This is a genomic window from Salmonella sp. GDC200615 (assembly GCF_050574145.1).
GTDB classification, from domain to species: Bacteria; Pseudomonadota; Gammaproteobacteria; order Enterobacterales; family Enterobacteriaceae; genus Salmonella; species Salmonella enterica.
Window position 1 is genome coordinate 57,672 of record NZ_CP192247.1, and the last position, 57,671, is coordinate 115,342.

Annotated in this window: 49 protein-coding genes, 1 tRNA gene and 5 pseudogenes (2 of these 55 cut by a window edge); 29 read left to right on the forward strand and 26 right to left on the reverse strand. The window is 52.0% G+C overall.

From position 1 onward, the window contains the following. A protein-coding gene (locus ACQ29O_RS00290; RefSeq protein ID WP_223557459.1) for a glycoside hydrolase family 1 protein crosses the window boundary here: on the reverse strand, positions 1-1,280 show its 5' portion. It extends 103 nt beyond the left edge of the window; only the first 1,280 of its 1,383 coding nucleotides appear in the window; the start codon lies at positions 1,278-1,280; the stop codon falls past the left edge of the window. A 105-nt stretch (positions 1,281-1,385) separates the two neighbouring features. Next, entirely contained in the window at positions 1,386-1,679 is a 294-nt protein-coding gene (locus ACQ29O_RS00295) for a YicS family protein (protein WP_000824212.1), read from the reverse strand. A 196-nt stretch (positions 1,680-1,875) separates the two neighbouring features. Here ACQ29O_RS00295 and dagR point away from each other — a divergent pair, with 196 nt between their 5' ends. From dagR to ACQ29O_RS00335, 8 genes are all read left to right on the forward strand, one after another. Continuing rightward, positions 1,876-4,674, forward strand: coding sequence for a transcriptional regulator DagR (dagR, locus tag ACQ29O_RS00300; protein ID WP_001252674.1), 2,799 nt, complete (start codon positions 1,876-1,878; stop codon positions 4,672-4,674). A gap of 218 nt (positions 4,675-4,892) precedes the next feature. Further along, positions 4,893-5,318 (forward strand): PTS sugar transporter subunit IIA, encoded by a 426-nt coding sequence (locus ACQ29O_RS00305; protein ID WP_000214106.1) that lies wholly within the window; start codon positions 4,893-4,895, stop codon positions 5,316-5,318. A gap of 10 nt (positions 5,319-5,328) precedes the next feature. Further along, a complete protein-coding gene (locus tag ACQ29O_RS00310; RefSeq protein ID WP_001284295.1) occupies positions 5,329-5,814 on the forward strand; it encodes a PTS system mannose/fructose/N-acetylgalactosamine-transporter subunit IIB in 486 nt (161 codons plus the stop codon). A 145-nt stretch (positions 5,815-5,959) separates the two neighbouring features. Further along, a complete protein-coding gene (locus ACQ29O_RS00315) occupies positions 5,960-6,709 on the forward strand; it encodes a PTS mannose/fructose/sorbose/N-acetylgalactosamine transporter subunit IIC (protein ID WP_000380259.1) in 750 nt (249 codons plus the stop codon). Next, positions 6,706-7,566, forward strand: coding sequence for a PTS system mannose/fructose/sorbose family transporter subunit IID (locus tag ACQ29O_RS00320; protein WP_001575156.1), 861 nt, complete (start codon positions 6,706-6,708; stop codon positions 7,564-7,566). The genes ACQ29O_RS00315 and ACQ29O_RS00320 overlap by 4 nt, the downstream gene beginning before the upstream one ends. A gap of 3 nt (positions 7,567-7,569) precedes the next feature. Next, positions 7,570-8,679: a D-glucosaminate-6-phosphate ammonia lyase gene (dgaE, locus tag ACQ29O_RS00325; protein ID WP_020937245.1), complete on the forward strand. Its 1,110-nt coding sequence runs from the start codon at positions 7,570-7,572 to the stop codon at positions 8,677-8,679. After that, positions 8,666-9,409 carry a 2-dehydro-3-deoxy-phosphogluconate aldolase gene (dagF, locus tag ACQ29O_RS00330; RefSeq protein ID WP_020937246.1) on the forward strand — a complete coding sequence of 248 codons (744 nt, stop codon included), beginning with the start codon at positions 8,666-8,668 and terminating at the stop codon, positions 9,407-9,409. Before dgaE ends, dagF begins: the two co-directional genes overlap by 14 nt. A 235-nt stretch (positions 9,410-9,644) precedes the next feature. Further along, positions 9,645-10,586, forward strand: coding sequence for an Rpn family recombination-promoting nuclease/putative transposase (locus ACQ29O_RS00335; protein WP_000749540.1), 942 nt, complete (start codon positions 9,645-9,647; stop codon positions 10,584-10,586). Between the two features lie 42 nt (positions 10,587-10,628). Here ACQ29O_RS00335 and ACQ29O_RS00340 read toward each other — a convergent pair whose 3' ends face one another. Then, positions 10,629-11,531 carry an EamA family transporter gene (locus ACQ29O_RS00340; protein ID WP_001746816.1) on the reverse strand — a complete coding sequence of 301 codons (903 nt, stop codon included), beginning with the start codon at positions 11,529-11,531 and terminating at the stop codon, positions 10,629-10,631. A 511-nt stretch (positions 11,532-12,042) separates the two neighbouring features. Between ACQ29O_RS00340 and ACQ29O_RS00345 the strand changes: the two genes are divergently transcribed. From ACQ29O_RS00345 to cigR, 5 genes are all read left to right on the forward strand, one after another. Next, positions 12,043-12,738 carry an MgtC family protein gene (locus ACQ29O_RS00345; protein WP_000392700.1) on the forward strand — a complete coding sequence of 232 codons (696 nt, stop codon included), beginning with the start codon at positions 12,043-12,045 and terminating at the stop codon, positions 12,736-12,738. A gap of 219 nt (positions 12,739-12,957) precedes the next feature. Continuing rightward, entirely contained in the window at positions 12,958-15,684 is a 2,727-nt protein-coding gene (gene mgtA / locus ACQ29O_RS00350; protein ID WP_000131304.1) for a magnesium-translocating P-type ATPase, read from the forward strand. Between the two features lie 21 nt (positions 15,685-15,705). After that, on the forward strand, positions 15,706-15,798 hold the full coding sequence (gene mgtR, locus ACQ29O_RS00355) for a protein MgtR (protein WP_001082117.1): 93 nt from the start codon (positions 15,706-15,708) through the stop codon (positions 15,796-15,798). A 12-nt stretch (positions 15,799-15,810) separates the two neighbouring features. Next, positions 15,811-15,897, forward strand: a complete 87-nt coding sequence (gene mgtU, locus ACQ29O_RS00360) for a magnesium transporter protection protein MgtU (protein ID WP_253072980.1) — start codon at positions 15,811-15,813, stop codon at positions 15,895-15,897. 101 nt (positions 15,898-15,998) lie between these two features. Beyond that, complete coding sequence (cigR, locus tag ACQ29O_RS00365; RefSeq protein WP_001065318.1) at positions 15,999-16,436, forward strand: anti-virulence regulatory inner membrane protein CigR; 438 nt, start codon at positions 15,999-16,001, stop codon at positions 16,434-16,436. Between the two features lie 167 nt (positions 16,437-16,603). Here cigR and ACQ29O_RS00370 read toward each other — a convergent pair whose 3' ends face one another. Further along, the gene (locus ACQ29O_RS00370) at positions 16,604-17,284 is read right to left on the reverse strand and encodes an isochorismatase family protein (RefSeq protein WP_000106464.1); all 681 of its coding nucleotides are present in this window, start codon (positions 17,282-17,284) and stop codon (positions 16,604-16,606) included. A gap of 783 nt (positions 17,285-18,067) precedes the next feature. Between ACQ29O_RS00370 and ACQ29O_RS00375 the strand changes: the two genes are divergently transcribed. After that, positions 18,068-18,925, forward strand: coding sequence for a winged helix-turn-helix domain-containing protein (locus tag ACQ29O_RS00375; protein ID WP_001278065.1), 858 nt, complete (start codon positions 18,068-18,070; stop codon positions 18,923-18,925). A gap of 10 nt (positions 18,926-18,935) precedes the next feature. Further along, positions 18,936-19,400 (forward strand): hypothetical protein, encoded by a 465-nt coding sequence (locus tag ACQ29O_RS00380; protein WP_014341232.1) that lies wholly within the window; start codon positions 18,936-18,938, stop codon positions 19,398-19,400. Between the two features lie 94 nt (positions 19,401-19,494). On the opposite strand, the gene misL is transcribed toward ACQ29O_RS00380, so the two are convergent. Continuing rightward, positions 19,495-22,362: an intestinal colonization autotransporter adhesin MisL gene (gene misL / locus ACQ29O_RS00385; RefSeq protein WP_020937247.1), complete on the reverse strand. Its 2,868-nt coding sequence runs from the start codon at positions 22,360-22,362 to the stop codon at positions 19,495-19,497. A 74-nt stretch (positions 22,363-22,436) separates the two neighbouring features. Beyond that, positions 22,437-23,054, reverse strand: coding sequence for a helix-turn-helix transcriptional regulator (locus ACQ29O_RS00390; protein WP_000984806.1), 618 nt, complete (start codon positions 23,052-23,054; stop codon positions 22,437-22,439). 1,013 nt (positions 23,055-24,067) lie between these two features. On the opposite strand from ACQ29O_RS00390, the pseudogene ACQ29O_RS00395 reads away from it, so the two are divergent. Beyond that, positions 24,068-24,199, forward strand: a pseudogene (locus ACQ29O_RS00395) (transposase); the annotation flags it as partial. Positions 24,200-24,352: 153 nt separating this feature from the next. Here ACQ29O_RS00395 and rhuM read toward each other — a convergent pair. The 4 genes and pseudogenes from rhuM to ACQ29O_RS00415 all read right to left on the reverse strand — a co-directional run bounded on the left by rhuM (position 24,353) and on the right by ACQ29O_RS00415 (position 27,369). Next, on the reverse strand, positions 24,353-25,390 hold the full coding sequence (gene rhuM / locus ACQ29O_RS00400; protein ID WP_000774140.1) for a virulence protein RhuM: 1,038 nt from the start codon (positions 25,388-25,390) through the stop codon (positions 24,353-24,355). An 87-nt stretch (positions 25,391-25,477) separates the two neighbouring features. Further along, positions 25,478-25,894, reverse strand: a pseudogene (locus ACQ29O_RS00405) (DUF4942 domain-containing protein); the annotation flags it as partial. 29 nt (positions 25,895-25,923) lie between these two features. After that, positions 25,924-27,109 (reverse strand): annotated as a pseudogene (locus tag ACQ29O_RS00410) (AAA family ATPase). 104 nt (positions 27,110-27,213) lie between these two features. Continuing rightward, positions 27,214-27,369 (reverse strand): TA system toxin CbtA family protein, encoded by a 156-nt coding sequence (locus tag ACQ29O_RS00415; RefSeq protein WP_077904897.1) that lies wholly within the window; start codon positions 27,367-27,369, stop codon positions 27,214-27,216. 417 nt (positions 27,370-27,786) lie between these two features. On the opposite strand from ACQ29O_RS00415, the pseudogene ACQ29O_RS00420 reads away from it, so the two are divergent. Beyond that, positions 27,787-28,132: pseudogene (locus tag ACQ29O_RS00420) on the forward strand (hypothetical protein). A 316-nt stretch (positions 28,133-28,448) separates the two neighbouring features. Here the strand turns inward: ACQ29O_RS00420 and ACQ29O_RS00425 are convergent. Continuing rightward, positions 28,449-28,543: transfer RNA gene (locus ACQ29O_RS00425), tRNA-Sec, on the reverse strand. A 287-nt stretch (positions 28,544-28,830) separates the two neighbouring features. On the opposite strand from ACQ29O_RS00425, the pseudogene ACQ29O_RS00430 reads away from it, so the two are divergent. Together ACQ29O_RS00430 and yicI are read left to right on the forward strand one after the other, a co-directional pair. Continuing rightward, positions 28,831-30,212: pseudogene (locus tag ACQ29O_RS00430) on the forward strand (glycoside-pentoside-hexuronide family transporter). 11 nt (positions 30,213-30,223) lie between these two features. After that, positions 30,224-32,542 carry an alpha-xylosidase gene (gene yicI / locus ACQ29O_RS00435; protein WP_253336149.1) on the forward strand — a complete coding sequence of 773 codons (2,319 nt, stop codon included), beginning with the start codon at positions 30,224-30,226 and terminating at the stop codon, positions 32,540-32,542. Between the two features lie 102 nt (positions 32,543-32,644). Here yicI and ACQ29O_RS00440 read toward each other — a convergent pair whose 3' ends face one another. Beyond that, a complete protein-coding gene (locus ACQ29O_RS00440; protein ID WP_253336151.1) occupies positions 32,645-34,354 on the reverse strand; it encodes an AsmA family protein in 1,710 nt (569 codons plus the stop codon). A 120-nt stretch (positions 34,355-34,474) separates the two neighbouring features. Continuing rightward, the gene (gene xanP, locus ACQ29O_RS00445) at positions 34,475-35,866 is read right to left on the reverse strand and encodes a xanthine/proton symporter XanP (protein ID WP_000115436.1); all 1,392 of its coding nucleotides are present in this window, start codon (positions 35,864-35,866) and stop codon (positions 34,475-34,477) included. 227 nt (positions 35,867-36,093) lie between these two features. Between xanP and gltS the strand changes: the two genes are divergently transcribed. Further along, entirely contained in the window at positions 36,094-37,299 is a 1,206-nt protein-coding gene (gene gltS, locus ACQ29O_RS00450; RefSeq protein WP_000462250.1) for a sodium/glutamate symporter, read from the forward strand. 35 nt (positions 37,300-37,334) lie between these two features. Here the strand turns inward: gltS and recG are convergent, their stop codons facing one another. Genes recG through gmk form a run of 5 tightly spaced genes read right to left on the reverse strand, consistent with a single transcriptional unit; the run spans position 37,335 to position 43,199 of the window. Further along, positions 37,335-39,416, reverse strand: coding sequence for an ATP-dependent DNA helicase RecG (gene recG, locus ACQ29O_RS00455; protein WP_000016747.1), 2,082 nt, complete (start codon positions 39,414-39,416; stop codon positions 37,335-37,337). Positions 39,417-39,421: 5 nt separating this feature from the next. Then, positions 39,422-40,111, reverse strand: coding sequence for a tRNA (guanosine(18)-2'-O)-methyltransferase TrmH (trmH, locus tag ACQ29O_RS00460; RefSeq protein WP_253336152.1), 690 nt, complete (start codon positions 40,109-40,111; stop codon positions 39,422-39,424). 4 nt (positions 40,112-40,115) lie between these two features. After that, the gene (gene spoT / locus ACQ29O_RS00465) at positions 40,116-42,227 is read right to left on the reverse strand and encodes a bifunctional GTP diphosphokinase/guanosine-3',5'-bis pyrophosphate 3'-pyrophosphohydrolase (RefSeq protein WP_000280481.1); all 2,112 of its coding nucleotides are present in this window, start codon (positions 42,225-42,227) and stop codon (positions 40,116-40,118) included. A gap of 18 nt (positions 42,228-42,245) precedes the next feature. After that, positions 42,246-42,521 (reverse strand): DNA-directed RNA polymerase subunit omega, encoded by a 276-nt coding sequence (gene rpoZ / locus ACQ29O_RS00470; protein ID WP_000135058.1) that lies wholly within the window; start codon positions 42,519-42,521, stop codon positions 42,246-42,248. Positions 42,522-42,575: 54 nt separating this feature from the next. Next, positions 42,576-43,199, reverse strand: a complete 624-nt coding sequence (gene gmk, locus ACQ29O_RS00475; protein WP_000046966.1) for a guanylate kinase — start codon at positions 43,197-43,199, stop codon at positions 42,576-42,578. Between the two features lie 256 nt (positions 43,200-43,455). On the opposite strand from gmk, the gene ligB reads away from it, so the two are divergent. Continuing rightward, positions 43,456-45,141, forward strand: a complete 1,686-nt coding sequence (gene ligB / locus ACQ29O_RS00480; protein ID WP_001241848.1) for an NAD-dependent DNA ligase LigB — start codon at positions 43,456-43,458, stop codon at positions 45,139-45,141. On the opposite strand, the gene ACQ29O_RS00485 is transcribed toward ligB, so the two are convergent. Beyond that, a complete protein-coding gene (locus ACQ29O_RS00485) occupies positions 45,138-45,755 on the reverse strand; it encodes a trimeric intracellular cation channel family protein (RefSeq protein WP_020937248.1) in 618 nt (205 codons plus the stop codon). The genes ligB and ACQ29O_RS00485 overlap by 4 nt on opposite strands. Before the next feature lie 250 nt (positions 45,756-46,005). After that, complete coding sequence (locus tag ACQ29O_RS00490; RefSeq protein ID WP_001082966.1) at positions 46,006-46,887, reverse strand: HARLDQ motif MBL-fold protein; 882 nt, start codon at positions 46,885-46,887, stop codon at positions 46,006-46,008. Between the two features lie 73 nt (positions 46,888-46,960). Here ACQ29O_RS00490 and ACQ29O_RS00495 point away from each other — a divergent pair, with 73 nt between their 5' ends. Next, complete coding sequence (locus tag ACQ29O_RS00495) at positions 46,961-47,863, forward strand: LysR family transcriptional regulator (protein ID WP_001050866.1); 903 nt, start codon at positions 46,961-46,963, stop codon at positions 47,861-47,863. A 49-nt stretch (positions 47,864-47,912) separates the two neighbouring features. On the opposite strand, the gene ACQ29O_RS00500 is transcribed toward ACQ29O_RS00495, so the two are convergent. After that, positions 47,913-48,776, reverse strand: coding sequence for a YicC/YloC family endoribonuclease (locus ACQ29O_RS00500; protein ID WP_000621352.1), 864 nt, complete (start codon positions 48,774-48,776; stop codon positions 47,913-47,915). A 125-nt stretch (positions 48,777-48,901) separates the two neighbouring features. On the opposite strand from ACQ29O_RS00500, the gene rph reads away from it, so the two are divergent. Together rph and pyrE are read left to right on the forward strand one after the other, a co-directional pair. Then, on the forward strand, positions 48,902-49,618 hold the full coding sequence (rph, locus tag ACQ29O_RS00505; RefSeq protein ID WP_001247078.1) for a ribonuclease PH: 717 nt from the start codon (positions 48,902-48,904) through the stop codon (positions 49,616-49,618). A gap of 77 nt (positions 49,619-49,695) precedes the next feature. Then, entirely contained in the window at positions 49,696-50,337 is a 642-nt protein-coding gene (gene pyrE / locus ACQ29O_RS00510) for an orotate phosphoribosyltransferase (RefSeq protein WP_000806167.1), read from the forward strand. Between the two features lie 77 nt (positions 50,338-50,414). Here pyrE and slmA read toward each other — a convergent pair whose 3' ends face one another. The 3 genes from slmA to coaBC form a co-directional block, all read right to left on the reverse strand. Beyond that, a complete protein-coding gene (gene slmA / locus ACQ29O_RS00515; RefSeq protein ID WP_000818607.1) occupies positions 50,415-51,011 on the reverse strand; it encodes a nucleoid occlusion factor SlmA in 597 nt (198 codons plus the stop codon). Positions 51,012-51,118: 107 nt separating this feature from the next. Next, on the reverse strand, positions 51,119-51,577 hold the full coding sequence (gene dut / locus ACQ29O_RS00520) for a dUTP diphosphatase (protein WP_000976078.1): 459 nt from the start codon (positions 51,575-51,577) through the stop codon (positions 51,119-51,121). Further along, entirely contained in the window at positions 51,555-52,775 is a 1,221-nt protein-coding gene (gene coaBC / locus ACQ29O_RS00525) for a bifunctional phosphopantothenoylcysteine decarboxylase/phosphopantothenate--cysteine ligase CoaBC (RefSeq protein ID WP_000050177.1), read from the reverse strand. The genes dut and coaBC overlap by 23 nt, the downstream gene beginning before the upstream one ends. Positions 52,776-52,950: 175 nt before the next feature. Here coaBC and radC point away from each other — a divergent pair, with 175 nt between their 5' ends. The 4 genes from radC (at position 52,951) to mutM (ending at position 55,165) form a co-directional block, all read left to right on the forward strand. Continuing rightward, the gene (gene radC, locus ACQ29O_RS00530) at positions 52,951-53,616 is read left to right on the forward strand and encodes a RadC family protein (RefSeq protein WP_020937249.1); all 666 of its coding nucleotides are present in this window, start codon (positions 52,951-52,953) and stop codon (positions 53,614-53,616) included. Between the two features lie 217 nt (positions 53,617-53,833). Then, positions 53,834-54,070, forward strand: coding sequence for a 50S ribosomal protein L28 (gene rpmB / locus ACQ29O_RS00535; RefSeq protein ID WP_001519051.1), 237 nt, complete (start codon positions 53,834-53,836; stop codon positions 54,068-54,070). Positions 54,071-54,090: 20 nt separating this feature from the next. Beyond that, on the forward strand, positions 54,091-54,258 hold the full coding sequence (gene rpmG, locus ACQ29O_RS00540) for a 50S ribosomal protein L33 (RefSeq protein ID WP_001051798.1): 168 nt from the start codon (positions 54,091-54,093) through the stop codon (positions 54,256-54,258). 97 nt (positions 54,259-54,355) lie between these two features. Beyond that, a complete protein-coding gene (gene mutM / locus ACQ29O_RS00545) occupies positions 54,356-55,165 on the forward strand; it encodes a bifunctional DNA-formamidopyrimidine glycosylase/DNA-(apurinic or apyrimidinic site) lyase (protein WP_001114515.1) in 810 nt (269 codons plus the stop codon). Between the two features lie 27 nt (positions 55,166-55,192). On the opposite strand, the gene coaD is transcribed toward mutM, so the two are convergent. Both coaD and waaA read right to left on the reverse strand, forming a co-directional pair. After that, positions 55,193-55,672 (reverse strand): pantetheine-phosphate adenylyltransferase, encoded by a 480-nt coding sequence (gene coaD / locus ACQ29O_RS00550; protein ID WP_001171884.1) that lies wholly within the window; start codon positions 55,670-55,672, stop codon positions 55,193-55,195. Positions 55,673-55,680: 8 nt separating this feature from the next. Further along, the gene (waaA, locus tag ACQ29O_RS00555) at positions 55,681-56,958 is read right to left on the reverse strand and encodes a lipid IV(A) 3-deoxy-D-manno-octulosonic acid transferase (protein WP_000891587.1); all 1,278 of its coding nucleotides are present in this window, start codon (positions 56,956-56,958) and stop codon (positions 55,681-55,683) included. 408 nt (positions 56,959-57,366) lie between these two features. Between waaA and rfaQ the strand changes: the two genes are divergently transcribed. Further along, positions 57,367-57,671 carry the start of a lipopolysaccharide core heptosyltransferase RfaQ gene (gene rfaQ / locus ACQ29O_RS00560; protein ID WP_001522125.1) on the forward strand. It continues 766 nt past the right edge of the window, so only the first 305 of its 1,071 coding nucleotides appear in the window; it begins with the start codon at positions 57,367-57,369; its stop codon lies beyond the right edge, outside the window.

The following is a 57,671-nucleotide window of genomic DNA, read 5'->3' on the forward strand; positions in this document are numbered from 1 at the left end:
TTTTTATAGCCGTTCAGCCATGACCAGTTATCGATAAAGGTCCACATGTGGTAGCCAAGGAAGTGACAGCCCTCGCTAATGCCTTTATGCAGCCATTTAAGATGCTCAGAAATAAAGTCAATCCGGTAATCATCGTGAATCTGTCCCGCTTGCACAAAACGCTGCTCGTTCTCAACGCCCATCCCGTTTTCGGAGATAAAACAGCGCGGATTGCCGTAATTATCCCGCAGGTTGGTGATGATGTCGTAAATTCCTGGCGCGTAAATTTCCCAGCCGCGGTAAGGGTTCATCTTGCGCCCCGGCATGTCGTAATAGTCAAATAACCATTCCGGCATAAACGGCGCTTGCGGATTCACCGCCGTATCACGGCATTTCACGCGGCGCGGCTGATAATAGTTAATCCCCAGTAAATCGATTTTGCCGTCGGCAATAAGCTGACGGTCGCCTGGCTGACAGGCAGGCAGCTGGTCATAGGTTTTCAGCAGCGCCACCAAGTCCGCCGGGTATTCTCCCTTTAATACCGGGTCAAGAAAACTGCGGTTGAATAACAGATCCGCATGATGCGCGGCTTGCACATCGGCGGGATGCTGCGAGCGTGGGTAGGACGGCGTCAGATTCAGCACTACGCCGATTTCACCGTCGTAGCGCCCGGCGCGCCAGGCGCGCACGGCGGTCGAGTGCGCCAGCACGGTATGGTACGCCACGGTGGCCGCACGTTTAAAATCCACCACATTGGGATAGTGGAAGTCGTACAAATAGCCGCCTTCCACCGGCACAATCGGCTCATTAAAGGTAAACCAGTGCTTCACGCGGTCGCCAAACAAGGTAAAACACGTTTGCGCGTACCGACCAAACGCCTCTACGACGTCGCGATTTTCCCAGCCGCCTTTCTCCTGCATGACCATCGGCATATCAAAATGGAACAGCGTAATAAACGGCGTGATGCCCTGCGCCAGTAGCTCGTCGATGACGTGATTGTAGAAGCTCACCGCTTGTGGATTCACCTCGCCTACGCCGTCTGGAATGAGCCGCGCCCAGCTTAGCGAGGTGCGAAAACTGTTATGTTTTAACTGTTTCAGTAGCGCGATGTCTTGCTTCCAGTGGCGATAGAACGTTGAGGTTTCCGCTGGACCGACGCCCTGGTGAAAACGATCAGGCTGGCGCTCGAACCACACATCCCACGTGGTCTGGCTTTTACCGCCATTCAGACTATCCCCTTCGGTTTGCAACGCTGAGCAGGCGCTGCCCCACCAGAAGTTATCGGGAAAACGGTATCGCATTTTCGTACTCCTTGATCGCGTAAATTCGCTCCAGAATACGCAGTTTTAGCGAACAGAAACCGGTTACAGTCCGTATTTTCGCGACCAAAAAGCGGAAAAGCTGTGCTACATCTCCGGGCATTCCACCTTGCCGAGAGCCTGCCAGTAGTTATGCTGATTGTTGCGCTCTATCGCGATCATCGCCTCCCGAATATGCTGCTGGTTCCCCTCGCTTGCCATGATTTTTTTCTCCCAGGCTTCATCGGTTAGCGCGCCTTTGGGCGTACACATTTTGCGCAAATCCTTTAAAATCGTATTTTTTTCATGCGCCGACTGGAGTGAGCTAAACGGAGAGTCGGCATACGTGACGCCCGGTAGCGCGACAAGCGCGGCAATAAGCAGAAGCGTTTTTCGTTTCATAAACGGTATCCTTATCGGTTTGCACTTTTTCAAGAGTAAGTGTAGACCGTGCGACGTTCACTCATCGGGGCGTGCTATCCGTTGGCGTTGAAGTCAGGCAAAAGTGGGAAGGCGGTTTCTCGCTGCGCCTTCACTTTCTTGCGTGGCAGAATAGTGTATGTTCTGACTACTCTTTTATTTCGTAAGCGGTAGTGTAATGAGACGTATTGAGATCGTACTGGGAGAGCTGGAACGGCTGACGCGCGGGCTATGCCTTGCCGATTTGGCGCAGGAGACGGCGTTTACGGCGGAGGCGATAGGTTTCAATCTTGGGCTGGCGCGTAACTCCGTCAGCAAAGATCTCAATCAGTTATGGAATGACGGCCTGGCAATCAAAAGCCGTGGCCGCCCGGTCTATTTTCTGCATCGCCAGGCGCTGGAAACGTTGCTGGGACGACAGCTGGAAGAGTCTGAACGCGAAGTGCGGTCGGTGGCGGATGTGCTGCCGCATGAAGAGCATTACGCGCCCGACGATCCGTTTACCAGCCTGATTGGTTACGATCGCAGCCTGCGCGATGCGGTAGAAAAAGGCCGTGCGGCGGTGCTCTATCCGCACGGTTTACACGTTCTGCTTACCGGGCCGTCCGGCGTCGGTAAAACCTTTTTTGCGGAACTGATGCACCGTTTCGCCTGTGAACAGGCGAGCGGCGCTATCCCGCCGCTGGTCTACTTTAACTGCGCGGAATACGCCCATAACCCGGAACTGCTCTCCTCGCATCTGTTTGGTCATCGGCAGGGGGCGTTTACCGGCGCGAATGAACATAAAACAGGCCTCGTGGAGCAGGCGGACGGTGGTTATCTGCTGCTGGACGAGGTGCACCGTCTGTCTTATGAAGGGCAGGAAAAGCTGTTCTCTATTCTGGATAAAGGCGAGTACCGTCCGCTCGGCGTGAGCAGCCAGCCGCGATCAATTTCGGTACGCCTGATTTGCGCCACTACCGAACCGGTCGGGTCGGCGCTGTTACGTACTTTCCAGCGGCGTATTCAGGTATGCATTGATTTGCCGGGTATTCGCCAGCGCTCCGTTGAAGAACAGATCGAACTGATCGTGGGGTTCTTACAGCGGGAAAGCCGCAAAATAGAACGCACGGTCAGCATTGATAAACCGTTGTTGCTCTGGTTGCTGAATAAACCCCTGGAAGGCAATATCGGCCAGCTAAAAAGCGATATTCAGTTTCTCTGCGCTCAGGCGTGGGCATCGGGAATGACCGAGCATAACGACACGCTACAACTGGATAAGCGGCTGGCGGAGATGTCGGTTAACCCGACGCCGGAACAGCGTCTATTGGTGGATACTCTGTTTGACGGTAAAGCGCGGCTAAATATAGACGCGCGCACGCTGCCCGCATTGAAGACGTCGCTGGCGACCGGGGCGGAAATTGAAGAGAGCGACCTCTTTTACAGCTTCCTGACGCGCGAATATGTTAATTTGCGCAACAGTAACGTCCCCCCGGCGGAGACGCTGGCGATCCTGAAAAATAAACTCAGCTCGATTTTTGAATACGGTCTCTACAGCCGCGACAGCGTGGCGCATCCGCCGCGCTATGGCGACCAGATTGAAGAGCGCGTGACGCTGCTGATTGGCTGCGTAGAGCAGGTGTTGGGATTTTCGCTGCCGGAAAATCTGGTTAACCCACTGCGTAAACACTTCCTGGCGCTGATAGGCTACGTGCAGCGCGGCCTGATCCCGCAGCTTTACTCTTCCAGTTTGATCCTGGATCGCTGCAAAGACGAATATGACAACGCCACGCTGCTGTGTCGGAAAATCAACGAACTGCTGCATATTCAGTGTCCGGCGACGGAAGTGGTCTGGCTATGCCTGTTCCTGAAAGAGTGCCGCCATTATCGTCAGCGCATCGATGCCAGCCCCGACTGCGGGGTTATTTTAATCGCCCACGGCGCGACCACCGCCACCAGTCAGGCGCAATATGTCAACCGCGTGCTGGAGCGCGAGTTGTTCAGCGCCATCAACATGCCGTTTGAACAGTCGGTGCATGACACGCTGGAAACGCTGACCCAAATGATTCAAACCCGCCAATATCGGCGGCTTATCCTGTTGGTGGACATCGGCTCATTGATCCATTTCGGCAGTACGATCAGTAAGTTATTCCAGATAGATGTTTTGCTCATGCCGAACATCACGCTGACCAGTCTGCTGGAAGTCGGGCTGGATTTAAGCTATGAAACCAGCGACTTACCACAGTTGACGGCGCTCCTGCAGAGTAAAAATATCCCCTGCCAGCTTTGTACGCCGCAGCAGGAGAACGGCGGCAAAGTGCTGGTCATCTCCTGTATTACTGGCATGGGAACGGCGGAAAAAATCAAAAAGGTGCTGGAGGAGAGCTTTGGCGAGCTGATGTCGCAGGACACCAGGATGGTGATCCTTGATTATAACGAGGTACGAAGTCTGGAGCGCGTTCAGCAGGCATTGAATGCCAGCGAGCGGCTGGCGGGGATTGTCGGCACTTTCCAGCCGGGGCTGCCGGATATTCCGTTTATTTCGCTGGAAGAGCTTTTCTCCGAACAAGGGCCGGAACTGGTGTTGAGCCTGTTAACGCCCGATCTGTCCAATGCTGAACGCCGTCTGGAGATGGAGCGCAGCGCCATGCGCTTTATCAGCGCGCTAACGATGGAGAGTATCATCAACCATATTTCCGTGCTTAACCCGCAGCGTATTCTGAAAGAGATGGAGGGCGTTTTTAACCATCTGACGTCTTCGCTTTCCCTGAAACCAAGCCGCCAGGTGACACTGCGCTTCCTGATCCACTGCTGCTGTATGGTAGAGCGTATTGTGATTAACCGAAAACCGTTACAGATGGCGTTGGAAAGTCAGCCGAATCTGGACGCGCGCGCGTTTAGTGTCATCAAATCCGCTTTTCTGCCCATCGAAGACGCCTACGCCATCCGTTTATCGGATGCGGAATATTTTTATATCTACGAACTGCTCTATAGCTAATCCTTTTACTGGCGGGGCTTCGCGCCTCGCCAGACCTTTCTTCTTCCTCGCGTGACACAAATTCTGGCACAACCTTTGCTCTTCTGATGATGCGTTATGCCGGATAGCGGCGTAAACGCCTTATCCGGCCTACCGGGAGCGTTCTGTAGGCCCGGTAAGCGCAGTGCCACCGGGCAATATATGCCGGTGTTCTCATGTAATTGCGCCAGGAGGCCATTTTGACTACCACACAACCGTTGCCCCACATCCTGCTGCTGACGCATGGCGGCTGGGGACAACCGCTTTGCAACAGCCTGCGTATGGTCACGGGCGAAATTAAAGGCGTGACGGAAATCGCGCTAATGCCTGTCGATACGCTGGGCGAGTTTTATCAACGCGTCGAGGCCGTGGTGAAAACGCTGCCGGAAGGCTCGCTGATCCTGACGGATTTTGTCGGCGGCACAACGTCCAACGTCGCGGCGCGGCTAAGCGCCGATTATCCGGTGGCGGTGATTGCCGGACTGAATGCGTCGCTACTGCTGGAGGCGCTGGACAGGCGCGAACAAGGGATGCTAACCGCCTGCGTGGATGAGTTAGTTGAGGCCGGGCGCAGTAGCTGCCTGGATGTGGTCGCCCATGTACGTCAGCTACAACAATCACTCTAAGGAAAACATCATGGCCAATATCGTTTTATGCCGCATCGACAGCCGTCTCATTCATGGGCAGGTTGTCACGAAGTGGGTCGGACAATCTCAGGCGAACCGGATAGCCGTTGTGAGTGATGAACTGGATGCCGATCCGTTTATGAAAAATATCTACCTGATGGCCGCGCCGCCAAATATCAAAGTGGATTGCTTCGGCAACCAGAGTTTTGCCGCCGCATGGAAAGAAAATCAGCTTGGCGACGGTAACGTGCTGGTGCTTTTTCCCTCACTGGCGGCGGTGCAGGACGCCATACAACTGGGCTTTGACGTTACCCGCATTCAGGTTGGCGGTCTCGGCGGCGGGCCAAACCGCAAGGCGGTTTTTCAGAATATTACGCTGGATGAAAAAGACGTCGGCATTCTTAACGACCTGAAAAACCGTGGCGTTCAGGTATTTTTCCAGACCATCCCGGAAGATAAGCCGCAGCCGCTCGACGATATCCTGAAAAAATTCTAACCCTTTAATAGACACAAAATCATTCTGGATGCATCGAGGCGGCAACTGAGTGAATCCCCTGGAGCTTACTAAAGTAAGTGACTGGGGTGAGCGAAGGCAGCCAACAAAGAGGCAGCCTGAAGGATGAAGTGTATAGGATAACACTATGGATACCTTACTCTTTGCAAGCCTGATGGGGTTGTATTACTGGTTTGCCCGTTTACGCCTCGGCTACACCTTCTCCGCGATGCTGTTACAACCGGTGGTGATCGCGGTATTTGTCGGGCTTTTGCTTGGCAATATGCAGACCGCGATGATCATCGGCGCAGGGATGCAGCTCGTTTATTTGGGCGTGACCTCAACGCCGGGCGGCAACGTGCCGTCGGACCCGGCGCTGGCGGCCTGTATCTCCATTCCTATCGCGGTGAAGGCCGGTATGGACCCAAACCTGGCGATCGCGCTGGCAATCCCGTTTGGCGTGATTGGCGTGTTTCTCGATCAGCTTAGGCGCACGCTGAACGCCGCCTGGGTGCATATGGCGGATAAACACGCGGAAACGGCAAACATGGCGGGCATCATGCGTTGCGCCTTTCTTTACCCGGCATTGCTGGGGCTGGTGCTGCGCTTCCCGGTGGTCTTTGCCGCTAACTACTTTGGCCAGGATGTGGTGGAAAGTTTCCTTAAACTGATGCCGCACTGGTTAACCCACTCCTTTGAAATCATGGGCGGCATTCTGCCGGCGCTGGGCTTTGCCATCACCATTATGGTGATCGGTAAAAAGAGCCTGTTGCCGTGGTTTATCGGCGGGTTCTTCGCGGTGTTGTACCTCAAGGTCGACATCATGGCGATGGCCATCTTCGGCACCTGTGTCGCCTTCCTGATTAAAGGCCTGGCGAAAAATGAAGGAGCAGCATGATGAACAGTGACGTAATGCAGCATGAACTGGTTGAGCGCGCGCGGGAAAGCGGGGCGCTGACCAAAGCAGATATCACCAAAGCCTGGTTTATCTACTGGCTGGGCGCCGAGGTTTCCAGCTCCTATGAGCGCTTACAAAGCCTGATTTTCTGCGCCTCGATGACGCCTATCATCAAAAAACTCTACCCACAAAAAGAGGAGCAGGTAGAAGCGCTAAAACGCCACCTTAACTTTTTTAACTCCGAGCAGACCTTCGGCGCGGTGATTCAGGGCATCTCTATTGCCATGGAAGAACAAAAAACGCGCGGCGAGCCGATTAACGACTCGTCTATCACCGGCATTAAAACTGGCCTGATGGGGCCGCTTGCCGGGATGGGCGACTCGATTATCTGGGCGGCGGTGATGCCGCTGTTGATAGCGATCTTTATTCCGTTCGCGGCAAATGGCAGCGCGATGGGCGGTATTATCCCGCTGATTCTCTACCCGGCGATCACCCTGGCGATCAGCTACGGTATGGTCCACAAGGGATATACGCTGGGGCGTGATTCGATTATCGGCCTGCTGCAAGGGGGGCGAATCAAAGAACTGATCTACGGGGCCAACGTGCTGGGTTTGATCATGATGGGCGCGCTTTCCGCCAGCTACGTCAAAATCACCACGCCGTTAAAAATTAGCGCTTTGAAAGGATCTGAAGTGGTGGTTCAGCAGATCCTCGACTCTATCGCGCCGGGCTTACTGCCACTGGCGGCGGTATTCGCCATCTACTTCTATCTGGTAAAAAAAGGGCCGCGCTACACCACCATTTTGCTGTCGATTGTCGCACTGAGCATAGTCTGTTCGTTGTTGGGAGTGCTGTAAATCATGACGCCGAATATCTATCAACAACTGGGGTTGAAAAAGGTCATTAACGCCTGCGGCAAAATGACCATTCTGGGCGTCTCAAGCGTCGCGCCGGAGGTCATGCAGGCCACCGCGCGCGCGGCTTCCGCTTTCGTCAAGATTGACGCGCTGGTGGAAAAAACCGGCGAACTGGTATCGCGCTATACGGGTGCTGAAGATAGCTATATCACCTCGTGCGCCTCGGCGGGTATTGCCATTGCCGTCGCTGCCGCCATCACCCACGGCGAGCGGGCGCGCGTCGCCCTGATGCCGGACAGTAGCGGTATGGCCAATGAGGTAGTGATGCTGCGCGGGCATAACGTTGACTACGGCGCGCCAGTCACCAGCGCCATTCGTCTTGGCGGCGGGCGCATAGTGGAAGTGGGGTCGAGCAATCTGGCGGCCCGCTGGCAACTGGAAAGCGCCATTAACGAAAAGACCGCCGCGCTACTGTATGTGAAATCACACCATTGCGTACAGAAAGGCATGTTGAGCATTGACGATTTTGTACAGGTGGCGCAGGCCAACCACCTGCCGTTGATTGTCGATGCCGCGGCGGAAGAGGATTTGCGCGGCTGGGTGGCGAGCGGCGCGGATATGGTTATCTATAGCGGCGCGAAAGCCTTTAATGCGCCAACCTCCGGCTTTATCACTGGTAAGAAAACGTGGATTGCCGCCTGCAAAGCGCAGCACCAGGGGATTGCCAGAGCAATGAAAATCGGCAAGGAAAACATGGTTGGGCTGGTGTATGCGCTGGAGAATTACCACCAGGGCCAGACGACCGTGACCGCAGCACAGTTACAGCCGGTCGCAGAAGCGATTTCCGCTATCCATGGGCTTTATGCCGATATCGAACAGGATGAGGCCGGGCGTGCAATCTGGCGTATTCGTGTGCGGGTGAACGCATCTGAATTGGAGATGAACGCGCAGGACGTCGAAGCGCAGCTGCGCGGCGGCGAGATAGCGATTTACGCCCGCAAATATCAGCTTCATCAGGGGGTTTTTAGCCTCGATCCACGCACGGTAGCTGAAGGGGAAATGGCATTGATTGTGGCGCGACTCAGGGAGATTGCAGAACATGCAGCAGATTAATTTTTATCGTCAGCGGGTAGCGATTAACGTACTGGCAAAGGATATCGCCAACGCGAAGGCTATCTATGAAGCCGCCGAAGGCCATGCGGTCATTGGCGTACTTTCCGCGCAGTTCGCTACGGTAGAAGAGGGCGTGCCGGAGGTGAAACGCTGGATGGCGGAGGTGCCGTCTATCTCGGTGGGACTGGGCGCAGGCGACCCGGCGCAGTACTACAAAGCGGCGATGATTGCCGCCCATACTCACCCGGCCCACGTCAACCAGACTTTTACCGGCAGCGGCTTCGCAGCGGGCGCACTGGCGGCGACAGGCGGCGAGCAAACACATATTAACGCCCTGGTCAGCCCGACGGGAACGCCTGGCGAGGTGTTGATTTCTACCGGCGTCAGCAGCAGCCAGAGAACGCCAGCCCGCGTTTCCTGTGAAGCGGCGGTACGCATGATGCAGGATATGGGCGCACATGCGGCGAAGTTTTTCCCGATGGGCGGCGAAAAGTCGTTACCGGAACTCTATGCGCTGGCGACAACCGCTGCCCGCCACGGCATGACGCTTATCGAGCCGACCGGCGGTATCTCACTGGATAATTTCGGTATTATCCTGCAAACCTGCCTGGAAGCAGGCGTGCCGCGCGTTATGCCGCATGTTTACAGCTCGATTATCGATCCGCAAACCGGCAATACGCGCCCCGAAGACGTCATTCGGTTGATGGAGATAGTCAAAGCGCTGGTGTGAGATTTATCGCCGAAGAGCGCTACGTTTACCTGGCCTACAGATGACGTGTATTTGTAGGCCCGGTTAGCGTTACGCTATTGGGCGATAATGCGTAGCAGGCTGGGCAAAAATGTACGTATTGCAGCCGTCAGTGATTCCCTTTCGAGCCTCCTCGCAGGGGTAAATTTTCCTGAATGCTGTCTGTATTTTTGGCGAGTACAGTGGCGTCATCTTATTCCTCAGGTGACGGATCGCCATGAAAAAAAGCCCCACGTCCACGCCTCATGATGCGGTATTCAAAACGTTTTTACGCCATCCGGATACCGCGCGGGATTTTCTCAATATTCATCTTCCCCATTCGCTAAGAATACGTTGCGATCTGACGACGTTGAAACTGGCGCCGGACAGTTTTATCGAGAAAAATTTACGCGCGTTTTATTCCGATGTCCTTTGGTCACTAAAAACGTGTGAAGGCGACGGTTATATCTATGTCGTTATAGAGCATCAGAGTACGCCGGACGCGCATATGGCGTTCCGGTTAATGCGTTACGCGACTGCCGCGATGCAGCGCCATCTGGATGCTGGCCATAAAACGTTACCGCTGGTGATTCCCATGCTGTTTTACCATGGCGCGAAAAGCCCGTATCCCTTTTCGCTGTGCTGGCTGGATGAGTTTGACGATCCTGCACTGGCGCGTCAGCTTTATGCGACGGCATTTCCACTGGTAGACATTACGGTGGTGCCGGATAACGAGATTATGCAGCATCGACGTATCGCGATGCTGGAGCTGGTACAAAAGCATATACGTCAACGCGACCTGATGGGATTGGTCGAGCGCTTAGCGGTACTTCTGATTACGGGAAACGCTAATGACAGTCAGCTAAAAGCGCTGTTTAATTATTTGCTAATACAGCATGGCAGCACGCCTCGTTTTGGCAAGTTTATCCGCGAGGTGGCGCGTCGTGTTCCCCAACACAAGGAGAGATTAATGACGATCGTAGACAGAATACGTGAATCGGGGCGCAGAAAAGGTAAGCGTGAAGGCGTGCAACAAGGCATACAGCAAGGTATACATCAAGGTAAGCAGGAGGAAGCCTTGCGTATTGCGCATACGATGCTGGAACAGGGGATCGAGCGAGAGATGGTGCTGATGATTACCGGGCTTTCTGACGAAGAGATTAAGGCAAAGCGCCATTAAACTTTTCCCTTTTCCGCCCGGTCATCGTGATTATCAACGGCGTTAAGCGGCCCGCGCGCATCGACGGGAATCGAGGGAGATCAGAATCACTGACGAGAGAATGAGCAGCGTGCCCAGCCAGTCCGGCAAGGTAAAACTAATCCCCAACAGCAGTAGCGACAGCAGGGCGCTGCTTAACGGTTCCGCGCAGCTTAAAATGCTGGCTTTGGGGCCACCAATCAGTTGCGCGCCTTTCAAATACAGGCTGAACGTCAGCGACGTACCGATCACCACAAGGTAGAAAAAGGCCAGAATCAGGCTGCCGCTCACCGCAAAGTGCGTTCCTTCTTTAGCGTAGAAGGGCAGCAGAATAAGGCCGCCAAAGGACATACTCCAGCCGACCACTGGCAGCGTGCCGTATTGGGCGATTAGCCTGGAAGGCCAGGTCGTATAAAAGGCGGCGGCAAATGCGGAGGCGATACCCCAGAACAGCGCGCCTGAAGAGATCGACAGCGATGTTGGATTGCCGTGAGTCACCAGTAAAAAGGTGCCGATAAGCGATGTAAGAATGGCGGTTAAGACCAGAATGCCTGGTCGTGTTCTTCGCGCTAATGCAAACCACGCTACAATAATGGTCGGCGATAAAAATTGCAGCACTGTCGCGGTGGCGGCATTGGATTTTTCAATCGTAAGCAGGAAGGTTAGCTGAACGGTGAGCGCGCCCACCACGGAGAAAATCAGCAGACTCAGGGCATCTTTGCGGTTTTTAAGAATCGAAAATATCTTATCGCCGTGCATAAAGGAGAAGGTCACCAGTATCAGCCCGGCGAATAACAAACGTATCATCGTCAGGAACTGTGACGACATACGGCTTTGCTCCATGATGTACTGCGCGCAAACACCTGAACTCCCCCACAATACGGCGGCAATCAGGACGTTTAGCATCCCTTTTCTGGTGGAACCCATTTTTTCCTCGTCATGTTGTTTTATTTTTTTACGTGCAGGCATCATAACAGAGCTATCGCCGGTATTAAGCAGGAATTTATTGTTTAATGATTTCAGACGAGCTTGTTATCGACATAATATTGTCATTTTTTTGTCATAAGAAAAAATATCAAACAAACTTAAACAGAACGTCACTAAACCCGCCTTTGCACTTTACGGAACATATTGGCTGACTATAATAAGCGCAAATTCATGCAGGAGTAATATGTTGGACAGTCACTTTTACGTAAATCATCTGGCAAGTTAACGCACGCTATTCCTGCGCTGCTTGCCGAACCGGTGGGCAGCAATCTCCCCTTATGACGATTGTCATCCCAATAATGTTACAACACGCGCATTGTCGCGAGGTAATCGTCATGTTCATGTTTAAACACGCTTTATTTCCTCCGCCGTTAACACGACGCTAATTGCCTCAGGGCAGAAATTTGTCGTGTGCTGCTAAATATAGCACGTACTTATTCTTCCAGAAAAAATGGAGGAGCGTATGTTAATGTTTCCTTATATTTTGAATTTACTGGCCGCTATGCTGTTGGGCGCGCTGATTGGCGCGGAAAGACAATGGCGTCAACGTATGGCGGGATTACGCACTAATGCGCTGGTGGCGACAGGCGCCGCCGTTTTTATTCTGAGCTCCATGACGACATCGCCAGACAGCCCCGGGAGAATTGCGGCGCAGATTGTCTCTGGTATTGGCTTTCTGGGGGCGGGCGTCATCATGCGCGAAGGGATGAATGTGCGCGGGCTGAACACTGCGGCAACGCTATGGTGTTCGGCGGGCATCGGCGTGTTATGCGGCTTAGGGCAGTTCAAAAATGCGCTGGCGGCGACGATCATTATTCTTTGCGCCAATATTTTACTGCGTGAAGCGGCGCAGCGTATAAATCAACTCCCGGTATCCGCCGAGGGAGAAAAACGTTATATCCTGAAAGTAACCTGTAATAAAGAAGATGAAAGCGAGGTTCGTCAGTGGTTACTGAATATCGTAAAAGAGGCCGCGATCTGTTTACAAGGGTTAGGTTCGGTCCCCGCTCAGGAACAGGGCTATAAAGAAATTCGTGCCGAGCTCGTGGGTCATGCTGATTATCGTAAAACGCGAGAACTGATTATATCCAGAATAGGTGATAACGATAATATCACCGCAATTCACTGGAGCATTGATAGTCAATAATAGTTTTTTATTCAATTGCAACATTACGCCAGGCGTATAAGGAGGGAATGATGGATATTCCCGAGTCGATAAAATAAAACCCACTCAAAATAGTGAGTAAGCAATAACCTTTTTTATGCATAGATAATTCTCCCGGGGCATTCACCTTGAAATCGTGAGTTTGCTATTCCCCGGGCGTGATATGCAGGAAACACTACACCTTAATTTTGGGGATTCATCATGACTGACATGAACATTGAAAACCGGAAACTCAATCGCCCGGCGTCAGAAAATGATAAGCAGCATAAAAAAGTATTTCCGATCGAAGCGGAAGCTTTTCATAGCCCGGAGGAGACACTGGTGCGGCTGAACAGCCATCGTCAGGGCCTCACGATAGAAGAGGCCAGCGAACGGTTGAAAGTGTATGGGCGCAATGAAGTGGCGCATGAGCAAGTTCCTCCGGCGCTGATTCAGCTTCTGCAGGCATTCAATAACCCGTTTATTTACGTTCTGATGGCATTGGCAGGGGTTAGTTTCATCACGGATTACTGGCTCCCGTTACGCCGTGGCGAAGAGACCGATCTCACTGGCGTGCTGATTATTCTGACGATGGTCAGTTTGAGCGGGTTATTGCGTTTCTGGCAGGAGTTTCGCACTAACAGAGCAGCACAGGCGCTGAAAAAGATGGTTCGCACCACCGCCACGGTGTTGCGTCGTGGGCCGGGCAATATAGGCGCGGTGCAGGAAGAGATTCCCATTGAAGAACTGGTGCCGGGCGATGTGGTTTTTCTGGCCGCAGGCGATCTGGTGCCCGCCGACGTTCGACTGCTGGCGTCGCGCGATCTCTTTATCAGTCAGTCAATTCTTAGTGGTGAATCATTACCCGTAGAAAAATACGATGTTATGGCTGATGTGGCAGGTAAAGACAGCGAGCAATTGCCTGATAAAGATAAAAGCCTGCTAGATTTGGGCAATATCTGTCTGATGGGAACCAATGTAACCAGCGGCAGAGCGCAAGCGGTCGTGGTCGCGACGGGAAGCCGTACCTGGTTCGGCTCGCTGGCGAAATCCATTGTGGGTACGCGTACCCAGACGGCTTTCGATCGAGGAGTCAACAGCGTGAGCTGTCTGTTGATACGCTTTATGCTGATCATGGTGCCGGTTGTCCTGCTGATCAATGGTTTCAGTAAGGGAGACTGGGTAGAGGCTTCGCTGTTCGCGCTGGCGGTTGCGGTGGGGTTGACGCCGGAAATGTTGCCCATGATTGTCAGTTCCAACCTGGCAAAAGGCGCGATTGCGATGTCGCGGCGCAAAGTGATCGTCAAGCGCCTGAACGCTATTCAAAACTTCGGCGCGATGGATGTGCTGTGTACAGATAAAACTGGCACCTTAACCCAGGACAATATTTTTCTGGAGCATCATCTGGATGTGAGCGGTGTAAAAAGCAGCCGGGTATTGATGCTGGCCTGGCTGAATAGTAGCAGCCAGAGCGGCGCCCGGAATGTGATGGATCGCGCCATACTGCGTTTTGGCGAGGGCCGCATCGCGCCATCGACAAAAGCGCGCTTCATTAAACGCGATGAACTGCCATTCGACTTTGTACGTCGCCGGGTATCGGTCCTGGTGGAGGATGCGCAGCATGGAGACAGATGTCTGATCTGTAAAGGCGCTGTTGAAGAGATGATGATGGTAGCCACCCATCTTCGCGAAGGCGATCGTGTGGTGGCGCTGACGGAAACACGCCGCGAGCTACTGCTGGCGAAAACCGAAGATTACAATGCGCAGGGATTCCGTGTATTGCTGATAGCGACACGTAAGCTGGATGGTTCCGGGAACAATCCGACATTAAGTGTGGAGGATGAGAACGAACTTACCATCGAAGGGATGCTCACTTTTCTCGATCCGCCGAAAGAGAGCGCCGGAAAAGCTATTGCCGCGTTGCGGGATAACGGCGTGGCGGTCAAAGTCCTCACCGGCGATAATCCGGTCGTGACGGCGCGTATCTGTCTGGAAGTGGGTATTGATACGCACGATATCCTGACCGGAACCCAGGTTGAGGCGATGTCGGATGCCGAACTGGCGGCTGAGGTGGAGAAACGCGCAGTATTCGCCCGGCTGACGCCGTTACAAAAAACGCGTATTTTGCAAGCGCTACAGAAAAATGGTCATACCGTTGGTTTTCTTGGAGATGGGATCAACGACGCGCCCGCGCTTCGTGATGCGGATGTGGGAATTTCCGTCGATAGCGCCGCCGATATTGCTAAAGAGTCATCAGATATTATTCTGCTGGAAAAAGATCTCATGGTGCTTGAGGAAGGCGTTATCAAAGGGCGGGAAACCTTTGGCAATATCATTAAATACCTGAATATGACCGCCAGCTCTAATTTCGGCAATGTTTTTTCGGTACTGGTAGCCAGCGCGTTTATTCCGTTTCTGCCGATGCTGGCGATTCATCTGTTGATCCAGAATTTGATGTACGATATTTCGCAGTTGTCGTTGCCGTGGGACAAAATGGATAAAGAGTTCCTGCGTAAGCCGCGGAAATGGGACGCGAAAAATATTGGCCGTTTTATGCTATGGATTGGCCCAACGTCTTCTATTTTCGATATCACAACCTTTGCGTTGATGTGGTACGTCTTTGCAGCTAATAACGTAGAGGCGCAGGCGCTCTTTCAGTCCGGCTGGTTTATTGAGGGTCTGCTCTCGCAGACACTGGTCGTGCATATGCTAAGGACGCAGAAAATACCGTTTATCCAAAGTCGGGCGACGTTGCCGGTATTATTGACGACCGGCTTGATTATGGCGATAGGCATTTATATTCCATTCTCACCTCTGGGCGCGATGGTTGGACTGGAGCCGCTGCCACTGAGCTACTTCCCATGGTTGGTGGCGACATTATTGAGCTACTGTCTGGTGGCGCAAGGCATGAAGCGCTTTTATATCAAACGCTTTGGCCAGTGGTTTTAATGATGTTTGAGGATCGCCCAGATGAATCGCTCACCCGATAAAATCATCGCGCTGATATTTTTACTGATTAGCCTGTTGGTGTTGTGTTTAGCCCTCTGGCAAATCGTTTTCTAACGAGGTGACGCCATGCAAAAAAGAGGGTTGGACAAAATTTTTTATCAGGTTGTCCTGATAGCAATCATCCTGATTTTACTGACTATCTGTATACGATAAGTTGCTGTTGGCGAGCCCCGCTTAAAATAAGAATCGATGTAGTTGTTCTTTTTATGGCGGGGCGCTATTTTCATGGTATCCCACATCAGAAGGGCAATATCATGAATAATCGTCGTGGTTTAACCGCCGTCCTGGCGAATCCGGGAAATGGCAATGGCGGCGGACATGGTAATAACGCGGCTAATCAGGGTAATAACGGTAACGGACATAAAGGAAATGCCGGGCAAAAAACGGAACACCGTAAAAATGGCGGTAAACCGGATCACGTCGAGTCGGACATTAGCTACGCTGTCGCCAGGCAACTGGCAGTGAATTTAGGGCTGACGGGTTATCAGTCTTTACCTCCGGGGATTGCGAAAAATCTGGCGAGAGGAAAACCGCTGCCGCCGGGAATCGCTAAAAAAACGGTGCCGGCGTCTATGCTGGGACAATTACCTTATTATCCGGGCTATGAGTGGAAAATCGTTGGGGATAATCTGGTGCTGATCGCGCTCAGTACCGCGGTGGTCACGGCGATTATTAATGGCGTATTTGATTAAGAGCCTATCCACGTAGTACGTGAGGTTTGACTTGCTACGCTCGCCCTTCGGGCCGCCGCAAGCGGCGTTCAAAACGCTAACGCGTTTTGGCGAGCACTGCCCAGGACCAAAATGGCAAGTAAAATAGCCCCATTAAATGGGGCTATTTAGCCGCTTCAGGGCGTTATTTATGCGCGTTGAGAATCCAGCAGTTCATTATTTTTTACTACTTCCTGCGCTTTGGTATAACTTTCAATCAGTAGCTGATAGGCCGGGAATATTTTGGTATATACATCCGCCCATTCTGCGGCATCTTCCCTATTCCAGGTACGTTGCAGCTCAGAGGCTACCGCCGCGGTATCCATTGGTACTACGCCCGCCTGTACCACGCGGGCCATCGTAATTTCCTGCGCCATTTTACTGTACGTACCGGAGGCATCAATTACCGCAAATACCTTGTACCCTTCCGCGACGGCGCTGATGGCTGGGAAAGCCATGCAGACACTGGTAATAGTACCGGCGACGATCAGCGTTTTACGGCCTGTCGCTTTTACCGCTTGTACAAAATCGGCATTATCCCAGGCATTAATTTCCCCTTTACGCGCGACATATTGCGCGTGGGGTGCATTCGCATGGATTTCCGGAATCAGCGGACCATTTGGTCCCTGTGGTACGGATGCGGTAGTAATGACTGGCATATTGCATAAGGTAGCGATTTTAGCCAGCGCCGCGGCGCGCGCGCGTAATTCCGGCATCGGCATGTCGCCGACGGTCTGAAACAGGCCACTTTGGTGGTCAATCAGCAGCATTACTGCGTCGTTAGCATCAATGGCAGGGCGTTGACCGTTAAAATTCGCGGGTGTAGACATAATTCATTCCTTGTTGTTGCCTTTCACTGATAGTCACTATCAGTGTTAAAGTCATTAATCGCCGGGGCGATTTCCGTTTTTAAGCTGATGACAGTAATCCGTTGCCGATTCTGGATTACCCTGTTGAGTTCTTTCTGAAGGAATATTCATCGGCATCACCTTCAGTCGATTTACTTTCACGCGAATTTGTTATCACAACAATATTCATATTATGAATAAATGTTTCTATTTTACATGTCAGAGAGGATTATTGATTGAAAAAACAAACTATGCCCCTACAAATTGTTTCTGATAGATAGTTTTAAAATTATTTGGTATAAATTTGAAATATGTTGGTTAAGGATTAACTTATTTATATTTAAATAACATAAAGCACAGCTTAAATATTAAGTGGGAAGCGTGCTTTTATTAAGTATGGCTACTGTAACTCTTAATAAATTGGAAACTATCCCTATATAACGAGTGCTGCTTTTTGGGATATTACAAGCCATTATAGGAACACATTGAATAAAACCTTGTCTTTCATGTGGGGTAGATTATCAGGATATTTTTTCTCATGATTTATATATGAGATATTAAAGCGTAGTGGCACAGTAAATTTGGCCACTTGATTAAAGGTGATATTCTCACCTCAATACAAAACAGGAGACTTAACGAACAAGAAAACCAAACGTACTTTCACCCCTGAGTCTGCTATAATGAGAAAAGCGGTGTCTACGCTTACCTGTTAATGTCTTATGCCTCTCGCTCTTCTATATGATCGGTATGTGCAGGGGACAATCCATGTCCTGCTACGCAGCCACAGCATCAGACTATACTCAGTGGTGTCTATTAACCCTCTCCAACTACGTTATGTTTTGGCATGGTAACAATGCGATGTTATGGATAATTAACGATAATATTGAATTTAATCCAGAAATGAATCGCCTGGCGTCATTATCGAGGCCAGATCTCAACATTATTCTGACAACGCCCGCCAGCCGCTGCTTGCGCCTTCTGCTGGAAAACGCCCCCTCCGTCGTCTCACAACAAACATTCTTTCAAAAAGTGTGGGAAGAAGACGGCATGGTGGTGTCGGCAAATACGCTTTATCAGAATATCTCCATTATTCGCCGCGGATTACGTACCGTTGGCGAAAATGAAGATACGCTGATAATCACGGTTCCGCGTAGAGGCTTTCAGATTGAGCCTGGTGTGAGCCTCATGACCATCCGCAAAGACTTCGCTCAGACAATAGAAAAAAAGGGTGAGACGCCGCCGCGTATGTCAGGGCGTTGGTTTAAACATTATGTACCTGTACTTTGGATGACCGGGACATTTGCTGTTGGTATTTTGCTTGGCACTATAAGCTGGCAAACCGTTCCCGATAAGGATTTTTACGATCGCTACACGCTGGTTGAAACAACTCAGGGCTGTCATTTTTTCTCGCGGAATGAAGATATCGAAAGCGGTAGCCGCTTTGCAAGCTATAAGTCAATGATTCTAAAAACCGGTATGGATTGTCAGAAATACCCATGGGTCTATTTCCCTTCCAGCAGTCGCACCCCAGCGGTTACGGCATTGATTTGTCAGCAACCTTATAAAACGCGCGGTGATACAGGCTGCGTGACGCTTTTTTTCCGCGGGGTGACACATGGGTAAAAAGGCACTGATGTTAGCCTGCCTGACGCTACTGTTTCTGGGAGTAGGGCTTGGGCATCTTTTTCATTTGTATACGGAAAAGAACCGGGATCCAGAGAAATGTACGGTGCCTGTGATTGTGTTTTATAACAACACTCAGGCTAACCTGACGCTGGACTTTATGTATTCGCTGAAAAAACGCACTGGGGTGGTTTCCATCAGCGGAACGTATTACGTCGATAATAAAATGAGCGGCGTGATCCGCCGTAATGTTTCCTATGTATGGAGTGAAAATAAAGACAGCACCCATTTTATATCGACGGATATCAACAAAGTCACGCGTGACGAAACACTGTCCGATGCGGTTATCGAGACGGTTTTACCCGATTTTTATGTCTATCCAGGGAAAAGTATCAGTTACACCATCCTGACTCAGGGCCATCGTGGCTTTATGTTCACCATCGGGAAACGCCCGATATTTTTCTGTACACATTAAGCGGTTTTGGGAGCCGTTCATGAAACCTATCAGCTAAATGAAAGCGCTTCCGGGTAAAAGCCGCTGAAGATCAGCGGCTCTGTTGTTACCTGAATCAGAAACTGTATTTCATCCCCAACATTCCTCGGGTATCACTATAACCTGTGTCACCCACCTGTTGCGCCACGTTACCCCATACGTTCAGGCGCGGGGTAACTTGTCCTTCAATACCTACTTTCAGTTCTCCAATATTCTTCGTACCACGCATATCGCTGCTGACATCGTCCATCTTCACGCTGGCAGGCTGCGTATTATGGATCCAGCTCGCTTCCACGAATGGCTGGAACTCTCGAGATTTATTGTCATCAATAGCATTGTGGCCGTTAATATAGGCTTTTACGCCCATGCGGGTTAGCAGATTACCGGCGGTATCATCCTTGACGAGGGTACCATTGGCTTCGCGATTGTCGTCAGCCTGCACGCCCATCCATACCACCTGCGCTTTGGGCTGCAACCAGTAGCTTTGATGCGCGCTTTCACCTAACCTGAAGCTGTAACCGGCTTCAACCGAGGCGGTAATTCCTTTGGATTTATATTTCTCAGCGGCCTGATCCTGACCCATGACCTTGTTATCAAACCAGTTGTACAGCATCCAGGTATCCACATAAGCCCCAGACCGATCGATATTGTTAGCATACCAGGTGCCGTAAAGGCCGACGCTGTAACCGTTGACTTGACCACGGGAATGATAGTCACTCACGGACGACAGCGTGCGGTTCTGGCTGTTGGCATAACCTGCCATTGCACCAATATGCCAACGGTCAAGACCGTCAGTGCTCCACTGTGCCAGATCGCCTCCCAGTTGTAACACATAGCTGTTGATGCGGGTTTTTAGCTGCCCGCTGCCATCGTTGAAGCGAGTATGGGCGCCGACGTTACGCATCCACAGGCTGGTGACCTTCTTCTCACCCGTCAGCATGTCGGTGTACTGGGTTTCACCCAGACGGTCATGGAGACGCGTCATGAACAGCGTATTTGCCGCATAGTTGTTGGCAAGATAGCTGCCCACTTCCGGACGGAACTGATGTTCTGTTATCGGCGGTGTGTCAGATTGCCCTATGTCAGGAATTGTCGGATCAGGGATGACCGGGTCTACTGGCTCAGGGTCTACTGGATCAGGGTCCACCGGATCGGGAATCACAGGGTCAGGGATAACCGGGTCTACTGGATCAGGGTCCACCGGATCGGGAACGACAGGGTCAGGGATAACAGGGTCTACTGGATCAGGAATAATCGGTTCGTCCGGCTCAATGTAGCTGGTCAGATACCAGTTTTTACCTTTCTGCACCACGTTGTAGTCATAGGCTCCGGCAACAATACGGCTTGCTTTTTCGAAAGTACCGTTGGAATTGCCAGCAACGTTAACAATTTCAATACTTTCAATGGTTTGCGCCCCGGCTCCTCCAATATTATTTACTGCAACAAATGTGTTGCCTGAAGTATTGCCGAGAACCTGCAGCCTGTCCGTTTCGGAATCATCATCGTTGAGCACAGTATTAAAGACCAGCTTACCGCCGTTGCCTACATAATCTTCATTGATGGTGAGCGTTTGCCATGGTTCGCCATCTTCATGGCTGAAGTTAATGGTTGCGCCACTATTCAGCGTCAGGTCAGTGAGCGTTGAGCTGCTGGTCATATTCCAGGTCGCATCGCTCATTTGTACAGAGATAACGCCTGTGCCCGCCGTAGCGCTGGTGATGTACGACGCTCCGTCCCATCGCGAGTTGTCCGTCATATTGAGCTTAATCGTACTGTTCTGCTGCGGTAGCGTACCGCTGGCAGCGGTGGCGCCAGCAGCACGAATATCACCGTCGATGACGAAACGACCTCCTGAAGAACCGTCAACAATGCCGCCAGTCTCCGTGCTGATGGCGTAACTTTCGCTACTGTTATCGCCCGCCATAGTAATAGCCGCACCGCCTGCCAGATTAATGGCGCCTCGGGAGAGGGCGTATAAACCGGCAGGGGCTTTACTATAGGATGCAGCCTTACTGGCGCTGTTAACGCTAATAGTGGCATTCTCTCCCAAATTAACGGTAGCGTTAGTTGCATATACCGCGTGTGCGCTGGCACCGTTCACCGTAATAGTAGCGTTGTTGCCAAGCTCGGTTCTGGAGGAGGATGCTGCGTAAATCCCCGTTGAGGATGCGCCGGATGTTTCGATAGTTGCATCGTCACCCAGACGAATCAACGAACCGCTTTGTCCGGTACGCAGCCCCTCTGAACTGTCGCCGGTAGTAACAATATGCGCACGATTGCCGACGACAATCGTATTTTTGGCACGTGACGCATCCCGCATGGCGTTAGCTGTAATGCCACGTCCCTGGCTACCGGTCGTTTTGATATACAGATCGTCGCCGACGTAAATATTGGCCGATCCGGTCCAACCCTGGCCCAGTGAGTTATATCCGGCGTTAATACCGTCACCATCCTGACCATCCACGTAGATGTTGGTACGGTCACCGGTAATAATAAATACCGGGTTATCCGGAGTATTTGCGCCGTGAGTACGGATGCCATCGACGTCTCTACCATTATTCGCGGCATTCGCCGACTGCGTCCGAATGGTCAGGTCGTTGCCAAAAATCACGCCCGGATTTCCCGTCCCGCTGTTCTGAATAACCGTGACAGTGTGTTCAAACGCCTCCGCGCCCGGCCCATTAAGCGTGAGGCCATTGCCATAAACCGGGATGGTGCCGGTGTTCCACTGATAAACGTAGTTGGGCATAGTACCGACTTTGGTGAAACCGGTACTGGCCTGAGCGGGAATAATAGCCTGTAATTCCGGCGGCAACTGGCTGACCAGCCCACTGGATGGCAGACTATCAACGTCAACCCAGGCCGCCTGGGAGGGAAATACCATAGAGGCTAACGCTGCTGATACCGCTATGGCGATGAATGAGTAATTTTGGGGAGTTGGCATTCTGCCTCCTGCATTATGGCGTAAAGCGTCTTCCACATCGCAATAATATGGAAATAATAAAAATGGAAACGGATCTATAAAATATTTGATATTATTTTATGAATGCTATGCCCTAGCTTATTTTCAAGCCGCAGCTTATGCACATAAAGTTTCTTAATATCAATATTGTCAATATTTACAATCTGCTGAATACTTATTCCTGATACAAAGCGCTTCAGTAATATAAATTCCGTATAGTTAAGCGTTCGTCCACGTTTACTGTTGGCAAGCCGACCGGTAAACAAGCGGTGCATCTTTTGCTGTTGCACAATATCATCGTCATCGGAATAAATAATTCCTTGTATTTTATTGCTTTTCAAAATCCAGTAATTGGCCAGCGGAGTTAAACTTCTGTCAGAAATCAGGACAATATGCATGCCACTGTCTGCCAGACTGTCAGCCCATTGCAAATCGGTAAATCGTCGAAGATTCGGGAAAGAAAAATCAACAAAGATAAAACCGCTGGATAAATGGTTGTGTCTATCAAGCAATAACTTTTCAATAAACCCTTTTTTCAGGAAAGCATTACCATCTGGCCAGATGGAAAATGCCGCATTATGACAGTATTGCACCCGTACTGCGCTGTCAGGAAATAATTGACAGGATAAATCGCAACTAATGCAATGGACAATTTGTGAAGGCTTTCTCATCATCCTGAACGACTCCTGTCGATGTTTCTATTAATATTTCATTGGTAAATAAATGTGTCAATCCAGATAATATAAAGTACTACGACTGTCAAAAGTCGCGAAATATTGTCAGTGTCATAAACTCCTGGAAAGCACTAAAATACAGCTTTAAAAAACCATGACAGATCCGACAGTCGTAATACATCATTTCGGATTTGTATTTCACGCATTGAGATTTTTATACAGTATCTCCAATATCATAAAAAATCTTAAAACAGCACTATTTGCTAAATCATGAGAGTGATAAATAACGGTTCTCAATACCATCTGTCTGCTGCCTTTGTCACTATCGGGGTGATGTGATGAAATATAAAAGTAATTCCTGTAAACCTGTAATGAATTCTTATTATTAAAAGCTAATTTAAGATTTTTTCTTTTATTGCATTGTTATTCAATGACTTAATGGTGACATTTGTGCTCTCATCAACTTCTTATATACAAATTTAAGACTATTTTATAGAGACGCATGTAAACTTTAAGAGGGTGTAATGCTAATGCCATGAGAAAATTTTGTAACTTAACGCCGGGAGTCATACCTTGCCAATAAGTTGATCTGACTTAATTCTGATCGTGACAGTCTGAGCAACCGACAGACTTATCGGTCGAAGCAACTTCAGCTTCTGGCTTCTCTTTTCAATCGCTCATCTGATGAAAACTCTTTCCCGGAGCACATTAGTGAGAAACAGGATGTGGTGAAACCCAATGTCCATAGATATAGTCAGTCACTTCACAAATATCCGCCTCCTGGCAGATATCTTTAACCATTCATCCGGCTTCGGCCAACTTAATTACGGCGATGTTCTGATGCTCAGTGAGACGGGATTTACACATAGAGATTCCTTCGTTAGCAGATCGATGACGTGATCTCTAAATGTGAATAGCACGATTATGTGGGATACGTAAAAAAAATTAAATGAATCGCCACAGGTTTAACAGACACCGCAGAGTCATTTAAGATAGCTTAAAGAGAGGAGCCCATGAGCGGTAAACGTTATCCCGAAGAGTTTATAATTAAAGCGGTAAAACAGGTTATTGAGCGCGGCCATTCTGTTTCCAGCGTCGCAACACGTCTTGATATTACTACCCACAGTCTTTACGCCTGGATAAAACCGCCATATTCACGACGGTATCATGCAATCACAGGAGTCTAATTTGATATCTTGGTCTGTTGAATTTATTGATTTTTATCTTGTTGGATTTTTACTGGTGCCCACTATTGTGCCCCCAAATGATTTTGCTTGTGGGGTTCGGGGCATTCTGAGCTACTTTTTAGGTTCTGTTTTCCATTGTAGCAAACCGGCGATATCCTTCTCACCTTCGGCTTCTTTTAAGCGCCGTTGTTGTTCAGCAAACTGACTATATTCCGCCTGCGCTTTTTCATCGGCCATTTTCTTAGTGACTTTACCTGCGCCTTGTAAAACCTCACGGTCGTTAAATTGCAGGAACTGATCCAGCTTATCCTGCCAGTCGCGTAAAAAGATCTGCTGACGACGACGGGCCTGATCCTCGGCAAAATCCAGCCACATGTTAACTACGCGGTTAAGCTCGCTGACTTCATCCTGAGTGAGATAATTTTTTGCCACCGTCACGTCACCCTTACGTACCTCTTCACCTTTATAGCTGGTCAGCCCCATATGCGGCTGGCTGGCGTCAGCACGCTGATGAATGAGTTCAGCAGCGGTATGTCCGGTACAGGCAAAATGCAACTTGTTCTGGATGGTTTGAAAAAATTGCGTGGTTTCTTTGAGCGATGGTTGATAGTCGGCGGCTAACGCAAAGATCTCTCGTACCCGCAAATAAACCCGACGTTCGCTGGCGCGAATATCGCGGATACGCTCCAGCATCTCATCAAAATAGTCGGGTACAGCCGATGAACCCACGGGCGGATTTTTCAGGCGCTCATCGTCCATCACAAAACCTTTGATCAGGTATTTCTGGAGCGTCTGGGTTGCCCACTGGCGGAACTGTGTGCCGCGCGGGGAACGAACGCGGTAGCCGACAGCAAGGATGACAGGCAGGCTGTAGTGAAGCCTGTTGCGGCTTACCTGACGGCTACCTTCCTGTTGAACTTGTAAGTAAGACTTACAGGTTGCGTTTTGCTCAAGTTCGCCTTCTTCATAGATCGCTTTAATGTGCTGTGTAACTGCCTGGGGAGTGATCTGATAAAGGTTGGCGATGGTTGCCTGAGGGAGCCATAGCGTCTCTTGCTCAAAGCGGCACTCCACACGAACTTCACCGTCATCGCTGGCAAACATAACAAATTCGCCTGCCGGGGATTGGGTTAAGTATTTGTCTGCCATGCCGCCTCCGCTTATATCTGACTCGCAATGCCGTAATCTGCCTAGTATGCCAGAAATTCCTGGTGAAGCTTATTACGCAGATAGCGTTTATTTTGCGGGCAGCGCCCCCGGATAATGCTTCGCCACGATATCATTCATATTCTCCACCAGATCCAGACGCTTAAATGTGATATGTCCGCTGCCCTTCTAAAAGTAGCGGATGGTGAACATATCGTCTTCAAAGACCTGCTCACGCGGATTATCGCGCACGAAGTCCATAAACCGGATAGAGACATCATGCCGGTTGTCAGGAATGGTTTTACTATCCAGCAGGTAGAGCATTCGTTCCAGATCGGCGAGCTGGTCGCGTCGCCAGCCCCAGTTCAGGCTGTAGCCCCATCGGTCATGCTTCACCAGATTGTTGACGATAATCTTCTTGCCGAAATAACAAGGATTATTGGTTTTGTACTCCTGGCTTAACCCCTTAAATACATTGATAATCCCACGTTCGAAAACATCCTGTTCCTTAACCGGAGGTTGGGGATCGACGCCCATCACGCTGTGCAGTACATCATTCCTTGGCTCGCCGTAGGTCGCCCCGGTGGTATTGACGCCAGACCATTACCTTTCTCGTCCTGTTCAAGTAGGCGAACAGACTCACGTTTTACCGTGCTGATAACCTGCGGGCTATGGGTAGTGACAATAAACTGGATTAGTGGAAATGCGCTGCGCAAAGACTGGATAATTTGCTGCTGCCAGGCTGGGTGCAGGAGCATATCGACTTCATCGATCAGCACAATCCCCTGTGTTTTTAAGGCGGCTTCATCGCGTAAATGGGGGTTGAGTTTGACACAGCGAAACGCGATATCCGCTACCATCGCAACCGCATTACGCAGGCCGTCGCTGAGCTGGGCTAAGGGGATCTTGCCGTGCTGCGGATGATTCATTACCAGTTGCTGGTTATGGCTGGAGCTGTATTCCAGATCGCGCCAGCCAGTTACGTCTTTTGTCAGACAGTTAATGGCTTGCTGGATAGCCTGAATAGCTTCTTTCATCCGCGAATACGAACATCTTCTTTTAACTTTGTTGAAGGTGATTCAAGTTGTGTGATTTGATGTTCACGGTAGCTATGCCATAGCCAGCTATACCACTGCTCAAACTGTTTATAGTTTGATGTGGCCGAGAGGCAATCGTCATAACCAGACAAACGTGAAAAGGCGCTGTTATCCAGACGCTGTTCAGTAGGCTGTGCCTCATAACGTTCCTGATACCACAAGCGAGCAGTCCCCAGATAAAGCATTAGGAGAAGTTCAACCTGCAGCAAATTATGCTCTTCACGCACCAGCGTCTGAAGTTGTTCACCCCAACGGGTAAGCTGCGCCGCCGTCTTATCTTCATGCGGCGGCTGTTCTCCTCGCTTGTCGAGCATCCAGGTTGCCGTCTTTCCGCTTTCCCATTCTCCGGTAGCTGTAATCATGACCGGAGATGACATTTCCATGTTCAGCGCTTCAGGGCGGAAAACCAGACGTACATCTTCTGTACGGATCACCAGCGATTTATCTTTTACATAGAGGCCGGCAAGCCACGAATAAAGGGGAACAGCGCCAGGCGTACCGTATCCAGTACTGTCGTCTTGCCCGCGCCGTTTGGTGCAACCAGAATCGTAATGTGTTCATCAAAAGTAATATCGAGCTGCCTGAAACAACGAAAGTGAAGCAGTGAAAGTTTGTCGATTCTCATTACACTAGCCTCACCTGTTTTTATGTTTTAGTATAATAACATCTCTTGCCTGCAATCTTGCCCGCTTTAAGCGGGTAAAGGTTACGCCTTTTATCACGTTTTAACTATTTATCCTGTTGATTAACATGGTTTTTATAAGAAATTAATAAAATCCTTTCCTGTCGTGTCCGTAGAATATCGACAGCCTGGAGACAAGGTGACTGTTGCTGGTAACCATATTCTTTGCGATCGATACCAACTCGTTCATGTTTTTTCTTCAGAAAGTTACGGCATCGACAAACGTAGCGCCTGCGTTGATAAACGTAAGGCTATAGTGCCTTCAAGTAGATGAGTAAGCTGCGACGTTACTGCTCGTATGAACACCATCCACCCTTATGATGTGAGCCTGTATCCCCATGTGGATGTTGACCCTTTGGGCAGGCAAGCGCACTGGATGATGCCGTGACGGTAATAAAAGCGATAATCATCGCTGTAAATAATCTCTTCATATATAACTCACATTAATAAATTAGAACATATTACTAACTACTACAGAATACGCATACTTGATACGGACTTAGGGGATAATATAACGCGTACTTTAGTTTAAATTCTATCCTTCATGTGGCATAGGTTATCAGGATAGGTTTTCGTTATGAATTTTATCCGGGATATTGAAGCAACATATTGGGGGGGATATGAGTTATAAATATGTTGGTAAGCATGGCTGTGATGTTGCATTGCGGATGGGCTATAAAGAATGCCCCGATGAAAATGCTTATGGTGATGCCTATTATATTAAAGATGGGTTAAAATGGATATTTAATATAACAGGCTTAAAAAAACGGCTTGGCGTATACAGCGACGACGATCTCCGTAAACAGAACTATGATGTAGATACCTATTATCGAGTTGAAAACCAACCGGAAGAAAGTGCAGATGATGAAATGCAATCGCTGTATCATAATTTAGCGGTAGAAGAAGGAGAACCCGTGTATCTGGAGGGAGGCCATGTATCTTTATCCGGATGGCTCTATACGTTGATCTCATAATTTTGGCCTGGTAAGCGTATCTCTTTTGAGAAAGGATGAGCCTGTAAGTATAACCCACAAATTCGTTTGGTGATTAGTTAAGTCCCGCCCGCGTTAGTCCTGGCGTACTTTTATCCCTTCTTTGCAGACGATATCCCACAATAAATGGACGTTCGGTTTTAGCAATCGGTAAATGGTGATTAATAAAATAATATTCCACTTTCTCTCTCCACCTTTCCTTTCGTATTATATGCAAGAACTGGTCTTAATAATAAGCAAATACTTTGTCCCGAAATAGAGGACGAATGGTGGGCATGAGAGAAGGATGTTGGCGGAAGATCACAGGAGTCGAACCTGCCCGGGACCGCTGGCGGCCCCAACTGGATTTGAAGTCCAGCCGCCTCACCGGAGACGACGATCTTCCGCGCCTCGATTGCTACATGGAGGCGCGTGCATTATAGCTACTTCCTGGCGTTTCCACATCCCCTCCCGTGCTTTTTTAACTTCCCTTTCCTTCTGCCATGACCGGTTTCATATAAACCCCCATAAAATCCATTAGTTACATTTCATCACACTTTTTGACGCTACCCTGATCACAGAAAACAAGAATCGTAATTTGATAACTAAATAACGGAATATTCACGCTCGCAGGGAAGGTTTACAAAAACTGTAACCGGTATCAGTGAGCGTTGTGAGCGTTAAGGATGCGTAATGAAAAGTGAGATTCTCTCCGTTAAGGAGAAGATTGGCTATGGTATGGGCGATGCCGCGAGCCACATCATCTTTGATAACGTCATGTTATATATGATGTTCTTCTATACCGATATTTTCGGTATTCCCGCTGGTTTTGTCGGCACCATGTTTTTACTGGCGCGTGCGCTTGATGTCATCTCCGACCCTTGCATGGGCCTGCTGGCCGACCGCACCCGCTCTCGCTGGGGCAAATTCCGACCCTGGGTGCTGTTTGGCGCGTTGCCGTTTGGTATCGTTTGTGTGCTGGCTTATAGCACGCCGGATCTCAGTCTGAACAGCAAAATGATTTATGCCGCCATCACCTACACGTTGCTCACCCTTCTGTACACTGTGGTCAACATCCCTTACTGCGCGTTGGGGGGTGTAATAACCAATGACCCAACGCAGCGTATCTCCCTGCAATCCTGGCGCTTTGTGCTGGCAACGGCGGGCGGAATGCTCTCTACCGTACTGATGATGCCTCTGGTGAAACTGATTGGCGGCGAGAATAAGGCGCTGGGCTTCCAGGGGGGTATCGCGGCGCTCTCGGTGGTGGCGTTCCTGATGCTGGCGTTCTGTTTCTTTACCACCAAAGAGCGCGTTGAAGCGCCTGCCACCCATACCTCCATGCGTGAAGACCTGCGTGATATCGGCACAACGACCAGTGGCGCATAGTCGGCCTGCTCACCATCCTGAATGTTCTGGCGGTATGCGTGCGCGGCGGGGCGATGATGTATTACGTCACCTGGATATTGGGCAAACCGGGCGTGTTTGTCGCCTTCCTCACCACCTATTGCGTCGGCAACCTGATTGGCTCGGCGCTGGCAAAACCGTTGACCGACTGGAAATGCAAAGTGAGCGTTTTCTGGTGGACCAACGCTTTACTCGCAGTAATCAGCGTGGCGATGCTCTTCGTACCGATGCACGCCACGATCGCTATGTTCGTCTTTATCTTCGTGATTGGCGTATTGCACCAGTTAGTCACGCCTATCCAGTGGGTGATGATGTCTGACACCGTCGACTACGGCGAATGGTGTAACGGCAAACGCCTGACGGGGATCAGTTTTGCCGGCACGTTGTTCGTGCTGAAACTGGGTCTTGCCCTCGGCGGGGCGCTGATTGGCTGGATGCTGGCAGGCGGCGGTTACGACGCGGCGGCGAAAACGCAAAACAGCGCCACGATCAGCATCATCATCGCTCTGTTCACTATCGTTCCGGCCATCTGTTATCTGCTGAGCGCCGCGATCGCTAAACGCTATTACACCCTGAAAAGCCCGTTCCTGAAAACCATTCTGGAACAACTGGCGCAGGGCGCACACCGCAACGAACAAGAATTTACCCATAAAGAATTGCAAAACTAAAGGAACAGACTATGAAAATTAGCGACGGAAACTGGCTGATCCAGCCTGGCCTTAATTTGATTCACCCGGTTCAGGTGTTCGACGTTGAACAGCACGGGAATGAGATGGTGATCTATGCCGCGCCGCGTGATGTCCGCGAACGAACCTGGCAACTGGATACCCCGTTGTTTACCCTGCGCTTTTTCTCGCCGCAGGAAGGAGTGATAGGTGTACGGATGGAACACTTCCAGGGCGCTTTGGATAACGGCCCACATTATCCGCTCAATGTCTTGCAAGATATCAACGTGGAGATGCAGAACAACGCCGAATTTGCCGAACTCAAGAGCGGCAGCCTGAGCGTGCGCGTCACCAAAGGCGAGATCTGGTCTCTGGATTTTCTGCGCAACGGTGTACGTATCACTGGTAGCCAGTTGAAGAATAACGGCTATGTGCAGGATACCAACAGCGGGCGCAACTACATGTTCGAGCGTCTGGATCTCGGCGTGGGCGAAACCGTCTACGGGCTGGGCGAGCGCTTTACCGCGCTGGTGCGTAACGGTCAGACGGTGGAGACCTGGAACCGCGACGGCGGCACCAGCACCGAGCAATCGTACAAGAATATCCCGTTCTATATCACCAACCGTGGCTACGGTGTGCTGGTGAATCATCCGCAGTGCGTGTCGTTTGAAATTGGCTCCGAGAAAGTCTCCAAAGTTCAGTTCAGCGTCGAGAGCGAGTATCTGGAATACTTCGTCATCGACGGCCCGACCCCGAAAGACGTGCTGAACCGCTATACCCAATTTACGGGTCGTCCGGCGCTGCCGCCCGCCTGGTCGTTTGGCCTGTGGCTGACCACCTCATTCACCACCAACTACGACGAAGCGACCGTTAACAGTTTTATCGACGGTATGGCCGAGCGCAATCTGCCGCTGCACGTCTTCCACTTCGACTGTTTCTGGATGAAAGCTTTTCAGTGGTGCGATTTTGAATGGGACCCGGTGACTTTCCCCGATCCGAAAGGGATGATTCGCCGCCTGAAAGCGAAAGGGCTGAAAGTCTGCGTGTGGATTAACCCCTACATCGGCCAGAAATCCCCGGTCTTCCAGGAGTTGAAAGAGAAAGGATATTTGCTAAAACGCCCGGACGGCTCCTTGTGGCAGTGGGATAAATGGCAGCCGGGACTGGCGATTTACGACTTCACCAACCCGCAAGCCTGCGAATGGTATGCCGACAATCTGAAGGGCCTGGTGGAGATGGGAGTGGACTGCTTCAAAACTGACTTCGGCGAACGCATTCCAACGGATGTGCAGTGGTTTGATGGTTCAGATCCACAGAAAATGCACAACCATTATGCCTACATCTACAACGAACTGGTGTGGAACGTGCTGAAAGAGACCGTCGGCGTTGAAGAGGCGGTGCTGTTCGCCCGTTCCGCCTCGGTGGGCGCGCAACAGTTCCCGGTGCACTGGGGCGGCGACTGCTACGCCAACTACGAATCGATGGCGGAAAGCCTGCGCGGCGGGCTGTCCATCGGCCTGTCAGGGTTTGGCTTCTGGAGTCATGATATTGGCGGATTCGAGAATACCGCGCCGGCGCATGTCTACAAGCGGTGGTGCGCATTCGGCTTGCTCTCCAGCCACAGCCGCCTGCACGGTAGCAAATCCTACCGGGTTCCGTGGGCCTATGACGACGAGTCCTGTGACGTGGTGCGCTTCTTCACTGAACAGAAGTGCCGGATGATGCCGTATCTGTATCGGGAAGCGGCGCGTGCCAACGAAGCCGGTACGCCAATGATGCGGGCGATGATGCTGGAGTTCCCGGACGATCCGGCGTGTGATTATCTTGATCGCCAGTACATGCTGGGAGATGCGGTCATGGTAGCGCCGGTATTTAGTGAAGCGGGCGACGTGGAGTTCTACCTGCCAGAAGGCCGCTGGACGCACCTGTGGCGCAACGATGAAGTGCAGGGCAGTCGCTGGCATAAACAGCAGCATGACTTCCTGAGCCTGCCAGTGTATGTGCGTGACAATACACTACTGGCGCTGGGCAACAATAGCCAGAAGCCTGATTACGCCTGGCATGAGGGTACGGCCTTCCAGTTATTCCATCTGGATGACGGCTGCGAAGCGGTCTGCGAAGTCCCTGCTACGGATGGTTCGACAATCTTTACGCTGCAGGCGAAACGCACAGGCAATACCATTACGGTGAGCGGCGAAGGCGAGGCGCGCAACTGGACGCTGTGTCTGCGTAATATTACGCAGATTAGCGGTACCAAATGCGGCTCATATGCGGGAAGTGAACTGGGCGTAGTGGTTACCCCGCTGGGAAATGAAGTGGTGATTACGCTTTAAATCTGAATCGCCGGATGGCGCCGTGAGCTGCGCTTATCCGGCCTACAAATGAGCAAGAACCGTAAGCCCGGTAAGCGCCATCGCCACCGGGCAAGCCCTCAATTACAGCGCTGGCTCCGTTGACGTAACTTCACCGCCGGACACCACGCCCGCTTGCATCGTCTGTGTTATCTGCTGCTTTTGTGCGTTGACCGCGTGTAATTGCCCGTTTACCGTCGGTTTCAACGGCGCATCGGCCTGAATATTGCCGCTGGCCGTGAGCTGAATATTGCCATCGCCAGCAATCGGTAATGCCGGCCAGCCCCACTGCTGTAGCACATCCATTGGTACGCCGCGTCCGTTCAGGCTGATTTGCGTCTGACGCTGCGGCAGTTGCGATACGCTGGCAGTGGCTTCCAGCATCCCTTTTCCAGTAAACGCGCTCAGATCGCTGATGTTGACCGTGCTGGCATTAGCCGTCAACGACAGCGACGGGCGGCGCACGTCCACACGGTTAAAGGTTGCCGCTGCGGCGTTGAGGGTCGCATTGCCGCTCCAGACGCCCCATTGATGATGTTGTACCAGCTCCAGGTTTGCGCCGTAGCCGTCCAGGGCGGTGATTTGCCACGGGAAGGCCGGGTCGATATCGATCACCAGATTGCGGCTGGCGCTGAATTTTTTCAGCGTCAGGCTGTTCAACCAGTCGGGCAGCGGCTTCATCCATAACTGCTTCCAGTTTTCCGGCAGCGTATACTCCAGCCCGGCGATAGCGGTATCGTCCAGAATAAGCGCTTTGCCTTCGCGTAACCAGGCGCCGGAGGTTCTGACCATACCGCCTTCCCAGCGGGTGGTGAACTGGCGTAGCGCAACGCCCTGTGGTGAAAATTCGGCGTTCAGGATTGGATCGAGCAAGTGCAGCGAGCCGTAAATAAACTCGCTGGCGTTCATCGATAATTTACCTTCCTGACTTTGCCAGTCTTCTTTGCGCAGAGTCAGATTGCGCAAACTCAGGTCAAGATCGGTGACAGCCCAGTCTGGTCCTTGCAGGCTGGAGTCCGTCACTTCAAGACGACCAATCTGCAAAGATGGAATCGTAGTAAGCGGCGCGAAAAACTCGCTCAGGGATTTATCGCTTTGTAACCGAATATCATTCAGCCGCAGATTTTCAACGACCCAACTACCGTCAGCGTTACGCCGGGCGACGCCGGTTAACGCTCCGCGCGCCATATCGGCGCCGACGGTGTTTAACATCACCTGATCATGGTCGATACTGCCTTCAATAAGCACATTAGTGGCGGGAACGTCGTTTAACGTCAGCGAACCGGCGCTCAGTTGGATCTGGGCTTTATTGCCCAATACCCGACCGGCTTCGGGGTGCCATGGCATAACGCCGCCGTTAACGCGCTGGGCGCTCAACCGCCATTCTCTACCGGGACTATTGAGCGCCATATTGCGAAGTTGCAGGCGGTCGGCCTCAAACGGGAAAGGGGCGGTTTGCACTGAAATATTCAGCGTGCCGTCCTGTAACAGAATCGTGTCGACATGCAGCGGCGCGGTTAACTGGCGAATGCTCAGACCGATATCTACGGTTTTCGCGACCAGGGTAGCAGGCTGACCATCACGACCAAAGGTCACATTCTCCAGTAAAAGATGGGATGGGGCGGAAAAACGATGATCCATCACGTCGAATGTGAGGTGATAACCGCTGTTCTCTGATACCCAGTTGCTGACATGATCTGCGCCCCAGCGCGTTTGCAGCAGAAAATAAAAGCCGAAAATCACCACTAAACAGGCGATCAGCACGTAGAGAAGCAACCTCCCAATCAATTTCATGGTCTTCCATCCCGTGAAATGCACATAGGGGATTTATGCACGATTTGCGTGCAATCCTCAAGACAGGAATGGTGAAAGAGCGTTACAGCAGCGGCGAATCGTGTCGCCGCCGCAGGGTTTTTACGGTTTTTCCGGCGGGAGAATCAGGTTCAGCACGATAGCCGTGATGCCGCCAGCGGCAATTCCGGATGAGAGCAGATTTTTCACCCATTCCGGCGCGAACTGCAGGATCTGCGGCTGTTGCGAGACGCCAAGACCCACGGCCAGCGACAGGGCGATAATCAGAATCGCGCGGCGGTTCAGCGGCTCACGCGAGACAATACGCACCCCGGAGGCGGCAATGGTGCCGAACATCACCAACGTGGCGCCGCCGAGCACCGGTTCCGGGATATGCTGCACAAAACCGCTTACCGCCGGGAACAGGCCGAGTACAATCAGCATCAGCGCGACAACAAATCCCACATAGCGACTGGCGACGCCAGTCAACTGAATTACGCCGTTGTTCTGACCGAAACAGGAATTCGGGAACGTATTAAATACCGCTGAAACAAATGAGTTCAGGCCGTTAGCCAGTACGCCGCCCTTTAGCCGTTTCATGTACAAGGGGCCGGATACCGGCTGCTCGGAGACATCAGAGGTGGCGGTGATGTCTCCGATGGTCTCCAGCGACGTAATCATAAAGACCAGCATCAACGGCAGCAACAGGTTCCAGTCAATGCCCAGACCATAATACAGCGGGGTCGGCACCATCAGGATGTCCTGCGAGACCGGCGCGTTATTCTCAGGCAACATGCCCATAAACCAGGCTAAAAGATAGCCTGCCGCCATGGCAATAACCAAAGAAGCCACGCGCAGGTAGGGATTACGCTGCCGATTCAGCAGGATAATAATGGCCAGGACGACGCCGGCCAGCAGCAGGTTTTTCGGTGCGCCAAAGGTGTTGTCGCTCATGGCGGCATAGCCGCCGCCGATGGAGGTTAGCCCCACCTGAATCAGCGACAGGCCAATAATCATCACCACGACGCCGGAGACTAACGGCGTGATAATCCGGCGCGCCAGATGTAGAATGCGAGAAAGCACCATCTCGGTGCAGCTTGCCAGCATCAGCGTGCCGAACAGCGCCGCCATCATCGTCGGGACATCCGCGCCGCCGGTTTTCAGCGCGGTACCGCCCATAATCAGCGGGGCGACAAAGTTAAAACTGGTTCCCTGGATGGATAACAGCCCCGATCCTACCGGCCCCCACGCTTTGATTTGAATAATAGAGGCTACGCCGGAGGCGAACAGCGACATGCTGATAATGTGCTGCGTATCCTGCGCCGGTAAACCCAACGCCTGGCAGATTAACAGCGCTGGCGTGATTACCGCGACAAACATGGCCAGCAGATGCTGACAAGCGGCAAAAAGGGTTTGAGGGAGCGGCGGGCGATCTTCAAGACGGTAAATTAATTCGCTGTTTTGCGTCTGCGCAACCGGTTGCGCATCTGCCGACTCGATGGCGTTAACGGACATCAGGGACATTCTCGTGGTGGAAAAGCGGTGATTTTATCTGACCAGGTGGTAAAAGCAAACGATTGCTAGCGAATATTCTTAATATTTAAAAAAGATAAATGCACCTTTTTATATAACTTTTTGCCTTTTTCTGCTTAAAATCCATGCCGAAGACTCGCAAAGAGCTAAAAAAATGACTCAGGAAATGATTTGTGCGCACATGTCACAGCGCACTACAGGAGCTTTAAATGTTTGAACTCGATACCTTATCGACCCTTGTCGCCGCCACGCTGGTGCTGCTACTGGGTCGCAAGCTGGTCCAGTCTGTCTCCTTACTGAAGAAATATACGATTCCGGAACCGGTGGCGGGGGGGTTACTGGTCGCGGTTGCTCTGCTGGTGCTGAAAAAAAGCGTCGGTTGGGAGGTCAACTTTGATATGACCCTGCGCGATCCGTTGATGCTGGCGTTTTTCGCGACGATCGGCCTTAACGCTAACCTTGCCAGCCTGCGCAAGGGGGGACGCGTTGTTGGCGTCTTCCTGGTCGTCGTGGTCGGATTACTGCTGATGCAGAATGCCATCGGTATCGGCATGGCGAGTCTGTTGGGGCTGGACCCGTTAATGGGGCTGATTGCCGGGTCAATTACGCTGTCCGGCGGACACGGTACCGGCGCGGCGTGGAGTAAACTGTTTGTCGAACGTTATGGTTTTGCCAATGCCACCGAAGTTGCGATGGCATGTGCAACCTTTGGCCTGGTGCTGGGCGGGTTGATTGGCGGTCCGGTAGCGCGTTATCTGGTGAAACACTCCACCACGCCGGATGGAATGCCTGACGATCAGGCCGTGCCGACAGCCTTTGAAAAGCCGGATGTGGGCCGTATGATCACCTCTCTGGTGCTAATCGAAACCATCGCCCTGATTGCTATCTGTTTGACCGTGGGCAAAATCGTAGCGCAGCTACTGGCGGGAACGGTGCTTGAACTGCCGGTCTTCGTTTGTGTGCTATTTGTTGGGGTGATCCTCAGCAATGGCCTGGCGCTGGTGGGTTTTTATCGCGTATTTGAGCGTGCTGTTTCGGTACTGGGGAACGTGAGTTTGTCACTGTTCCTGGCAATGGCGCTGATGAGCCTGAAGCTGTGGGAACTGGCGTCGCTGGCGCTGCCGATGCTGGCGATTCTGGTGGTACAGACCATCTTCATGGCGCTGTACGCGATCTTCGTCACCTGGCGCATGATGGGGAAAAACTACGATGCGGCGGTGCTGGCGGCGGGTCACTGCGGTTTTGGCCTGGGCGCAACGCCGACCGCCATTGCTAATATGCAGGCGATTACCGACCGTTTTGGTCCCTCGCATATGGCGTTCCTGGTGGTGCCGATGGTCGGCGCGTTCTTTATCGATATCGTCAATGCGTTGGTGATTAAGCTGTACCTGATGTTACCGATTTTCGCGCAATAAGGGTTTGTACGGCGGCATTAAAGCCGCCGTGCTCACTAGGCGTTGGAATAACGTTCGGTTTCCGGCATCCAGCGCTCAATCAGCGCTTGTGCCTGCTGCGGATAACGTTCGTGAATATGACGGGCAATACGCTGAACTTCGGGGATTATGGCCTGATCGCGCAGTAAATCCGCAACTTTAAATTCGGCGTTCCCTGTCTGGCGCGTGCCCAGTAATTCCCCCGGGCCGCGAATCTCTAAATCTTTTTGCGCAATCACAAAACCGTCGTTGCTATCGCGCAATACCTGTAAACGCTTCTGCGCCGTTTTCGACAACGGCGATTTATAGAGCAGCACGCAGTGCGATGCGACCGCGCCACGGCCAACACGTCCTCTGAGCTGGTGTAATTGCGCCAGGCCCAGTCGCTCCGGGTTTTCAATAATCATCAGGCTGGCGTTAGGAACATCGACCCCCACCTCAATCACCGTAGTGGCGACCAGCAGATGCAGTTCACCCTGCTTAAAGGCCTGCATCACCGCCTGTTTTTCGGCGGGCTTCATGCGGCCGTGTACCAGGCCGATATTCAACTCCGGTAACGCCAGCTTGAGCTCCTCCCAGGTGGCTTCCGCCGCCTGCGCTTCCAGCAGGTCAGATTCTTCAATCAGCGTACAGACCCAGTAGGCCTGACGGCCTTCGGTTGTGCAGGCGTTGCGCACACGATCAATGATTTCATGGCGACGGGTATCCGGAATAGCAACGGTAGTGACAGGGGTACGGCCCGGCGGTAGCTCGTCAATCACCGAGGTATCGAGATCGGCGTAGGCAGTCATCGCCAGGGTGCGAGGAATGGGCGTTGCGGTCATAATCAACTGATGCGGATGAAAGCCCTGCTGCTGGCCTTTTTCCCACAATGCCAGCCGCTGGTGGACGCCAAAGCGGTGCTGCTCATCGATAATGACCAGCGCCAGCCCGTTAAACTGCACCTGTTCCTGGAAGATAGCGTGGGTGCCGACAATCATCTGCACCTGACCGCTGGCAATAGCCTCTTGCTGCGCCTGACGTGCTTTACCTTTTTGCTTACCGGCCAGCCAACCCACTTCAACGCCCAACGGTTCGAACCAGTTGCGGAAATTATTTGCGTGCTGTTCAGCCAGCAGTTCGGTCGGCGCCATCAACGCCACCTGCTTACCGTGGGCAATAGCGCGCAAGGCGGCAAGCGCCGCAACCAACGTTTTACCGGAACCCACGTCGCCCTGAACCAGACGCATCATTGGCACATCGAGCGCCATATCACGTTCGATCTCTGCCACCACCCGCGCCTGCGCGCTGGTGGGTTTAAACGGCAACGACGCCAGCAGCTTGTCTTTCAATATGTTGTTGGTACTTAGCGGCTGCGCGTGATAGCGCTGCGCGCCTGCGCGAAGCGCCAGCATACTGAGATTATGCGCCAGTAGCTCTTCAAGAATAAGCCGCCGCTGCGCCGGGTGTTTGCCGGTTTCTAAATCGGCGAGCTGGAGCGTCGGCGGCGGGCGATGCAAGGTACGTAGCGCCTCCGGCAGGCTCATCATACCCTGCGCCAGTTCCGGCGGCAGTAGTTCGGCAATGGCGCAGGTGTCGAGCAACTCCAGCGCCTGATCGGTAAGCTTGCGCAGTGTCGCTTGCTTCACGCCCTCGGTGGTCGGATAGACGGGGGTGAGCGTTTCCTGAAGCTCCGGCGTGCTGAGATCGCCCTGCAGGCGATATTCCGGATGGATCATCTCTGCGCCATACTTGCCGCGCTTCGCTTCCCCGTAGGCCAGCACACGTCGTCCCGTCGCCAGGCTGTTTTTCATCGCTGCGTTAAAATTGAAAAAGCGCATGGTAAGAATGCCGGAACCGTCGCTAATCTGGCAGGTCATCATCCGACGACCGCCGAAAGTGATATTGCAGTTCAGCACTTCGCCTTCAACGGTGGCGTAGATGCCAGGCAGCAGTTCGCCAATGGGGTAGAGATGGGTGCGGTCTTCGTAACGCAGAGGGAGGTGGAGCAGGAGGTCCTGCACGGTGTGCAGGCCAATTTTCGCCAGTTTACTGCTTTGCGCTGCGCCGACGCCTGTCAGGGAATTGAGCGGAACAGCGTCTAACAAGCGGCCTGACATGGTGATTACCCTGCCGCCTGCATCGTCGCCCACCAGTCAGCATCGGCGTCGATTTCGCCCTGCTGATTGACGCGAGGATAAGGCAGACCTTTACGTTTAGCGACTTTCGCCAGCACCGGATAACCACCCTCAAACAGCAGGCGCTGCTGTTCATCTTCCGGCAACATGCTATTTTCACGCAGATACATGTCCGCGTTCTGTCGCTGGCGCTGGGCTTCATAAAGAATGAGCGCGGAGGCGACGGAAACGTTCAGCGACTGTACCATGCCGATCATCGGAATGATGATATCCCGATCCGCCAGGTCTAATGCTTCCTGAGTAATACCGGTTTTCTCCTGACCCATCAGAATACAGGTCGGGCGCGTGTAATCAATCTCGCGAAAGTCTACGGCTTTATCAGAAAGATGGGTTGCCAGAATCTGCATTCCCCGTCCTTTCAAATGGGCTACCGCATCGCCAATGGTACGGTGAGTTTTCACCTGTACCCAACTGTTGCTGCCCGCCGCCGCGGAAGCCATGGTGCGCATCCGGCTACCTGGCCAGATAGCATGGACTTCATGGACGCCAACGGCATCTGCGGTACGAATGATTGCAGAAACGTTATGAGGTTTGTGGACTTGCTCCATGCAGACCGTGAGATCAGGCTGACGCCTGGCGAGCATTTCGCATATACGCGCATAACGTTTTGGATTCATAGCGCTAGTTTCGGTTACGGGTGACTTTAATAACGTCTGGCATCACGCGGATTTTGCGCATGATATTCGCCAGATGTACGCGATCGCGTGCGGTAAGGCGAATAAAGGTACTATAGACGCGACCATCTTTCTCTTCAGTATTCAGGCTTTGAATATTGGAGGTGGTGGTATTAATCGCCGCCGTCAGGTTAGCCAGCGCGCCCTGATGGTTAAACATTTCCACCTTGATTTCGGTAATGAATTCCTGCTCCGTCTCTTTGTCCCATTCGACCGCCATAAATTTCTCTGGCTCTTTCTGGTATCCACGGATATTACGGCAGGATTCGTGGTGGATCACCAGTCCTTTACCTGGGCTGACGTGAGCGATGATCGGGTCGCCTGGGATCGGACGACAACACTTCGCAAAGGTGATAAGCACGCCATCCGCGCCTTTAATCGGCAGGTGGCCGTGATTCGATTGCGCAACGGTCGGCACCACGGCTTCGCCTTGCTGCAGATTTTTCGCGACCACTACGCTCATCGCGTTGCCGAGACCGATTTCCGCCAGCAGATCGTCAAGCGTTGCCAGCTTCATACGATCCAGTTCGCGCTGAATATTTTCCTGCGGAATTTCCGCCAGCTTACGACTGCCGCCTAAAGCATGGTTAAGCAGACGACGGCCCAGGCTTACGGAGTCATCACGTTTGAGGTTTTTCAGCAACTGACGAATTTTAGCGCGCGCTTTAGAGCTGACGACAAAGTTCAGCCAGGCGGCGTTGGGACGCGCGCCCGGCGCGGTAATAATTTCGACGGTCTGACCGCTGCTAAGCGGCTGCGACAGCGGATAAGGCTGGCGGTCGACACGCGCGCCGACGCAGGCGTGGCCGATGTCGGTATGCACTGCATAGGCAAAATCCACCGGCGTAGCGCCAGCGGGCAGTTCGACAATGCGCCCTTCCGGGGTGAAAACGTAAATCTCATCCGGGAAGAGATCGGATTTTACGCTTTCGATAAATTCAAACGAACTACCGGCGCTCTGTTGTAGCTCCAGCAGGCTCTGCATCCAGCGCTGGGCGCGGATCTGCGCCGTGGTGCTGGTCTCACCGTGTTCTTTATACGCCCAGTGTGCCGCGACCCCCATTTCCGCCATCTGATCCATATCTTCGGTACGGATCTGGACTTCAACAGGAACGCCGTGCGGGCCGATCATCGAGGTGTGCAAAGACTGATAGCCGTTCGCTTTGGGAATGGCTATATAGTCTTTCACCCGTCCCGGACGCGGCTTATAGAGACTGTGCATCTGGCCGAGTACGCGATAGCAGGTATCGGAGTCATGAACGATCACGCGAAACGCGTAAATGTCCATGATCGAGTGAAAACGCTGCTCTTTGAGCACCATTTTACAGTAGATCGAGTAAAGATGTTTTTCGCGACCGCTAACGCGACACGGAATTCCCGCCTCTTGCAAGCGTCCTTCGATTTCAGAGAGGATTTTTTGGATCATCTCTTTACGGTTGCCGCGCGCCGCTTTTACCACTTCTTTAATGACGCGGTAACGATTGGGATACAGCGCTTCAAAACCCAGCTCTTCCAGCTCGGTTTTAATGTGATGAATACCTAAACGGTGCGCCAGAGGACTGTAGATTTCCAGCGTTTCACGGGCAATACGACGACGTTTATCCGGGCGTAACGAGCCCAGCGTGCGCATGTTATGGGTACGGTCAGCAAGCTTAATGAGAATGACGCGGATATCCTGCACCATCGCCATAATCATTTTGCGAAAGTTTTCGGCCTGCGCCTCTTTCTTATCGCGGAACTTGAGCTTATCAAGTTTCGACACCCCCTCTACCAGCTCGGCAACGCTTTTACCGAAAAGCTGTTCCATGTCCTGATAGGTGGCGGGGGTATCTTCAATCACGTCATGCAGCAGAGCGGCCATCAGCGTTTCGTAGTCGAGTTTCATCTCGGCCAGAATACAGGCCACCGCTACCGGGTGCGTGATATAGGGTTCACCGCTTGAACGTGTCTGGCCCTCGTGAGCGTCACGTGCAACGAGATACGCCTGCCGAAGACGCTTAATCTGGTCTTCCGGCAGGTAGGTTTGAATCAGTTGATTCAGGCTTTCAAACAGATACAAGGGCGACCCGCTTTGTGATTAACGACGACCTTCAGCAATAGCGGTAACGGCTTGTAATTCAGCGGCTTCCTGCTCTTGCTGTTCCTGGCGCTCGCGGACGTCGAGGATCTGGTTGTTAATCAGACCTTCTTCGATTTCGCGCAGCGCGATAACGGTAGTTTTATCGTTTTCTTCCGGTACCAGCGGATCCTTTCCGCCTACCTGCATCTGACGAGCGCGACGCGCGGCGACCAGTACCAGGTCAAAACGGTTACCAATTTTCTCTACAGCGTCCTGAACAGTTACGCGTGCCATACTTAAAATGCTCCACAGGTGAAGAAATGACTGGGCATGATACTGAAAGTGGGTTCAGTCTGCCAACAATTTGCTGATTAAAGCGTCATGACGCTGCTTTTGGCGGCTCATACGCAGACGTTCAGCGCGAATGATGGTTTTCAAGTCGCTTAACGCGGTATCAAAGTCGTCATTCACAATAAGATAATCATATTCGGCGTAATGGCTCATTTCTGCAACCGCTTGCGCCATTCGTTTGGCAATGACTTCTTCGCTATCTTGCCCGCGGCCGCGTAAACGGCGATCCAATTCGATCTTTGATGGCGGCAAAATAAAAATGCTGCGTGCTTGCGGCATCTTTTCGCGAATTTGCTGGGCGCCCTGCCAGTCGATATCCAGAAAAACATCAACGCCGGTTGCCAGCACTTGCTCAATGGTTTCGCGCGAAGTGCCGTAGTAATTGCCAAACACTTCCGCGTGCTCCAGAAACGCCTCCCTGCCAATCATGGTTTTAAACTCATCATGATTTACAAAGAAATAGTGCTCACCGTGCACTTCACCCGGACGCGGCGCGCGCGTGGTATGTGAAACGGAAACCTGAGTGTCATACAACGGTTGGGTTTTTAATAAAGCCTGAATCAGGCTGGATTTACCCGCGCCACTGGGGGCAGAAACAATATAAAGCGTACCTTGAGCCATGAGTATCTTACGTCTGTGATTATCGAAATAGAGCCTTGATACGGGCTTATTATACACATCGCCGTTATGCGACGTAGTCTTTGTCACACTTTTTGCGCCAGATTATTGCATTTTGCGTCCCTTTTTCCGCTTTTATCGCGTCGTTGCAGCAACCCACCAAAAAATCTGGAAAGCGGCTCGGATGATGCATTTTTACCTGTCGGTTTTTATTCACTAAAGCGCTATACCTGCCGGGCAATGTGCGCAGGAGGTCGTGATGAGATTATGGAAAAGTATGGCGTGGGGAATTTTATTGTGGCATTCGCAGAGTGGGGCGCTTTGCCCGGCCTGGCCGCCAGCAAGGGCCGCTGAAGAAATCACCCGTTTACAGCAACAGCTCGCTGACTGGAATGACATCTACTGGAAACAAGGTGTTAGCGCGGTTGACGATAGTGTGTACGACCAGCTCAGCGCAAGGCTGGTTCAGTGGCAACGCTGTGTTGGTCAGGATGTTTCATCTACTCCGGTTTCACCGCCGTTAAACGGTACAACAATGCACCCTGTTGCGCACACGGGCGTACGTAAACTCGCGGACCGACAGGCGGTAGAACAGTGGATGCGCGGGCGCAGCGAGCTTTGGGTACAGCCAAAAGTGGATGGTGTAGCGGTAACGCTGGTTTATCAAAACGGTAAACTGACCAGGGCTATCAGCCGGGGTAACGGACTACAAGGCGAGGACTGGACGCCAAAAATTCGCCTGATCCCCTCTATACCGCAGACAACACAAGGCGCGCTTGCTAACGCGGTGTTGCAGGGCGAAATCTTTCTACAGCGCGAGGGACATATCCAGCAACGGATGGGCGGGATGAATGCGCGCTCGAAAGTCGCAGGAATGTTAATGCGCCAGGATAACGCCTCCGCGCTAAATTCGTTGGGTATTTTTATTTGGGCGTGGCCGGACGGTCCGGCAAATATGCCCGAAAGATTAAGCCAACTTGCTAAGGCTGGATTCAGTCTGACGAATAAATATACCCTGGCGGTAAAAGATGCCAGCGAGGTCGAGCGGGCGCGCCAGTCATGGCTGACGTCAGCATTACCCTTTGTAACGGATGGCGTAGTGATACGCATGGCTAAAGAACCTGCGTCACAACACTGGCGACCCGGGCAGGGCGACTGGCTGGCAGCATGGAAATATCCGCCAGTAGCGCAGGTCGCGCAAGTGAGCGCTATTCAGTTCTCGGTGGGGAAAAGCGGCAAAATTACCGTAGTAGCGTCGCTTGTCCCCGTTATATTGGATGATAAGCGGGTTCAGCGGGTCAATATCGATTCTGTGAAGCGTTGGGAAGCGTGGGATATCGCGCCGGGCGATCAGATCCTGGTGAGTCTGGAGGGGCAAGGCATTCCCCGGCTTGATGAGGTCGTCTGGCGGAGTCGTGAGCGGAGTAAGCCTGTACCGCCTGATAGCCATTTCAACTCGCTGACCTGCTTTTACGCGTCGGAAACGTGTCAGGAACAGTTTATCTCCAGGCTGGTATGGCTGGGGTCACGGTCGGCGTTGGGTCTGGACGGAATGGGCGAAGCCAGCTGGCGGGCCTTGCATCAGACGCATCGCTTTAAGCATATCTTCTCCTGGCTTGCCCTGACGTCAGCGCAAATAGCCAACACGCCAGGCTTTGCTAAAGGAAAAAGCGAGCAGATATGGCGGCAATTTAACCTGGCGCGCCGGCAGTCGTTTACCCGCTGGATCATGGCGATGGATATCCCCTTAACGCAGGCTGCATTACAGGCCAGCGGCGATCGTTCATGGGAGCAGTTATTAATGCGAACAGAGCAACACTGGTGGCAGTTACCAGCGACGGGCGAGCGTCGTGCCGGGAGAGTCATCGACTGGCGGAATAATCCGCAGATCAAAACGCTGAGCAGATGGCTGGCTGCTCAGCATATTCCCGGATTTGGGTCTTAGTGCCCTTCATGGCGGTAATAAAATACCGGCAGGCCAAGTTTAAGACGTAGCGCTAATAACCTTGCTGTAAAGCCAAACAGTAACGTAGAGATAACGACGACATCCGGATTCATGACGTAATGTTGCAGCGCAATATAGAGCACCGCCGAGGCGAACGAAATGCCGGCATATAGCTCTTTTTGAAACACCAGTGGAATGCGTTTGCAGAACATATCGCGGAGCACGCCGCCAAAGACGCCGGTAGTGACGGCGGCTACCACGGCGATAATTGGCCCTTCGCCCATATCAAGGGCTATCTGAGCGCCAATAATAGAGAAAACCACCAACCCCAGCGCGTCAAGTACCAGGAAAAGCTTGCGTAAATAGGGCATGACGGGGGCAACAATGGTGGTCAATACAGCGGCAGTCGCCACAATAATGACATATTCGGGATGCTTCACCCAACCCAGCGGATAGTGACCGAGCAGAATGTCGCGAACTGAGCCTCCACCAATGGCGGTGGCGGTAGCAATAATAATTACGCCGAATGTATCCATGCGACGACGACTCGCAGCGAGTGCGCCCGTCATGGCCTCGGCAGTGATGCCAATTAAATAAAGAACGTGCAACAGCATGATTTCCCCCTAATTTACTGGGGGCGAAGATTAACGATTTGTGCGCTGTATCACGATTGAGATTTTCTAAGGCATTACACGATTAATAAATTTTAGTAATGATTTTAAATTTATGATTAATAATTATTTATTATAAATATCAATAAATTGAACATCATTTTTGTGGTTTATTGTATACGAGGTTTTTCTGTTTTGACTTAGATAAATTAAATGAACGGCGCCCTGGATGCGCCGCCGGTGAGTTATTTCATTATGGCTGCTGTGCGGTAAGTTGTGTGATGAAGCGCTGGCGCGAGCGTTCCACATACTGTTGCAAGCCATTGGAATCAAAGAATGCCTGTGTATCGCCGTTGCGAAGTTGCTGTCGTTTCTCCAGTAGCCCGAAGCGGTCACCTTTGTTGGCAATAAAGATATCAACATGCTGGGCGGCCAGCGTCTTAAAGCTACCCTGAATATCAGTAACCAGGTCAGGGTAATTTTTGTTGTTAATCAGCAGATAGTCGGGCGTGGCGAGACTGTCAGCGTAAATTAGCGTCTTGCCGTTGCGGAGCGTTACGCGCCAGGAGGTTGAGCCGGGTAGATGTCCAGGCGTGAATAGCGCTGTCACGGTTATCCCTCCGAGGATGATGCTTTCCTGGTGGTGGATAATTTTATCGGTGGTGACGGGCGGGAAGGGGAGCGCATCGCCAAGCGCAAAATCCTGTCGTCCACCCCTCGCCATCTGATCGGCGTTGGGTTGGCTGGCGACCAATTGTGCGCCGCTCCACGCTTTCAAACGTGCCATGCCCCCCGCTTGATCCAGCCGCGCATGGCTATTCAACAGATAGCGCACGTCTGTGAGGCGGAATCCTGCCGCTTCAATATTCGCTTTAATTTGCGGTGCGCTTTCATCCAACCCCGCATCAATAAGAATATGCCCTGCCGGAGTGGTCAGCAGAATAGAAGAGAGATTTTTCGTGCCGACATACCACACGCCTTCTGTGATTTGAAACGGCTTTATAGGCTTAGCCCACGCTTTAAACAGTGATAACGGAGGCGCGGGTGATAACGGTTGTGAAGGATCTAATGCCGCCATGGCAGGAAGTGCTGATGTTGAAAATATACATACAAAGAATAATGCATAGCGATTCATAATGTTCTCCTGATTGAAGCGCCCGCAGTATACCTGGCAGTAATTTAGCCAGGTTCAATAAGAGAGACGTTTAATGAACTTGCTGCAAATGGATATGAACCTGTTAAAAGTACTGTATGTGCTGCTGGAGACGAGCTCTACGGGGAAAACGGCGCAAAAGCTGGCTTTATCGCCTTCTGCGGTAAGTCATGCGTTAATGAGATTGCGCGATGCGCTAAACGACCCGTTGTTTCGACGGGAAGGGAACCGCCAGATTGCTACGCCTTATGCGCAGGCGCTGCGTGACAAATTGGCGCCTGTGTTTGTTTCGCTTAATGAGGAGCTGTTTGGCGATAAAGAGAACGGCTCCCGTTGTTTCCGGGTGGTACTTCCTCCCGCATTGAACGCGCTGCTTACGCCCGTTCTCGCAGAGAAAGGTCATCTTCATCAGGCGGTGATCGAGTGCCTTCCTTTTGCCCGCCGACCCTGGCGTGATGAACTGTTGGATAGCTCGGTTGATTTGGTGCTGGCAATTGGCGACCATCAAAAGCAGGTCAGCGCTCTGCATTACGAGCGGGTGGGGACTACGCGTTTGATCGCGGTTTATGGCGCGCCATTGCGTTCACGTCTGGAGAATGCCACAGCGTTGAATTTTGCTGATCTACAGCATTATCAACACATTTACTGTTTGCCGTGGACAAAAGAGAACAACGAACTGGACAGGCAGCAGGCTCGTGCCGGGTTTGAACGCCCGCTGGCGTTTGTTTGTCATGATTACAGTCAACTGGCGCCTGCTGTCCAGTCGGCGCCGCTAATGGCGATTGTACCGCGCCCCTGGTATGAAAATTTATCCGATAAGCGCGGTCTTTTTGTCCTGCCGCTTGCCGGGGAGCAGGCGGAAGGCGCTATTTTTATGCAGTATCGGGCTTCAACGGTAGAGTGGAAGCGGCGCCTTATCGACGCTATTCGCCGGAAATTAAAAACGTACTACCGATAAACGCGAGAGCCCGCATAAGGCGGGCTCTATGACATATTGAGCGCCAGAATTATTCAATATTCTGGATTTGCTCGCGCATTTGCTCGATCAACACTTTTAATTCAATAGCGGAGTTAGTTACATCAGCGTTGATGGATTTGGAGGCCAGGGTGTTCGACTCACGGTTAAATTCTTGCATCATGAAGTCCAGACGGCGACCTACCGCCTCTTTTTTCTTCAGAATGTTGTAAGTCTCTTTGACGTGCGCTTCCAGACGATCCAGCTCTTCCGCCACATCAATGCGCTGCGCCATCATCACCAGCTCTTGCTCCAGACGGTTGTTTTCCAACTGAACCTGAGCATCTTCCAGCTTCGCGACCAGGCGCTCACGCTGCCATTGCAGGATTTCCGGCATATGCGCGCGGACTTTCGCTACTTCGGCGCTGACGCCTTCCAGACGTTGTTCAATCAGTGCTTTCAGCGCCTGGCCTTCCGTTTCGCGCGCGACGATAAAGTCATCCAGGGTACCGTCCAGCGCGGCTAAAATTTCTGCGGCAATCGCGTCCAGATCCTGCTCTTGCGCCGCCATGACACCTGGCCAGCGCAAAATATCAACCGGATTGATTTCCCCTTCGTCGCTCTGCATTTTGACCCAGTTTGCGGCGCTAACTAATTGTTTCGCGAGCTTTTCATTCAGAATAAGCTCGCCTTGCGCGCTGGCATCGGGTTCAAAACGCAGCATACATTCGACTTTGCCACGCGTCAGGCGTGTACGAATGCGTTCGCGCACGACGGGTTCAAGACTACGGAACTGTTCCGGCAGACGAAAGTAAGTTTCCAGATAACGCTGGTTTACCGAGCGCATTTCCCAGGTCGCGCTACCCCATTCACCCTTGATTTCACGCCGGGCGTAGGCGGTCATACTGCGGATCATAGATGTTCCCGTTTTTAAAGGAGAGATGAGGGGATTATAGCTATCCAGGCCTTGTCAGGATAGGAATAACCATCGGAAGTCCGTATAATGCGCAGCCACATTCGTTTTAAGCCGGAGATCTCAATATGCGTCCAGCAGGCCGTAGCGCTAATCAGGTGCGTCCCGTAACCCTGACCCGTAACTATACAAAACACGCTGAAGGCTCGGTACTGGTCGAATTTGGAGATACCAAAGTGTTGTGCACCGCCTCCATTGAAGAAGGCGTCCCTCGTTTTCTGAAAGGGCAAGGCCAGGGGTGGATCACCGCAGAGTATGGCATGTTGCCTCGCGCTACCCATACCCGTAATGCGCGTGAAGCGGCAAAGGGTAAGCAGGGCGGCCGTACTATGGAAATTCAGCGTTTGATCGCGCGTGCGCTGCGTGCGGCGGTCGATCTGAAAACGCTCGGCGAATTTACCATTACGCTGGACTGCGATGTAATCCAGGCCGATGGCGGTACGCGTACAGCGTCTATTACCGGTGCCTGCGTGGCGTTGGCGGATGCGCTGAATAAATTGGTTGCCAACGGTAAGCTGAAAACCAACCCGATGAAAGGCATGGTGGCGGCGGTTTCCGTAGGCATCGTTAACGGCGAAGCGATCTGCGATCTGGAATATGTTGAAGATTCCGCAGCAGAAACCGACATGAACGTCGTGATGACTGAAGACGGCCGCATTATTGAAGTACAGGGTACCGCGGAAGGCGAGCCGTTCAGCCATGAAGAACTTCTCACTTTGTTGGCGCTGGCCCGAGGGGGAATTGAATCCATTGTGGCGACGCAGAAGGCGGCGCTAGAAAATTGATTTTAAGGCGACTGAAAAGTCGCCTTTTTTTGTCCGTAAATTTCGTAAATGATGAAAGTAAGAAAAGGAGCGAATCCATGAAACCGTATCAGCGCCAGTTTATTGAGTTTGCGCTTAACAAGCAGGTACTAAAGTTTGGCGAGTTTACGCTGAAATCCGGGCGCAAAAGCCCCTATTTCTTCAACGCCGGGCTGTTTAATACCGGGCGCGACCTGGCGTTGTTAGGCCGTTTTTATGCCGAAGCGCTGGTGGATTCCGGTATTGAATTTGATCTGCTGTTTGGCCCCGCGTACAAAGGTATTCCGATCGCGACGACGACGGCGGTTGCGCTGGCGGAACATCACGATAAAGACCTGCCGTACTGCTTTAACCGCAAAGAGGCAAAAGATCATGGCGAAGGCGGGAGTCTGGTGGGCAGCGCGCTACAGGGCCGCGTGATGCTGGTGGATGACGTGATTACCGCAGGTACGGCGATTCGCGAGTCGATGGAGATTATTCAGGCGCACGGGGCTACGCTGGCTGGCGTACTGATTTCGCTGGATCGTCAGGAACGTGGCCGCGGCGAGATTTCCGCGATTCAGGAAGTGGAGCGCGACTATGGTTGTAAGGTTATCTCCATCATTACGCTGAAAGACCTGATTGCCTATCTGGAAGAAAAACCTGATATGGCTGAGCATCTGGCGGCTGTGCGAGCATACCGGGAAGAATTTGGCGTGTAAGCGAATTGCCCGGTGGCGCTTTACCGGGCTTATGTTTCTGTCGCCTGGATAAGGCGTGAGCCACTATCCAGTCAGCGTTACTGTAGCTGAGCGGCAATGAGCGGCCAGCGGGCGTCGAAATCGTCCGTTGGGCGGTATTTAAATTCGCTACGTACGAACCGTGAAAGCATCCCTTCACAGAAGGCTAACAGTTGGCTTGCCAGCAGATTTTCATCCGTCGTGTAGCCTTCGCCTTCACGCATTCTTTTTTCTCGTAGCACCTGGCGGAGCTGCGCTTCGATGCGTTCAAAAAGCTGATTAATGCGCCCCTGCAGGCGATCCTGTTCAAACATCAGCGCGTGCCCGGTAAGAATGCGCGTCAGGCCAGGGTTGCGTTCGCCAAAACCCAGAATCAGCAACACAATCAGGCGCAAACGCGTGCTGGTGTTTTTTTCATCTTTTAAAATCAGATTGATACGGGTAATCAGACTATCTTCGATAAACTCAATCAGGCTATCGAACATGCGGGTCTTGCTGGGAAAATGGCGGTATAGCGCCGCTTCGGAAACGCCGACCGAGGCCGCCAGTTTTGCCGTCGTGATGCGTTGGCTTCCATCGCTGGATTCAAGCATCAGCGCCAGTGACTGAAGTATTTCTTCGCGACGATTCCTTTTCGCAGTTTGTTTTTCTGCCATGTTACAAAATACCCCTGAAAATAAGCACTTGCCAGGCGAGCACCCACGCTATAACCGCAAACTCAGCGCTTGCGGCAGTATTATGACGTTATGGGGATGCGTAAAATTTACTTACGGCCAGAATGACCGAAGCCGCCCTCGCCACGTTCGGTGGCGTCAAATGCTTCCACCAGATTAAATTCGGCCTGAACGACCGGAACAAACACCATTTGCGCGATACGTTCGCCCGGTTCAATGGTAAAACTGTCCTGACCACGGTTCCAGATCGAAACCATCAGTTGCCCCTGATAATCGGAATCAATCAGCCCGACCAGGTTGCCCAGCACGATACCATGTTTATGGCCCAGGCCCGAACGCGGCAACATGACTGCCGCCAGTGATGGATCGGCGATATGAATGGCCAGTCCGGTAGGTACCAACGTCGTTGCGCCAGGCGCCAGTTCTACGGCGTCGTCGAGACAGGCGCGCAGGTCAAGCCCGGCAGAACCAGAAGTAGCATAAGTCGGCAGCGGAAACTGCTGACCAACACGCGGGTCCAGAATCTTAACGTCGATTTTTTTCATCATAACGGGTCACGATCTCGTCGAGTAATAATTGGCCCAGGAGTTCTTTCCGCTCAAGCGGTAAGACTTTATCTCCATCCTGCCAGAAAAGGTGTAAAGCGTTTTTATCGCTATTAAATCCCTGATTTGAAAGAGAAACATCATTTGCACAAATCAGGTCAAGGTTCTTACGGATACGTTTTTGCCGGGCGTATTCTTCCACATTATTCGTTTCCGCGGCAAACCCAACAACGTAGGGGCGATTGTCACTGAGTGCGGCCACCCCGGCGACAATGTCCGGGTTTTTGACCATTTTTATTATTAATTCATCACTTTGCGCCGCCTGTTTTTTGATTTTTTCACTGGCAATAGTCTCTGCGCGATAGTCAGCCACGGCGGCGCAGCTAATGAAAATATGCTGCTGTTGAACGGCGGCCTGAACAGCGGCTTCCATGTCCAGCGCGGTTATGACATCAACCCGTTTTACAAAAGGCGGCGTCGGTAACGAAACGGGACCGGAGACCAGCGTGACATTTGCGCCGCGACGCGCGGCGGCCGCCGCAATAGCGAAGCCCATTTTACCGGAGCTGTGGTTGGAAATATAACGCACCGGGTCGAGCGGTTCGCGCGTCGGGCCTGCCGTAATCATGATATTAATATGTCGCAAATCGTTGACGGCAGCGATTTGCGCGGCGGCCTTATCAACGATAACTAATGGGTCCAGCATTCGGCCTGGGCCTACGTCGCCGCACGCCTGACTGCCGCTATCCGGCCCCCAAATGAACAGGCCGCGAGAGGCGAGCACCTCCAGATTATGTTGCGTGGCGGCAGCGCGGTACATCTGTTGGTTCATGGCCGGAAGCACGGCCACCGGGGCTGGCGTCGCCAGGCAGATGGTGGAGACTAAATCATTAGCCATACCCGATGCTACACGGGCGATCAGATCGGCGGTCGCGGGAGCAAGAATCACCAGGTCGGCCCATTTCCCCAACTCGATATGCCCCATCGCGGCTTCGGCGGCAGGGTCAAGCAGACTGTCGGATACGGGATAGCCCGACACTGCCTGTAAGCTCAGGGGGGTAATAAAGGCTTTTGCCGCCTCGGTCATTGCCACGCGCACGTCAGCGCCGCGCTCACGTAAACGGCGCACCAGCTCCGGCGTTTTATACGCAGCGATACCGCCGCTAACGCCGAGAACAATTTTTTTACCGGCCAGGCTCATCATGTCTTTCCTGTTGGGTGACTTTGAAAGGCGGCTATTTTATCACAATCTCTACGGCGTCGTGTCTTTGCCTGCGCTCCACTTTGCGAGGCGCTACGCAAGAGCAAAATCGGGGCGTCGATCTCTCCCAAAGGCTGTGCCACTATGCCGCTTCCTTAAAAAAGGAGGTGCGCGTATGGATACGTTGGACGAATTATTACCGCGTGAAAAAATGCTCAGATCCGGCATTGCTTCCCTCAGCGACGTGGAGCTGCTGGCGCTTTTTTTACGTACCGGCACGCCGGGAAAAGATGTTATGACGTTGGCAAAAGAGATATTGCAGCACTTTGGGGCGCTGTATGGCCTGCTGTCGGCGGACTTTGCGCAGTTTCGCGGCGTAAACGGCATCGGCCTGGCGAAATTCGCGCAGTTGAAAGGCATTGCTGAGCTGGCAAGGCGCTATTACAGCGTGCGCATGAATGAGGAAAGTGCGTTGCTGAGTCCGGAAATGACGCGGGAATTTCTGCAAAGCCAACTGACGGGCGAAGAGCGTGAGATCTTTCTGGTGATCTTCCTAGATGCCCAGCACCGGGTGCTTCAGCACAGCCGCCTGTTTTCCGGCACGCTTAACCACGTAGAGGTGCATCCGCGTGAGATTGTTCGGGAAGCGATTAAACTCAATGCTTCAGCGGTCATTCTGGCGCATAACCACCCTTCAGGCTGCGCAGAGCCAAGTAAAGCAGATAAACTTATCACTGAGCGCGTGATAAAGTGTTGCCAGTTTATGGATATCCGGGTGCTCGATCACCTGATAATTGGGCGCGGAGAGTACGTTTCTTTTGCCGAACGCGGCTGGATTTAAGATTCTTTGCGCGATCCATCGGGATCTTTGTCTGTTCGGGACTTGAGCATATCGCCGGGTCAGCGTATACTACGCCACCTTTGAGAATCTCGGGTTTGGCATTTGGGCCTGGCAATCGAGAGTTCAATAGAACTGCGCGATGACCAGGCTGTAAAGCCTGACGAGGCGCCGATACCCCATACGAAGCTCGAGCTAATTTGATTTTTGGAGAATAGACATGTCCCGAGTCTGCCAAGTTACTGGCAAGCGTCCGGTGACCGGTAACAACCGTTCCCACGCACTGAACGCGACTAAACGCCGTTTCCTGCCTAACCTGCACTCTCACCGTTTCTGGGTTGAGAGCGAGAAGCGTTTTGTCACCCTGCGTGTATCTGCTAAAGGTATGCGTATCATCGATAAAAAAGGCATCGAAACAGTTCTGTCTGAACTGCGTGCCCGTGGCGAAAAGTACTAAGTACTAAGAGGAAATAAATCATGGCTAAAGGTATTCGTGAGAAAATCAAGCTGGTTTCTTCTGCTGGTACTGGTCACTTCTATACCACTACGAAGAACAAACGTACTAAACCGGAAAAACTGGAACTGAAAAAATTCGATCCAGTTGTCCGTCAGCACGTGATCTACAAAGAAGCGAAAATCAAATAATTCTCGCTTTGATGTAACAAAAACCTCGCTTCGGCGGGGTTTTTTGTTTTCTGGCCGTCCCCATATTAATGAGACCTGCCACACAGCCGGAGACGTTATGCCTGAATTACCCGAAGTTGAAACCAGCCGCCGGGGTATTGAACCCCATTTAGTTGGCGCTACTATCCTGCACGCCCATATCCGTAACGGCCGTCTGCGCTGGCCGGTTTCAGACGAAATTTATCGTCTGAGCGATACACCCGTCCTTAGCGTTCAGCGTCGTGCTAAATATTTACTGCTGGAGCTGCCTGACGGCTGGATAATTATTCACCTGGGGATGTCGGGAAGCTTGCGGATATTGTCGGAAGCGCTGCCGGCGGAAAAGCACGACCATGTCGATTTGGTGATGAGCAACGGCAAAATTCTACGTTATACCGATCCTCGCCGCTTTGGCGCCTGGTTATGGACCAAAGAGCTGGAAGGGCATAACGTACTGGCGCATCTGGGACCGGAGCCGCTAAGCGATGAGTTTAATGGCGAATATTTGCAGCAGAAATGCGCGAAGAAGAAGACGGCGATTAAACCCTGGCTGATGGATAACAAGCTGGTGGTCGGCGTGGGGAATATCTACGCCAGCGAGTCGCTGTTTGCCGCTGGTATTCACCCTGACCGCCTGGCGTCGTCACTCTCGACAGAGGAGTGCGACCTGCTGGCACGGGTGATTAAAGCCGTTTTGCTGCGCTCTATTGAACAAGGCGGGACAACGCTGAAGGATTTTCTGCAAAGCGATGGGAAACCGGGCTATTTTGCGCAGGAGTTGCAGGTGTACGGGCGCAAAGGCGAGCCGTGTCGGGTATGCGGTACGCCGATAGTCGCAACGAAACACGCACAGCGTGCGACGTTCTATTGCCGTCACTGTCAGAAGTAAAACGCCAGGCCCGGCAGGGAAGGAAACTTATTTCAACTTATCCATTAGCGCCTGATGCACATTGTCCGGCAGAAAGTGGGTCACATCGCCCTGATGGCGCGCCACTTCTTTGACCAGCGACGATGAAATAAACGACCACTCTTTGGACGGCATCAGGAAAACGCTTTCCAGTTGCGGCATCAGATGGCGATTCATATGCGCCAACTGCATTTCATATTCAAAATCCGCCACCGCGCGCAGACCACGAATCAGGATATTCGCCTGTCTGTCGCGGGCGAAATTGGCCATCAGGTCGCTAAAGCCCACCACCTCTACGTTACCCAGGTGTGCGGTCGCTTTTTGCGCCAGCGCCACACGTTCGTCCAGGGTGAACATGGGTTTCTTGCCGGGGCTGGCGGCGATGGCCAGAATGACATGGTCGAACATCTGCGTTGCGCGCGTCACAATATCGAGATGACCGTTAGTAATCGGATCAAACGTACCTGGATAAATCGCCCGTTTTTGCATGACAGTCCTCAATGCGTTTTCGGTGGCAGATAAGGTTCCAGCAGTTGCAGCAGACGCTGGAGCGCGCCCTGATTTTGATACAGCACTTCAACTGCGTGACGTCCGTAGAAATTACGATAATCAGCGTCGGTCAGTAAAGAGGAAACTTCTTTTGCCAGCGTAGCCGCATCGGTAATCGTGATAAGTCCGCTCGCCTGATCCAGACGGGCGCAAATATCTTTAAAGTTAAAGGTATGCGGACCCATCAGTACCGGAATCGCATGAGCGGCGGCCTCCAGCGGGTTATGACCGCCGCGTTCAACCAGCGAACCACCAACAAAGGCGAGATCGGCAATGCCATAGAGCAACATTAATTCGCCCATGGTATCGCCTACCACGACCTGGGTGCTGGCGGACGGTACTTCGCCCGAAGAACGAGTGATGTAGCTTAACCCTGCCTGACGCACAAGATTGATAGCATCCGGGAAACGCTCCGGATGGCGGGGCACCAGAATCAGTAATAAATTCGGGAATTGATGTAATAACGCCTGGTGAGCGGCGATAACGATACTCTCTTCGCCATCGTGGGTGCTGGTGGCAATCCAGACCGGACGGTGCGGCGCCCACTGGCGGCGTAGCGTAACGGCTTTAGCCGCCAGCTGCGGCGTAACTGAAATATCAAATTTCAGACTGCCGGTGACCGTGACCTGATTGTTCTTCGCGCCCAATGCCACAAAGCGTTCGCCATCTTCTTCGTTTTGCGCGGCAATCAGGGTGATACGGCGCAAGAGCGTACGGACAAACTTGCCAAGCTTCGCATAACCCGCGGCGGAGCGGGCGGAAAGCCGCGCATTAGAGATAACCAGCGGAATATGACGTTTGTGCAGCGCAGCAATCAGATTTGGCCAGAGCTCAGTCTCCATGATCAATACCAGCTTAGGATCAATCTTATTGAGGAAACGATTGAGCGCATCGGGCAAATCATAAGGCAAGTAAACGTGCTGAACATCGTTGCCAAAGGCGGACTGGACGCGCTCCGAGCCGGTCGGCGTCATGGTCGTTACGGTAATAGGCAGATCGGGATAGCGATGACGTAGAGCGCGGACCAATGGGATGGCCGCCAGAGTTTCGCCCACCGAGACGGAATGCAGCATGATTCCGCCCGGTTTCAACGGACGGCGGTAGAATCCGTAGCGTTCACCCCAGCGTTTACGATAGGCCGGCGCTTTACGTCCACGCACCCAAAGCCGTATCCAGATCAGAGGCTGAATAAGGTAGAGAAGAGCGGTGTAAAGCAATTCGAGCATAGTAAATAGCTGACTTATGGATGTGCTGGGGATTCTATGTATTTAGCCTGGGCTTTACCATTACTTTTCCCATTTTTGCGCCAAATTGGCTCAGAAGCGAGGATTCCAGGCGCTGAACCCCATTATTTTTGCATTTTTACGCAATCCATTGAAATTTGCCGCCCTTGTCGCCCCAGACAATGGGAATGACCATTCACAAGAGAGGGATAAATTAATATCTCTTTGAATTTATGATTAAAAAAATGATTGTGTATAAAAATTATTCGTATCGGATTGCTGCGAAAGAAGTGTTACACTAGCGCATCTAAAATGAGTGCGGTATTAGCCATCGGGTTGCTGTGAAGCCTGGGGCGGTAGCGTGCTTTTTTCTGCTTATTTATCCGGACAATTTCAACCAAAGAGTCGCTTGTGGAAAAGCCATTTCGAAGAATTCTGATTATAAAAATGCGTTTTCATGGAGACATGTTACTTACCACCCCTGTCATCAGCACGCTGAAGCAGAATTATCCCGATGCAAAAATCGATGTGCTTCTTTACCAGAACACCATACCGATATTGTCGGAAAATCCGGAGATTAATGCACTCTACGGCATCAGTAACAAAGGCGCAGGAACAAAAGAGAAGATCAAAAACGCGCTATCGCTAATCAAAAAATTGCGTGCTAACTCGTATGATCTGGTCGTCAATCTCACCGATCAGTGGAGCGTGGCGCT

Coding starts and splice junctions, on each gene's coding strand:
- ACQ29O_RS00295 (WP_000824212.1), bottom strand. CDS start 1,679: ATGAAACGAAAAACGCTTCTGCTTATTGCCGCGCTTGTCGCGCTACCG.
- dagR (WP_001252674.1), top strand. CDS start 1,876: ATGAGACGTATTGAGATCGTACTGGGAGAGCTGGAACGGCTGACGCGC.
- ACQ29O_RS00310 (WP_001284295.1), top strand. CDS start 5,329: ATGGCCAATATCGTTTTATGCCGCATCGACAGCCGTCTCATTCATGGG.
- ACQ29O_RS00315 (WP_000380259.1), top strand. CDS start 5,960: ATGGATACCTTACTCTTTGCAAGCCTGATGGGGTTGTATTACTGGTTT.
- ACQ29O_RS00320 (WP_001575156.1), top strand. CDS start 6,706: ATGATGAACAGTGACGTAATGCAGCATGAACTGGTTGAGCGCGCGCGG.
- dgaE (WP_020937245.1), top strand. CDS start 7,570: ATGACGCCGAATATCTATCAACAACTGGGGTTGAAAAAGGTCATTAAC.
- dagF (WP_020937246.1), top strand. CDS start 8,666: ATGCAGCAGATTAATTTTTATCGTCAGCGGGTAGCGATTAACGTACTG.
- ACQ29O_RS00335 (WP_000749540.1), top strand. CDS start 9,645: ATGAAAAAAAGCCCCACGTCCACGCCTCATGATGCGGTATTCAAAACG.
- ACQ29O_RS00340 (WP_001746816.1), bottom strand. CDS start 11,531: ATGGGTTCCACCAGAAAAGGGATGCTAAACGTCCTGATTGCCGCCGTA.
- ACQ29O_RS00345 (WP_000392700.1), top strand. CDS start 12,043: ATGGAGGAGCGTATGTTAATGTTTCCTTATATTTTGAATTTACTGGCC.
- mgtA (WP_000131304.1), top strand. CDS start 12,958: ATGACTGACATGAACATTGAAAACCGGAAACTCAATCGCCCGGCGTCA.
- mgtR (WP_001082117.1), top strand. CDS start 15,706: ATGAATCGCTCACCCGATAAAATCATCGCGCTGATATTTTTACTGATT.
- mgtU (WP_253072980.1), top strand. CDS start 15,811: ATGCAAAAAAGAGGGTTGGACAAAATTTTTTATCAGGTTGTCCTGATA.
- cigR (WP_001065318.1), top strand. CDS start 15,999: ATGAATAATCGTCGTGGTTTAACCGCCGTCCTGGCGAATCCGGGAAAT.
- ACQ29O_RS00370 (WP_000106464.1), bottom strand. CDS start 17,284: ATGTCTACACCCGCGAATTTTAACGGTCAACGCCCTGCCATTGATGCT.
- ACQ29O_RS00375 (WP_001278065.1), top strand. CDS start 18,068: ATGTCCTGCTACGCAGCCACAGCATCAGACTATACTCAGTGGTGTCTA.
- ACQ29O_RS00380 (WP_014341232.1), top strand. CDS start 18,936: ATGTTAGCCTGCCTGACGCTACTGTTTCTGGGAGTAGGGCTTGGGCAT.
- misL (WP_020937247.1), bottom strand. CDS start 22,362: ATGCCAACTCCCCAAAATTACTCATTCATCGCCATAGCGGTATCAGCA.
- ACQ29O_RS00390 (WP_000984806.1), bottom strand. CDS start 23,054: ATGATGAGAAAGCCTTCACAAATTGTCCATTGCATTAGTTGCGATTTA.
- rhuM (WP_000774140.1), bottom strand. CDS start 25,390: ATGGCAGACAAATACTTAACCCAATCCCCGGCAGGCGAATTTGTTATG.
- yicI (WP_253336149.1), top strand. CDS start 30,224: ATGAAAATTAGCGACGGAAACTGGCTGATCCAGCCTGGCCTTAATTTG.
- ACQ29O_RS00440 (WP_253336151.1), bottom strand. CDS start 34,354: ATGAAATTGATTGGGAGGTTGCTTCTCTACGTGCTGATCGCCTGTTTA.
- xanP (WP_000115436.1), bottom strand. CDS start 35,866: ATGTCCGTTAACGCCATCGAGTCGGCAGATGCGCAACCGGTTGCGCAG.
- gltS (WP_000462250.1), top strand. CDS start 36,094: ATGTTTGAACTCGATACCTTATCGACCCTTGTCGCCGCCACGCTGGTG.
- recG (WP_000016747.1), bottom strand. CDS start 39,416: ATGTCAGGCCGCTTGTTAGACGCTGTTCCGCTCAATTCCCTGACAGGC.
- trmH (WP_253336152.1), bottom strand. CDS start 40,111: ATGAATCCAAAACGTTATGCGCGTATATGCGAAATGCTCGCCAGGCGT.
- rpoZ (WP_000135058.1), bottom strand. CDS start 42,521: ATGGCACGCGTAACTGTTCAGGACGCTGTAGAGAAAATTGGTAACCGT.
- gmk (WP_000046966.1), bottom strand. CDS start 43,199: ATGGCTCAAGGTACGCTTTATATTGTTTCTGCCCCCAGTGGCGCGGGT.
- ligB (WP_001241848.1), top strand. CDS start 43,456: ATGAGATTATGGAAAAGTATGGCGTGGGGAATTTTATTGTGGCATTCG.
- ACQ29O_RS00485 (WP_020937248.1), bottom strand. CDS start 45,755: ATGCTGTTGCACGTTCTTTATTTAATTGGCATCACTGCCGAGGCCATG.
- ACQ29O_RS00490 (WP_001082966.1), bottom strand. CDS start 46,887: ATGAATCGCTATGCATTATTCTTTGTATGTATATTTTCAACATCAGCA.
- ACQ29O_RS00495 (WP_001050866.1), top strand. CDS start 46,961: ATGAACTTGCTGCAAATGGATATGAACCTGTTAAAAGTACTGTATGTG.
- ACQ29O_RS00500 (WP_000621352.1), bottom strand. CDS start 48,776: ATGATCCGCAGTATGACCGCCTACGCCCGGCGTGAAATCAAGGGTGAA.
- rph (WP_001247078.1), top strand. CDS start 48,902: ATGCGTCCAGCAGGCCGTAGCGCTAATCAGGTGCGTCCCGTAACCCTG.
- pyrE (WP_000806167.1), top strand. CDS start 49,696: ATGAAACCGTATCAGCGCCAGTTTATTGAGTTTGCGCTTAACAAGCAG.
- slmA (WP_000818607.1), bottom strand. CDS start 51,011: ATGGCAGAAAAACAAACTGCGAAAAGGAATCGTCGCGAAGAAATACTT.
- dut (WP_000976078.1), bottom strand. CDS start 51,577: ATGATGAAAAAAATCGACGTTAAGATTCTGGACCCGCGTGTTGGTCAG.
- coaBC (WP_000050177.1), bottom strand. CDS start 52,775: ATGAGCCTGGCCGGTAAAAAAATTGTTCTCGGCGTTAGCGGCGGTATC.
- radC (WP_020937249.1), top strand. CDS start 52,951: ATGGATACGTTGGACGAATTATTACCGCGTGAAAAAATGCTCAGATCC.
- rpmB (WP_001519051.1), top strand. CDS start 53,834: ATGTCCCGAGTCTGCCAAGTTACTGGCAAGCGTCCGGTGACCGGTAAC.
- rpmG (WP_001051798.1), top strand. CDS start 54,091: ATGGCTAAAGGTATTCGTGAGAAAATCAAGCTGGTTTCTTCTGCTGGT.
- mutM (WP_001114515.1), top strand. CDS start 54,356: ATGCCTGAATTACCCGAAGTTGAAACCAGCCGCCGGGGTATTGAACCC.
- coaD (WP_001171884.1), bottom strand. CDS start 55,672: ATGCAAAAACGGGCGATTTATCCAGGTACGTTTGATCCGATTACTAAC.
- waaA (WP_000891587.1), bottom strand. CDS start 56,958: ATGCTCGAATTGCTTTACACCGCTCTTCTCTACCTTATTCAGCCTCTG.